Consider the following 57,671-nt stretch of genomic DNA (forward strand, 5'->3'; position numbering starts at 1 on the left):
GTCACACCAGAGGCGATACCTGCATACTATGTGAAGTTAGGTCTCTCCAAATCAGATCCCAGAAGAGTTGGCCATTAGATGATATAAACAATGCCATCTCCGGCGTTACCAGCGGAGATGGTGGTTTCACCAGCTATCTTGTAGAAATTTGATTCTAGAGAGCCGGGTTAACGCGTTAGGTTCACCCGCTCTCGGCCGTCAAACGGCAGCGAGCGGGTACAGCGCTCCTGACAACGGTGCTTTCCGCCTCCGTTAGTCAACGTGTGGGAACATCAAAACCAGATCAACACCAAATCAACACAGGCCAACTTTCAGAGCTGAATCCATTTGGCTTTCAAGTTTTCGTATTTGTCGAATGCGTGCAGGGAGCGGTCCGAGCCGTTGCCAGATTGCCGGACACCGCCCAGCGGAGCGGTGATATCTGCGCCGGAGTAACAGTTGATTTGAACAACGCCGGACTTGATTCTGCTTGACACCAGGTGTGCCCTCGACAGATCACGGGTCCAGAGTACCGAAGAGAGACCGAAGACAGTCTCATTCGCAATGGCTATCGCGTCATCTTCCGTATCGAACGAACGCGCAGCAAGCACGGGCCCGAAAATCTCTTCCTGCACGACATCCATGTTGGCGGTGACGTCGGTCAGGATCGTGGGTTCGTGATAGAAGCCGCCGCTTTCGGCATGAAGTTGGTGGCCTCCATGGTAGACGACGGCACCCTGTTGCGTGGCCTGGGCAATCGCAGTCTTCGTTTTTGCAAGCTGGGCAGCATTGGCCAGCGCGCCCGTTGTGAAGGCCAACGAAAGTGGGTCGCCGATACGCATCGCCTCAGCTTCGGCCCGTACGGCGTTCATGAAGTCCTTGTAGATGGATCGTTCGATCGCAAGACGCGACGCAGCCACGCAGACCTGACCATTGTTGCGAAAGATGGAAGCTGCCGTCTCTTTAGCCGCGCGTGCGAGGTCCGGCGCATCGGCGAAGACGAGATTGGGAGATTTACCACCTAGCTCGAGATAGACCCGTTTCAGGTTGGAGCGCGCCGAATACTCAAGAAGGAGACGTCCGACAGCACCGGAGCCTGTGAATGCGAGCACATCTACATCCATGTGCAGTCCGAGAGCCTGGCCAACGACGGCGCCGCGTCCGTTGATTGCGTTTAAAACGCCAGGCGGCATGCCCGCCTCAGTCGCAAGTTGGATGACCCGCAAGATGGATAGGCTCGCCTCCTCGGAAGGCTTGACGACGACACTGTTACCGGCGGCCAGGGCCGGGGCCAGTTTCCAGCTACCGATCATCAAGGGGAAGTTCCAAGGGATGATCACGCCAACCACCCCAACCGGCTCTCGACTGATCAGCGACAACACGTCGTCACGCGTTGGCGTTATCTCCCCATTCCGCTTGTCGATCGCTTCCGCGTAGAACCGGATCGTGTCCGCGGCCGACTGTGGATCTCCCTTCAAGGCCATACGAATTTCGGTGCCGTTGTCTCGAGCCCCGAGGACCGCTATTTCGAGCGCATGCCGGTCGATCAGATCCGCCCACCTGAGCAGGATCTTCTTGCGGTCCTTCGGCGCCATGCGCGACCAATGGCCCGCCTCGAAGCTGCGCCGGGCGGCAGCCACCGCCCGGTTTACGTCTTCGCTCCCCGACGCCGCGAGAACTGTCAATTGTTTCCCATCGATCGGGCTGATTATTGGCATTTCCTCACCGTTTGCAGCGGCGACTGCCTGGTTGTCGATGAAGTTCAGGCCCATGGGTGCTGGCAAGTACCGCAACGCATCAATGGTTGACTGGTTAAGGCTCATCAGCGCCACTCCTCACCGACGGGCTGAAGGACGCCCGGTCCGCTAAAGGCACTCGCAATACCCAACTCTTTCAGGGCGGCATTAAAGGCATCTCTTGGACGCATGACATCGAGATGCAATGCCCGCAAGCCGACATCGAGCCCTCCGCGGACATTACGCATCTGGTCATCGATAAAAACACACTCGTCCGCCCGCAATTCCAGATCGTCAAGACACGACTGATACGCTTTCGGGTCGGGCTTGAGAACGTGGGTGTAGGTTGCGTCGCTGATGATATCGAAATGCTCCAGAAACTTGAGCGACTTGCGCAACTCAACGCCGAAGAAAAGATCAAGCTCGTTGGACAGGATCGCGAGCTTTTTCCCAGCAGCCTTCAGAACGCCGATCAGCGGCTCAATTTCCGGACGAATGATTTCATGGATGTCTCTGCCTCGCGCGCGCATGACAAACTGAGCCATCTGCGTCCAGTTTTCTCCCAGGAGCGCGCCGGTCTCGCGCGTCCGGGCCAGCCAGTAGTCGCGCTCCGTGATTTCGTCGCGCTGCATGGATTGCCAGAGCGGATCGCCGTCCGGATCGAAAGGCCCCATCCAAGTGAGGCTACCTTCGGCCAGGCCCAAATTGCGCTCGGAAGAACGGTGTGTCTCGAACATCGTCAGCGTTACAACGCTGCCAAAATCCAGGATAAGAGCTTTTGCGTCCTCCGGCATTTCAATACTCCGCCCATGAATCGATTGCCTGTTCCTTGGCCAGACCGGGATACAATCTTTCCAGCATGTCATAGGAAGCCTTCACCTCATCTGCACCTGCGATCAACTCTGTGACTTCGACCGGGCGATCATAAGCTGAGCCCTTGCTTTGGAACTTTCGGTCGACACTGAGGATTTCGCAGTTGCGGAAGCGTAGGAGCCGGTCGAAGACCGTTCTGTAGATCTCAGGATCGTATTCCCGGTCGCGCTCGATCAGATCCGGCACGCCCTGCCACCGGTTATGCAACTGTCGCGCGGCAAGCCATTCACCCTCGACAATATGGATGGGCGCATCCTTCGTCTCCTGTTCGTTGCGCGGATTGGCAAAGGTTATCGCGCGCTGGCTCGTGATCACATTACGCATTTCGCGCGTGGGAACTGGTACGAAAAAAAGTGCGGTTTGCGAGGTCAGTATCTGTTCCGCCTGGTCATCGTTTTTTTGCAGCAACTCGACAAATCGGCCTCCGACGACTGGCAATTCCCCTATCAAAATGTCGCGCTGCTCCGGATGATCCTTCACCCATCGCTCGATTCCCCGTCGGACCCAGATGCCGACGGCCTTGCGGACTCCGGGGTGGGTGATGTGGTCTTTTTCGGGATACTTGTCGAGCCAGGCGCCCGTTTCAAATGCACGACGAGCGGCATCCCACTGCATCGAGTGAACCTTGCGTCCGGCTTCATGGGCAAGGATCGTAAGCTGCTGGAACAACAGGCTCTTACCAGAGCTCGGCAGACCAGCCATGAATATGATCTTGCGGGAAGAGACAGCCTTGCGGAAACGCGCGCCGATCGGATCGTCGGCTGGAATAACACATGTTTCGCTCACGAAACCCACCTCAACGGAACTGATCGACACTGGGCATGTCGCCGACAGTGACTTCTATGACGGTCGGCACGTCCGTCGTTGCAATGGCGCGGCGCAGTGCAAGTCGAACCCCTTCTGGCGATTCAGTTCGGATCGCTTGCGCGCCAAAGCTTTCAGACATTCGGCAGAAATCCGGGTTGTGGAGATCAGTGGCTATGACCCGTCCACCGTAGTCGTTAATCTGCATCTGCTGAACATTGCCAAAACGGTTGTTGTTGAAAAGCAGAATGATTAGCGGAATCTTGTGCTGGACGGCGGTGGCCAGTTCCTGCACGGCAAACATGAACCCTCCGTCACCAGTGACCGAAACGACGGGAACGTCTGGTTTTGCCACCTTGACACCGAGCGCGGTCGGGAAGCCGTAGCCAAGTGTTCCCTGATAGCCGGTCGAAATATAGCTACGGGGTTTATAGACTGGATAAACGATCCGGCTGGCGAAGCCGACCTGGGTCAATTCGTCGACGAAAATGCCATCCTCGCCAATCTCCTCGCGGACGATTTTCAGATAGCTGAGCTGCGGTTCCAGGACCGCGGAACGCTTCACCCAGGCGCCCTTAACCTCCAGCAATTCAGCCTCGCGCGAGGCGCGCACCGTGTTGTGGCGTTCGAGCTTCTCCAGAAGATGCGGCAATGCCACTTCCGCGCGCGCTGTGATCTCGCATTTTGGTGTGAAGAACTTCCGATGACTCGTCGGGTCGACGTCGATACGGATAATGTCAGGCTTGTGTGTCTTGAGCCATTTGCGCGCGGGGACACGCATGTTGCTGCCGATCGCCAAGACCACGTCCGCTTTTTTCCAGAGCTCCCTGGCAGCCGGCTGGTGTAGCGAGAGATAGCTGCGTGCATCCACCACACCCATGCCCGTACGATAACCGACGACAGGCGCCTGCAAAGCCTCAGCCAGTTGACGGACCAGGTCACTCGCCCCTTGCGCGCCACCCCCAACGAAGATCAACGGGGATGCAGAGCCTCCAAGCAGCTTGGCCGCCTCTTCGACAGCATCTTCATCGAGTGGGGGATCATAGGACGGCAGCACATCGAATTGCGGGTTTGCAGGGCCCTTGCCCGCCAGCACATCCATCGGAATTTCAAGGCCAACGGGCCTCGGCCTTCCCGACAGCATCTGCCGGAACGCCTCGCCGATCAGGGCGGGAACCTCCGATGGGCTGTTCGCCCGATCTGCCCATTTGGTCAGCGAACGCAGGATCATGAGCTGATCGTTGATCTCGTGCAGCTCGCCCCAGTCCTTGCCGATGGAGTGCGAGTTGATTTGTCCAGTCAGGCACATCAATTTCGCATTCAGCGCGTAAGCAGTCGACATCGCCGCTGTCGCATTGAGGAGGCCTGGGCCCGGCACGACGTTGAAGACTGTCGGACTGTCGCTGGCCAGCGCGTGGCCGAGCCCCATATACGCCGCTCCCTGCTCGTGCCGTGTATGGATAATGCGGAACTTCTCTCGGTGGTCATAAAACGCATTATAGAGCCAGTCGTTCTGCACTCCGGGCAAACCAAAGACAGTTTTCACTCCGAGATTGTGCAGCGAGAGAACAGCTGCTTCACCGCCCGTCATGGTTTTCATCATCTCTCAGCTCTCCAGGATCGCGGTGATTGCGGCCAACAGGCGTGTATTGTCGTCCGGTGTTCCGATTGTGATGCGGATGTGATGCGGCAGGTAGAAGGCGGGACGCACCATGACGCCATGTTTGACCAGGGCTGCCGTCAGTTCTTCAGCGTCATAGCCTTGCGGACAGCGGACCATCACAAAGTTCGCCTGGCTCGGAGTTATCTCCAGTCCCATTTTTGCAAGTTTTTCGAGAAGACGCCCGCGTTCCGCATGGTTGTTGTCGACGGTACGCTGCAGATGGTCGACATCGTTCAGCGCGGCCTTGGCCGCCTCCGTGCCGGCAGTACCAAGATGAAAACTGCGCTTCAACTTCTGTACCTTTTCCGCAATCCGCGCCGGCGCTATGCCATAGCCAAGGCGCATGCCCGCCAGGCCATAGGCCTTTGAGAAGCTGTGGACGATCACGATATTCCGATCCTCCAGAACATGCCGGATGGCATCGGGAAGCCCCGCTTCTGTCGCGAACTGATAGTAGACCTCGTCGTAGATCAAGGTGACATGGGATGGCAGCCGATCGAGAACTGCCGTCAGCACATCTTCGCCAAACCATGTTCCGGTAGGATTGTTCGGATTGCACAGATAGACCAACCGGGTCTCTTGCGTGACCGCTGCAATGATCCCATCGACATCCGGACTGAAATCAGGTGTGATGAGCGGTACCTTGTCGATCGCACACTGCTTGTTGGAAAGTGATTGCGAATAGGCGCCGAAGCACGGCGGACAAATGATCGCGCGTTCTCCGGCACGAATGAGGGCATCTTCGACAAACGAAAGGACTTCGACACCGCTGTTGGCCGAGAAAAACCGGTTCTTCCCGAGACCCCGGCCATGAAAGGCTGCAAGGGCTTCGCATAGCTTGCCATCCGTGCGTTCAGGGTAGTGGTTCGCCGATGCCATGGCCGCTTGTGCTGCGGACACAGCTTTGGGCGAAGGGCCGAAAGGATTTTCGTTTGACGAAAGCTTGGTAATCGCAAGTCCTTCTGCGAGTCCCTTTACTTCGTTAATTGACAAACCAGCCTTGTATTCCATGGGGACCTCTCAGCGCTCAGATCGTTTCCGGCATTGGGTGGCAAAGTGACGCCTTGCAAACCACCGCACTGGAAATCGTGTTAGCACTTTTCTGAGTGGCCTACTGTCACCCGTTTCGGACGACAATGGCGCCGAGCGCCTGTACGCCGCGCGGGTTAACCGCGGCTGTGGCAACCGGATTGGCCCTCCCATTGATAACCCACGGAGGCCGTGCGAGGATCGAAACATGTCACTGGAAGAATGTTTCTCGGGCAGAGACGCCCCCCGTTTTCTGCAACTGCTGTCGGACTGCTTGCAATCGCTGGGTACCGAGGAGTTCAATGCGGGTTTTCTTGACCTGATCGAGAGTGTCGTCAAGGCAGACCAGTGCATGATATTTTCATACCGGGGAGACAGACCTGAATGCTACCTGTCGTTCAACCGCCGCCAGAGCGATACAGCGGCCAATCTCGCGCAAAAATATCTACGATCGTCCTATCGGGAAGATCCGGTCATAAAATATCTGGGCAGACTACAACCGCGCGAAATGCTGCTTCTTAGCCTCTCTGACCTGCGGGCGGAGATGCCAGAGGAATACTTTCATAGCTTTTTTGCAACGAGCCAAATCGTAGACAAAATTGTTGTTATCGTGAGAACTGAACAGGAATCCCTGGCGCTCAACTTCTATCGATTTAAGGAGAGCGGCCCGTTCAACCGAAGCGAGGACACACTCCGAATACCCTTCTGGCGCGTCATCTCCCAGCTTGCGCTGATGCACTATACTGGCGGAAATGCTGCCCGGCTCCGCAGTCCTCTGAATTCGCTATCCAAGCGTGAGAAGGACATTTGCGAGGCGATGCTTATGGGACTGGCGTCGGATGCAATTGCCTGGAAGCTCAATATTTCCGTCAATTCAGTAAAGACCTATCGGCAACGCGCTTACGAAAAATTGGGGATCAATTCGAAAGCTGCACTCTTCTCCCTCTGCAACCAGCAGAGCGCCTATAGCGACTGAAGCCGTCGTTTTCGCTTCATTCCCCAGACGTACCAGTCTTGGGCCTTGGGTTCGCTCAAGACATCGGGAGCGCTGAAAGGGGAACCTCCACGGGTTTCGTCACCTACTCCAGGGGACAGACCTGGCGCGCATCATCAGCCTATCATCTGATAATTCGAGCGGCGCCAAGGAGGAGGTAATTGTGAGACCCGCAGGACGCAGCGAGACCGAGTCTCTCTATTTTCACTATCCATATTTCGATGCACCGGGGAAAGAAGCCCGTGACGCAAAGCGTGTTATCAAAGTGGCGATCGTCGGCGCCGGACCGGTTGGTATGACCGCTGCGCTCACCTTGGCAAGCCAGGGCGTCTCCTCTGTCGTCTTCGACAACAAATCCACGTTCAATGACGGCAGCCGTGCGATTTGCGTTGCCCGCCCGAGCTATTACATTCTCGGCAGGCTCGGTATCGCCGCACCGTTCGTCGAAAAGGCACTCCCCTGGACGACTGGGCGATCATTCTATCGAGGAACACAAATCCTCGAATTCAAGATGCCGGACAGCGAAAATGAAAAGTTCCGGCCGATGTACAATATCCAGCAACAGTATATCGAACAATTCCTATGGGAGGCTATCAAGGCTAACCCACTGATCGAAACCCGCTGGCAAAGTTCTGTGGATGAGATCGAGAATGCCGAGGATGGCCTTCGTCTCACGATCAAGGATCCAGATGGCATATATTCAGTCGATGCGGAATGGGTGCTTGCTTGCGACGGGGCGCGAAGTAGTATCCGCGCAAAGCGAGGGCTCCGGCTCCGAGGCCAGAACTTTGAGGGACGCTATGTCATCGCCGATGTTCAGATGGACCACGACTTTCCCACAATAAGAAGAGCGCTTTTCGATCCACGCTGCCGACCCGGGGGAACGGTGCTTATCCACCGGCAACCAGAGAATATCTGGCGGATTGACTATCAGCTTGAGGGACATGAGGAGACAGAAGAGGCGATCAAAGAAGAAGCCATCCGGGCAGGCGTTCAGGCCGTCCTTGATGAAATCGGCCATTCCGGACCATGGGAGCTCGAGTGGTGGAGCATCTATTCGGCCAACACGCTTGCGCTCGATGACTACCGCGACGGACGGGTATTTTTTGTCGGCGACAGCGCTCACATTGTGCCGATTTTTGGCGTTCGCGGCCTGAACAACGGCCTTGCAGACGCTGCCAATATTGGCTGGAAACTCGGCTGGGTTATCAATCAAAAAGCCGGCGCAGCACTGCTTGACACCTACTCGCCAGAACGCCGTGGCGCGACGCTTGACGTCTTTGCCAACGCTTCCAAGACCGCTCGATTCATGACTCCCGGCACCTATGGTTGGCGCCTCATGCGTGATGCCGCGCTTTCACTCGCTCTCACCCATTCGTTTGCGGGCGCCTTGGCCAATCCCCGCCAGATGACTGCCTACACCTACAATGGAAGCAAGGTAATCATCTCAGATGACGGGGACTTCACTGCGGGACCGGTGGCCGGATCCGCGTTCCAGGACGTCCGTCTCGATGACGGATATCTGTCCGAAAGACTGGGGAACGGTTTCACCGTGCTATGTTTTGACGAGAAGCTTGCTGCGCAGCTCGATGCCGCAATCGCTCCTGATGCAGACATCACAATCCTTTCGTTCTCCTGCTGCTCTCCGGTCGCAGAGGCCTACGGCGCGGTCAACGGAACCGTCTATCTCATACGGCCGGACACACATATCACCGGCCGGTGGCGTGAACCCAAATTGGCCACGGTTTTGGGCGCCTATTGCGTTGCAACCTGCCAGCAGGGGGCTCTCTGATGGGCAACGACGGAATTGAAGCCATCTATGAAGCAATCGCTACAAAGATAGATGAGGTCGGCAAGGAACAGGTCGAGCTCTACTTGGCTAAACTGGCGCTTCTGCTTGCTGAGGCCGTGGGAAACCAACAGACTGCAATGCGATGTGTCTCGGACGCAGCTGCTTCCCTAATACCGGCAGCAGAAAGCTGGTAGGAAAGATAGGAGCCCGACGTAGTGTTCGCGACGACGCCGTTCGTTGCTCCCGCTCTCGACCGCTTTCCTGCCGGTCGGCTTGGCGGTTCACCGGGAACTTGCCGTTGGTTTAACTCACAGGGGCGGCAGGTCTGGAGGCCGACTTGGCCCGTTGGTTTTCGCCATTTCACACACGGTGTCCGACATTGCTGCCAGCGGTATCGACTGCCGGAAAGCCACCATTATTGGATGCTCCACTTTGGTTGGAAAGGGAGACGCTATGTCCATCCGACGGTTCGCACTCTTGCTTGTCCTTGGTATTCTCGTTGCAGGCACGGTCCACGCCCAGACGTGGCAGGACATCGATCCGATTTCCGCCGGTTGGTCGGCGGAGCGGCTCGAGGCAGCCCGGCTGCACTCGAAAGCACTCGGACCTACCGCGCTGATGATCGTCCAGGACGGACGGGTGGTCGCGCGGTGGGGCGACACCTCCAGGAAAGTGAATATGGCATCCGTTCGCAAAAGCCTGCTCAGCGCTCTTTACGGCAGTGCGGTTGCCGAGGGTCGGGTCAATCTTTCGGCCCGCCTTTCCGAACTTGGTATTGACGACAATACTCCCAGCCTTACGGCCGAGGAGAAAACCGCGACAATTCGTGATCTGCTGATGTCGCGGTCGGGTATCTATCATCCTGCTGCCCACGAGACTGCTGATATCAAGCGCAAGCGTCCCATACGCGGAAGTCACTCACCCGGGACGTTTTGGTTCTATAACAACTGGGACTTTAACGTTCTGGGGACGATTTACCGACAACAGACCGGCGAGGACATCTTTATGAGCTTCGCGAACCGGATCGCTGGACCGATTGGTATGGAGGATTTCTCAGTCAAGGACGGCCGATACGATCTCGAAAAGCTGTCCGAACATCCCGCCTATCCTATCCGGCTAAGCGCCCGCGATGCCGCGCGTTTTGGCCAGCTTTTCCTGAATGATGGGAGGTGGGGCGCAAAACAGATCATCCCGGCGTCTTGGGTCAGGGAATCGACGACTGCCTATTCGTGGGCAAAGCGGATACGGCAGGGCTATGGCTACATGTGGTGGACACTTCCGGAGGATACTTGGGGTCCGAATGCATTCTACGCTTCCGGCTACGGTGGACAGATTATCGCCGTCGTGCCGTCAAAACGGCTGGTGGCCGTGCAAACCGTAGATCTAAACCAGAACCCGAAGGGGGTTCGCACGAGCGCATTCGTCGACCTGCTAAAAGAGATCGCTGTCGCTTCCCCGTGAAGATGTGGTGACGCACATCTTATACAAGCGTCGCTCATGTTTTCAGCGTCCTGCGCACCTCCACTACCGCGGTCTCACCCCGTTGAGTGAAAAATTTCCTCTCTATTCTGGGCTTGCTTGGGCTATCGGAACGTGACCTAAGACGGCATCGAGTGATAGCTTCGGGAAACCAACAGATATTCCGGCTTGAACCTGGCCGGTCGACGCTACCGCCATGCCAAGCCGGGCGCGACGCGGCGTAGCATCGCGCAGGCGCTGTAAATAACTTGGGGCACCCCATTAATTCAATCTTGAGGCATGCCCCCAATTTAGGGACTTTGTCCGGTGCATCGCCACGCGGAGCAACTTTGACATCTTCTGTTCCTCTTTCGGATTTCTATAAAATTACAAAAATTGCATAAACGCTCGATCAAGTCCGGCCTCGCGGTCAAGGCTCTATATTTAATCCTCCTGAAACGCTTGCTTGCGTCCTTTGCGCACTGACGGCAGCAGTACGGCGGCAAGCAGCACGAACGCAACGATCAGCAGCCCCGCGCTGACAGGACGGGTGATGAGCACGCTCGGATCGCCTTTCGAGAACAGCAAGGCGCGGCGGAGGAATTCCTCCATCATCGGGCCGAGGATGAACGCGAGCAGCATCGGTGCGGGTTCGGCATCAAATTTGCGAAAGACGTAGCCGACGACGCCGAACAGCGCCATCGCATAGACATCAAACGTGTTGTTGTTGACGCTGAAGACCCCGATCGCGCAGAACACGATGATGATCGGAAAGAGCAGGTGGTAGGGAATGGCGATCATCCTCACCCAGAGCCCAATCAATGGCAGGTTAAGGACGAGCAGCATCAGGTTCCCGATCCACATGGAGACGATCAGGCCCCAAAACAGCGTCGGTTGTTCGGTCATGACCGACGGACCCGGCTGAACTCCCTGGATGATCATCGCGCCGATCATCAGCGCCATGACCGAGTTGGACGGCAGGCCCAGCGTCAGCATCGGGATGAAGGATGTCTGGGCGCCGGCATTGTTGGCCGCTTCCGGACCGGCGACACCCTCGATGGCGCCTTTGCCAAACTCTTCGGGACGCTTTGACAGCTTCTTTTCCAGTGAATAAGAACCGAAGGAAGCAAGCGCGGCACCACCGCCTGGCAGGATGCCAAGCAGAGAGCCAAGTGCCGTGCCGCGCAGGATTGGTGCAGTGATGCGCTTCCAGTCTTCCTTCGTCGGCATCAGCCCAGTCACGCGCTTTGTCATCACCGAGCGGTCGGCCTCATTTTCCAGATTGGCGATGATCTCACCCAGCCCGAAGACGCCCATGGCGATGACCACGAAATTCAGACCGTCCGAGAGAAGCGGCATATCAAACGTGTACCGCGGCACAGCGGAGTTGACGTCGGTTCCAACCATGCCCAGCAGGAGCCCCACAAGGATCATGCCGAGCGCATGCAGCAGCGGCCCGGATGCCATGACGATCGAGGCGATCAGGCCGAGAGCCATTAGCGAAAAATATTCTGCCGGGCCGAACTGCAACGCGACCGCTGCAAGAGCCGGCGCGAACACCGCGATAAGGATCGTCGAGATCGTTCCCGCAATGAAGGAGCCGATTGCCGCTGTCGACAGGGCGCGACCGGCATGGCCCTGACGAGCCATCTGGTAGCCATCGAGCGCTGTGACGACGGAGGATGGCTCACCTGGCAGGTTGACCAGAATAGCGGTCGTCGAACCACCATATTGTGCACCGTAGTAGATGCCGGCAAGCATGATCAGCGCCGCTTCCGGTGGAAGGCCGAAGGTGATCGGCAGCAGCATGGCGATGGTGGCAACCGGACCGAGGCCCGGAAGGACGCCGATCGCGGTACCCAGGAAAACGCCAACCAGGCAATAAAAAAGGTTGTACATCGTGCCGGCGACGGTCAGGCCGAGCCAGAGGTTTGCAAAGATATCCATCAGGCCAGCCTCAGTTTCTAAACCATTCACCAAAAATCGGCATGGGAAGGCCAAGACCCTCAACAAAAACGACAACACAAAAGACGACGAGTGCCAGAAGCCCAAGTATCGCGCGGCCCTCCAGGCGAAAGCGTTCACTCGCGGCTGCGGAAATCAGGACCAGCAATGAGAGTGCTATCGCAAGGCCGGCGCGCTCAAGCAGAAAGCCAAAAGCGCAAACCGACAGGGTGACGAGGCCCAGCCCCTTCCAGTTGATGTCGCCGACCTGCGCCCCATCACGCAATATGCCGCGGCCGAGGGTGACTAGACCGAAAACGATCAGCAGGGAGGAGATGATTGTCGGAAAATAGCCGGGGCCCATACGGCCAGCGGAGCCGAAACTGTAATCTCGGGCGATGATGAACCCGGCGAGCCCGAGCGCCAAATAAATCGCTCCTATCCCAAAGTCCCGTTGGCCGCGTATCCGCATCATTTGTCTTCCTCCCTGATATAAAGATCATTGTGGCGCGCGCTGGCCGCCAAGCGATGGACCAGGACGTTCCGTCATGGGCAGGAGCCGAAGACCGAAGGGCTCGTTCGGCTTCTGCCAGCGTTCGATAAGTCGGTCATAGACGCCATTGGCCTGGTCGGCGGCGCTGTATCCGATCACGTGAAAAAAGCCGCCGGCTTCCGGATCAAGGTCGGTGCGACCCAGCAGAATAACCGAGAGGTCGACAGGAATGGCCAGGGATTCCGCGCGCAGCAGCTCGTGGAACTTGGCGCCATCTTCAATTCCCCAAATGACCAAGGCCCGACGCTTGGCTGGAGTGGCGACAGCCAGCGCCTCGCGAAGCGCAAGGATGGCTGTTTCCTCGTAGTCTTTGGGCGGCAGCTTCGCGATGCGGATCTCCGTTTGCAAGATCGACCGCAGGTCAGCGCGATCCTTCAGGATGCGCCAGCGATGAAGTCCCATTTCATTGGCAAGGAAGAAGCTGGACGTCGTCATGAGATGGATGCAGTCATGGCCGCTGACGAGCAGCCGGTCGATGGCAGCCTCGACAGACTGACCCCATTCGAAACCAACAGCATCAATATCGGTGCCCACCAACCAGGCGCCATCTACGATGATCGTATCGGTCTTTCGTCTGATCGCGGCAATCATGTCGATCGGCATCGTATCGAACGAGTTCTGTACAACGCAGGCATCGAAGCGCGGCAGTGTCTGCAGGATCTGCTTGGCGTGTTCGGGGTCGGAGTAGCCGACTTCAAGCGTTATGTGTCCGGCGTCATTCAGGCGCCGCTGCAATTCTTCCAGCACGACGCGCCCACGCAGATTGTTCGACGAGCGCCTCAGCAGGATGACACTGCGCTGGGTGCGGCTGCTGCCGTCCGGGCGGCTTTCCTTCACTGGAGCAGCCTGACCGCCGGTGAAGAATGTCCCACGACCGACATGCGCCGCGATGAGACCCTCTTCTTTCAACACCTTGAGGGCACGCTCGACATTCTGTTGGCTCAGCGAAAAGTCCTGCATTAGCCGCCGGACAGTGGGCACCCGCTCTCCCGGCGCTGCCGTCATGGCCACCGAACGAAGATAGGATTGTAGGCGGGTAGTATCACTCATGACGGTTTCCTTTAGTACAATACAATACATATCGGCAAGAGAAAATCGCCGCACACCGCATTTACGCTTGAAAGTTGGGCGACAAAGGCCTACCAAGGCTTATCATAGCAAGCAGGCAAATACAATATATATTGTACTGAGGAGGAGAAAATGATGCTCAGAAGGAACTTTGTGCGTGCAGCGATTGCTGCCGCGGCTCTCGCAATCGCGCCAATCCCGGGGAGCGCGCAGGATTCCGGGCCAATCACGTTGCTCGTGGGCTATTCCGCCGGCGGCAGCGCCGACTATGCGGCGCGCGTCATGGCGCCGGAGCTGAGTAAGCGTCTCGGCCGCTCGGTCGTCGTCGAAAATGCGACAGGTGGCAGCGGCATGATCGCCCTGCAGAAACTTGTCAACGGCAAGGTCGACGGCTCAACGCTCTATTACGGCGGGTTCGATACGGTGGCCGTGCCGATGCTCAACAAGTCGGTCAAGATCGACTGGAAGGAAGCAACGCTGCCGGTCGGCCGCACTGCGATCACGTCGATGGCGATCGTCGTACCGCAGGCATCGCCCTACAAGACGCTCGCGGACCTCGTCGCCGCAGCAAAGGAAAACCCGGAAACCATCACCTACGGTTCGCCCGGCATCGGATCGGCCCAGCACTTCGTTGGCGAGATGGTCGGGCACCGCGCCGGCGTCAAGCTCGTGCATGCGCCTTATCGCGGCGGCACACAGGTTTCCAACGACCTGCTCGCAGGCGTCCTGGACTCCGCCATCCTGACGACCTCGACCGCTCTAACCTTCGCGAAAGACGGGAAGATCCGCGTGCTGGCCGTCACCAGCGCAGAGCGTGCTGAGGCTCTGCCGGATGTTCCGGCCCTCACGGAAATCGAGGGTTTCAGGGGCCTGGCGCTGCCGCTATGGCAGGGGTTGTTCGTCAAGGCGGGAACCGATGAGGCCAGCGCCAAGAAAATCAGCGATGCGATTACAGCGTCGCTGGAGATGGATGAGGTGAAGAAGCGCCTGGCCGATGCGGGGTTTGCCGCGGCGCCAATGTCAATGGGTGAATTCAACGGCTTCATCCAGACCCAGGCCGATACCTATCGGCAGATCATCACAGAGTCGGCCATTACTATCGAATAATGCGCGCCTGGCGCTTCGGGTTCGTCCGGAGCGCATTTCTTCATCCATACGAAATCTGGATTTGTCATGACTGCAGGAATGTTCGACTCGTTTATCACCCGCCACTGGTTCAGCGCAGAGGCGAAGGAAATCTGGAGCGACCTTCAAACCCTGCAGGCTTGGCTCGATGTCGAGGCGGCGCTTGCGCAGGCGCAGGGCCATCTCGGCGTCATTCCGGCGGACATGGTTCCGGTCATCGCCGAAGCTTGCCGGCATGAGCACTTCGACACCGAACGACTGAGCCGGGACATCGCGCACGCCCAGCATCCCTTCGTACCCGTTCTGCGTCAGCTGGAAGAATTCGCGGGCGAACCAGCGGCCGGGTTCATTCACTGGGGTGCCACTACCCAGAACATCTTCGACACCAGCATGGCTTTGCAGATGCGCCGCACGCAGGCGCTGATCGACACTACGCTTTCTGCGGCCGAAACCTCACTCAGTGAACTCGCCCTTGCGCATCGCGATACGCTGCAGGCGGGCCGCACGCATGGTCAGCATGCCCTGCCGATGACCTTTGGCTTCAAGCTAACCGGCTGGTTGGAGGAGATCCGTCGTGACCGGCAGCGCCTGCGTGACCGCATCCGGCCTTCCTTCGTCGCCTGCCTTGGCGGCGCGATAGGCACCTTTGCTGCGATGGGTGACAAAGGCCCGGCGGTCGAAGCGGAGATGGCGACGATTCTCGATCTCGAGCCTGCTGTGTTGCCGATGCGCTCCTCCTTCGACCGCGCCAGCGATTATTTTTGCGCAATGGCACTGCTCGCGAAAACCGCAGAGAAGATAGCCCAGGACGTGGTTTTCATGCAGCGCACCGAGATCGGCGAGGTTGAGGAAGCCTTCCACATGGGGAAGGTGGGCAGTTCCACTATGGCTCAGAAGCGCAACCCGTCCACCGCGCTGCTGCTGATCAGCCTCTGCGGCCTGCTCTCGGCCCGTCTGCCCCTGATCCTGGGTTCGATGGTCAGGATGGACGAGGGGGATTCCTCCGCCACCAATGTCGCAGATGTTGCGGTCCCGGAAATCGCCATTCTGGGCGCCTCGGTTGCCGAAACCCTGGCGCGTCTCGTCGCTGGACTCGTCGTTCATGTTGACGCCATGAAACGGAACGTGGAGATCACCAACGGATTGATCGTGTCTGAGGCGGCGATGATGCAGCTATCCGATCGTCTCGGCCGCCACAAGGCTCATCACATGCTCTATGAGGCGGCGCAGCGTTCGGTCATGACGGGCACGCCCTTTACGCAGGCCATCGCCGAACATCCGGAAATGGCAGGCCATGACATGGTGACCCTCGATATCGCAGACTATACGGGTCAATCCGCTGCTCTCACCGTGCGATTGAATGGAGCGCGCTAAGTGACGCGACATGGTCGCCGTTCGATGGAAGTCAAGTACGGCTGTTTCGGCGCCCAGTACAAGTACAAGCGAACATTCTGCCTGAGGCCACGCAAGCCTCTGAAGAAGAGGCCGATTTCAGGCTGGTGCCGCTACACCAGTTACGGCAGTTCTGCACACATCAGGCGCTGGTTTTGATCTAGTGGTAAATCCTTCAACGGTGTTCGCGCGGCAATCTCTGCAATTCATGAATCGACTTATACCCCTTTAGGCGTGCAGGCGCGAAGTGAGCTAATTTGGTATCCTCGGGCCGATTGCCTATCATGATCTCGGTAACTTCCTCGGCCAAGGCGGGAGCGAGCCCAAAGCCATGGCCACTAAGACCAGCGACAAAAAGCAAGCCTTCGACACCTGCCGTTCCCACCGCAGGCAAAAAGTCTTGCGTCGTATCAATCAGCCCCGTCCACACGGCATCTAGTTCAAGCTCCGATGCAAGGGATGGAATCATATGAGCCAGGCGCGCAAGGCCGGCTTTCACAAAGCCGTCATTGGGAAGAAATTCAGCCCACTTGAATGGGCGAAGATCACGCCCGCGCCATACATCAGTCAAGTCTTCCAAGAGCGGTCGACCAATTTTTATGTTCATGGCACGACGATTGCTCCAAAAAGTAGGCAGAGTTGATATTGCTCCCCGCACATCTTCCCACCGAACGTGGACGTCAACATATCCACCCAGGCCGAATACGATGCGACCGCCGGCGTCCTGTCGAAAGCCTAGCTGGCCTACTTCCCACATTGTGCTTTCTGACAGTGGGGCGACTGGACGTGTCGCTGCCATTGTGGCAACCCCGGCGTGCGTGGGCAGAGCGATACCGGCCTTGGCGAGCAAGCGGCTAGTCCAGGCGCCTGTGGCGAGCAGCACCGCATTCGATTTGACATAACCTCGTTTGGTCTGCACACCTTTGACAGATTTATCGTTAATTGCGATTGAGGTGACGGGCGTTTGCTGGAAAAGCGCTATGCCGAGCTGATCGACGTGATCGAGGAGACTTCGCATCACCGCTTGGGGATCGGCTTGTCCGTCCCGTGGTGTAAATCCTCCGAACACGTAGCTCTTGGAAAGATGCGGACATAGTTTGTAAAGCTCTTCACCTCTGAGCTGGTGAAAATCGACATCAAATCGCTCACCAACCCGGGCCCATTCAGTGACACGGTCAACATCACGCGCATTGGATGCCAGAGACACGTGACCGCTTCTTCGAAACGAAAGCTGCGGGCCTATTTTTTGAGAAAGTTCACCCCATAGCTCACTGGATCGGGCCATGAGAGCAACCTCCGCCTCATCGCGACCTTGGACCCGTATGAACCCGAGGTTGCGACCTGATTGACCTGAGCCGGCATTGGCTGCTTCAATGATGATCGGATGCAGTCCAGCCTGCTTCAAGCCGATTGCAGTCAGCAGGCCGATTATACCCGCGCCAACAACGATCACGTCTGCCGAGTTCGGCAGCGGATCAGAAGCTTCCGCTTGCTCGACAAGTATCGGAAGTCCTCTTCCATCGACACGTAACCCACGATGTGGTGTCATATAAATCCAACCCCGCATTCGGCAATTGATCAGGCCATGTCATTGTTTACTGTGATGTTCGGGCACCTCCAATAACCATAAATTGGGACAACTCCTCATTCGCCAGTCGACCCAAAGGTACGCCGCGCGAAAGGTAGGCCGTTTGAAAGAAGGCAAGGTGAGCGAATTGAGATCCTGGGCATTTTACACTGAACCCGAAAAATTGAAGGTTGCCGGCGTCGACGTTGCCTACCGGCGTAAGGGAAGCGGCGCGCCAGTTGTTTATTTCCACGGCGCGGGCCTAACGCGGCGGTGGCTGCCCTTTTATGATGCAATGGCCGCTCACGCCGATGTCATTGTTCCCGAGCATCCCGGATTCGGTGACACTCCGATGCCTGATTGGCTTGAGGATTTTGATGACATCAACCTGCACTACGAGCAGTTTTTCGATGAACTGGGCCTCGACCGCTTCCACTTGGTCGGACATTCGTTGGGCGGCTGGATGGCTGCCCATTACGCGGTCTTCTTTTCACGTCGGTTATCGAGCTTACAATTGATAACCCCGGCGGGACTTCGCGGGAGCTTGCTGAACGATCCTTTCAGGCAGACTGGCGAAGAAGCCCTGGAGCGGGTGTTCAACGGGGAGGCTCACGCATATCCGGAATATCTCGAGGGCGACGAACGCGTTGAGCAACTGGTGCAGGACTATGCTGAACTCACCGCCCAGGCTCGGCTGATGTGGAACCCTCGCTACGATCCTCGCCTTGAGCGTCGGTTGGCACGGGTAAGAACACCAACCCGCGTGATAACCGTTGATGAAGACCGGATCATGAGCGCCGATGTCGCGTTGCAGTACGCCAGTCTTATTCCGGGGGCTGAAACCGCCAAGATACATGGCTCGACCCGCGCAACATCCCACGTTCCCTATGTGCAAGAGCCAGAGGCACTAGCGAGCCTGGTTCTTGAATTCGTCAATCGACACTCCGAGGCGTGACCATGAATAAGTTAGAGTTCTACCTCAACAATGGCGGTAAATACAGCTTCATTCCACGCCGCGAGAAACTGTCGAAATCGATCTTTATCAGTACTTCCACCAAGTACTTCGACCCCATCCGCGGGCAGAGAGTTATCGAAGACTTTTTGGACAACATGGTGCTGGGTGAACAACTCGGTTTCGATGGCCTCCTCGTGCTCGAGCAGCACGGTGGTCCAAATGCCGTGACAGGTCAGTCGATCGTCATGACAAGCGCCTTGGCGGCAAGGACCAAAAACATCAGGGTAGGGGCGGTGGGTCCTATCATGAACACCTACCTTTCTCCCATGAGATATGCGGAGGAGGTTGCTGCGCTGGATTATTTGTCTCGCGGACGCTTCTTCTTCGGTATGCCGGTCGGTATCGGACCAAATTATCACGCGCTGGGTATCGATCCTACGCGTGCACGTGAGCGCCTGCGAGAAGGACATGACCTCATGAAGAAGGCCTTCATGGAAGAAGGACCTTTCGAATGGGATGGCAAGTTCTTCAAAGTCCCATATGCGAACCTGTGGCCCAAGCCGCTGCAAAAGCCGCATCCGGAAATATGGGTGCCGGCCGTGGGTTCAAAAGACTCACTGAAGTTCGCGGCCGACAACCATTACACGTATCTGGCAATTCTCGTGCCGCGTCCGGTGCTTCTCCGGAACATTAAGACATTTCGTGACATGTGTGAGGAGGCTGGCTATACGGCGGACCCGACACAGGTCGTCGCCACCGCCACGGTTCATGTGGCCGAGACCGACAAACAGGCACGGCTTGAGGTTGAGGCCCATTTCATGTCGATGCTTCAAAACTCCTTTGGCTCGCCTTTCCACGATTCATTCCCGCCGGGACACGTCACTTCACAGTCCCTTCGCGGGATGATGAGTGGGGGCTATAGAGCCAAAGAGATTTCTGAAACAACTTTCGAGGAAGCCGTTGCCGATCGATCTATAATTTGCGGCTCACCCGACACAGTTGCTGAGCAGATTGAAGAACTGACCTCGGCCATGGGGGCAGGGCGTCTTGTTGTCAACTGTGATGGCTGGACCGCCCCGGCTTGGCTCACGCGGAAGAATATGACGATCTTCGCGGAAGAGGTCATCCCGCGGTTTCGTGCTCCTGGTGGGAAGCCCATCTGGGATAACAACAACTCGCAGGCTTGGAATACGACCAGTGAGTACGGTGCAAGGGTCGAGGAGCCGTTGGCGCGTCCGACCGTCCGCCTCGCGGATTCGGGGGTGGTTGATATCCGCACAGCGCATATTGAAGAGCTTAGGAAACCACTTGAACCATGACGCCAGATTTCGATCAATGCGGAGGACGAGCGGTGATGGCAGAGAAACTAATACGTGGTTTCTGGGCGGCTTTTGAAAAAGACGCTGTTTCCGACCTGGAGAGTTTTTTTACCGCTGATTACGTTCGGCATTCTCCTCAGGCTGACATAAGCCGGGATGATTTCCTCACCGTCATCCGCGACAGGGCTCGCGCATTTCCGGATTTGAAGACTGTTATCCTCGACGTTGTCGAGGATAAGGACAAGATCGCCTATCGTTGGGAATCTCACGGCACTCACCAGTGCACATTTATGAATGTGCCTCCGACGGGCAGAACGGTCAGGGTGAGCGGGATAACCATTAGCCGTATTTCAGGGGGGAAAATTGCCGAGGATTGGAGCAGTTGGCAAAATTCCGATGTTCTCCATGGCATGAGCGTTTTTCCGATCTGATTTTCGAATAACAAATGGAGCATATAGATGAGTATTACCGTCGTGGTCTCGATCAAGGGCACGTCAGTGGAGAAGATCCGTGAAGTTGCGACTGCACGTCCGGACTTGAGTGAAGCGCTCGGCACCCTCCTCAAAAAACACGGTGTGATCAGTCATAAGCGCTACCACAACGGAGACGACATCCTTGATATCGACGAGTGGGAAAGCGAAGAAGGGTTTCAGAACTTTCTTACAGAAGCACGCCCGCTGATCGACGAACTCGCGCGGTTAAGGGGTTCAGAGACGCCGACCGACAAGGTCTGGTTTCCGCTCTAACAGGGTTCGCTGCTCGAGAAACAGCGCTGCCACACTTGGCGCGTTTTGTAGTGCCTTCCGAGGTCGGCTCCAAACAATATTACCAGCGCTCGCATTATCGAGTGCGGCGGCATCGATGCCAGATCAGCTTCCCGATAAAAACTTTGCACCCGCTGCAGGCGATCTGGAGCCGGTGATTCCAAGCAGAACTGTACGTCGCCAGGAGGGATTTCACATGGCCGAAATCGAATTGACGGAAGCATTGAAGGGGTTCCATCGGAGCTTTCCCACGGGCGTTACCATTGTGGCTACGTCTACCGAAGGTTCTCCCTTCGGACTCGCTGTGAACGCCTTTTGCAGCGTCTCCCTCGATCCGCCCATGGTGATGGTATGTGTGAAGGCTACGTCCTCCACTTATGAAAAGCTATTCTCGGGAGACAGGCTCGGTGTCAGCATCTTGGCAAACGACCAGGCGCAAGTCGTCGGAGTGTTTGCGAAATCTGGCATCGATAAGTTCGCACAGGTGAAGTGGTCACCGGGTGAAACCGGCGCGCCGTTGATTGACGGCGCCTCAGCACAACTTGAATTCCATGTTACCAGTCGGATGCTGGCGGGCACCCACGCGATATTCGTCGGTGAGGTTACTCACGCCAGCTTTTCGGGAACGCCCCCCCTTATTTACGTAGGGGGCAGTTTGTTTGATGGTGGACAGTTGGTCCCGGTCTGACTTTGAGCGCGGCTCGGGCAGGGCGGCGCCGACGATCTCAAAGCAGGGCTGAATTTTCGCCGGACGGGCATTTTGCTTGGTCTGTATGACGACCTTAACAATACAGCGCCGTAATTTGCGTTGTGGCTCGTTAAATTCATCGTAAAGGGCGTCTCTGGAACGCCCCTGTTCGGGAGGAGAGTATGGAAAAAGTTCGCGCGAGCGCCGTCGAGGCATTAGCGGAGTTGCTGCATGACGACATGACAATCATGGCTGGCGGTTTCGGCCTTTGCGGTATTCCGGAGGCGCTTATCGGTGCCGTTCGCCTGTCTGGCGTACAGAATCTGACCGTCATTTCCAACAATGCCGGCATCGATGGCACAGGACTTGGTATTCTCCTTGAGACACGCCAGATCCGCAAAATGATTTCGTCCTACGTCGGGGAGAACAAGCTTTTTGCTCAGCAGTATTTGTCGGGAGAACTTCAAGTTGAGTTTAATCCCCAAGGAACTCTCGCAGAACGCATTCGCGCAGGTGGTGCCGGCGTTCCTGCCTTCTTCACCAGGACTGGTTACGGGACGCAAATAGCCGAAGGAAAACCTGTTCAGGAATTCGATGGCGATCATTACATTATGGAGCGCGCCCTTTATGCGGATCTCGCCCTTGTGCACGCCTACAAGGGCGACGAGGAAGGCAATCTCGTCTACCGCAAGACTGCCCGCAATTTCAATCCGGTCATGGCGACGGCGGCACAAGTCACGGTAGCCGAGGTCGAGCATCTCGTCACAGCAGGCGAGATCGATCCCGATCACATCCACACGCCCGGCATCTTCGTCTCCGCACTCGTTCATGTGCCCACGCCCATGAAGCACATAGAGCAGCGCACAACGAGAAAGCGAAACGCGCAACCGGAGGCGGCAATCTGATGTCCTGGACCCGTGAACAGATGGCGGCGCGCGCTTCGCTTGAACTCAAGGACGGCTTCTATGTCAATCTCGGCATCGGCATCCCGACGCTCGTCGCCAACTTCATCCCCAAAGGGATTGATGTGCGCCTGCAGAGCGAGAATGGAATGCTTGGAATGGGTCCGTTTCCTTACGAAGGTGAGGAGGACGCCGATCTCATCAACGCCGGCAAACAAACTATCACGGAACTGCCCGTCACAAGCTATTTCTCAAGTGCCGACAGTTTTGCCATGATCCGCGGCGGTCACATTGATCTTTCGATCCTGGGAGCCATGCAGGTGGCCTCCAATGGCGATCTGGCCAATTGGATGATCCCTGGCCACATGGTCAAAGGCATGGGCGGCGCGATGGACCTCGTAGCCGGGGTAAAAAGGGTCGTCGTCGTGATGGAACACCAGGCCAAGGAAAAGCCGAAGCTTCTGACCGAATGCACATTGCCTCTGACCGGCCGACGGGTAGCAGACCTTGTCATTACTGACCTTGGTGTCTTCGAAATTCAAAAGCGTGGCCCGGTCTGCATGACGCTGATCGAGCTCGCTGAGGACGTCACTGTGGAGGAAATAAAGGCCAAGACCGGAGCTGATTTCGACATCAAACTGCGGACGTAACCTACGGTGGAACTTTCCCCGCCGCGCCAGGGTCCGCGTTGACTGTGCCGCGTCAATGTGCGCGCCACGGTTTCGGCCCAAACCATGCGGCACCAGTACCGAAGAACAAAACTCCCGAACAGGGTATCGTACGAAAGGTTCTGTATGTCGCCGGCAGCAACGTGAGCGCGGGGCACCAAGCGAACGGCTCTGTCACCTCTTTCGCGTCATCCGCACTGAGACGGAAGCGGGGAGCGCGGGCTCCCTGGCGCCGCGGGCTGAGGCGATAGGGGTGGAGCCCGCACGTTTGATCCGATGCAGGTGCAGTCCGATCCCGGTTTGATCATTGATTACGGGTTACTGCGCCATCGAGCTTGTCGGGCGATCTTGATCATCGCTTTCGAAACGTAATCATAACCATCAGCACCTGATTGTTTCGGCGATCTTGATGCCAAACCCTTCTAGGCCGACATAGTGGCGCTCGCTGCGGGTGAGCAGCTTGATCGAGGTGACGCCGAGATCTTTCAGGATTTGTGCGCCTAGGCCGATTTCGAGCCATTCACTCTCGCGGGCTTGAGTTTTGGAATGGCGCTCCTGGTCCTGGTGCAGCTTGCAGCCATGGTCCGTCTGGCCGACGCCGACCGAACCTTCGCGCAGGTAGATGATCACGCCGCCGCCTTCTTCCTCGATCTTCGCCATGTAGCGGTCAAGCGGCCGGCGCGCGCCGAACACGTCGCGGGTGACGTTTTCGAGATGCAGACGGACCGGAATATCGACGCCATCGCGAATGTCGCCGAAGATGATGGCGACGTGCTGCATCGGGTCCCAGGGCAGCGAATAGGCATGCGCCTTGGCCGGGCCGAAGGGCGTCTCGATGGTGAAGGACGATCCCATCTCCACCAGCGTTTCCTTGCGCTGGCGATAGGCAATCAGATCGGCGACGGACACCTGCTTGAGCTGGTGTTTTTCCGCAAAGGCGGTGACCTGCGGTCCGCGCGTCACGGTGCCGTCATCATTGACGAGTTCGCAGATGACACCGATCGGCGGCAGGCCCGCGAGCTTGCAGAGATCGACGGCGGCTTCAGTATGGCCGGAGCGCATCAGCACGCCGCCTTCACGGGCAATCAGCGGGAAGATGTGGCCGGGCCGGGTAAAATCGGCGGCTCCGACATTGGGATTGGCGAGATTGCGCACTGTCAGCGTGCGGTCATCGGCGGAAATGCCCGTCGTGGTGCCGTGCTTGAAATCGACGCTGACGGTAAAGGCCGTCGTATGCGCGCTGTCATTTTCCGCCACCATGGCGTTGAGGTTCAACCGCTTGGCTTCTTCGCTCGGCATGGGGGCGCAGACGATGCCTGACGTGTGGCGCACGATGAACGCCATCTTTTCCGCCGTGCAATGGACGGCCGCGACGATCAGGTCGCCCTCGTTCTCCCGGTCGTCGTCATCGGTGACCACGACGATTTCGCCGGCTTCAAAGGCGCGAATGACCTCGACGATGCGCTTTTGGTCATACGCATGACTTTCGGCAGCAGTGGATTTGGCATCAATCAACTGAGAACCTTCTCAACTTAAGGGAAGACTTGCGGAACGCCGACTTCAGAGGCTGGTCAAACCAACCACTTTGGTGAGTATGGACGATGGCGGGGTCGGCAACGCGTCTCCCCGCCATGCGACATGCTGGTCAGGCCGCACGAGAAGAAGTTTCGCGCCGTATAGCGAACGAGTTGTCTCAGGAAGCTCAATAATCTTCAGCGGAATACTGAGTGCGCGCGCCTCACGGGCGACTTGCTCCCCTGCCAAGGATTCCGGGTCGGTAACAATGAGAGAAAGGCCGCTGCAAAGTCGATCGTAAATTGGAGTTCCGTGGTCGTCCACCGAATGGGGCAATCTATTGCCCGGTCGGGCCGAAGGGATAAACTCGACCACCGTTTGTGGCTCCGGGGGCGTCCCATCCTCGCAAATGACCGGCGAAGGAGCGTAGGTATATCCAAGAACCAATCCTGGCGCGTTAAACTCGTCATTCTTCATCTGATAGATCCGCTCACCGACCCGTGCACGGATAGCTTCGCCTTCAGTGCTTTCCTCCAGCAGTCCCACCTCATAGAAATCGGACGGCAAGCCAGAGCGATAATTGTGGTTGGCTTGGGCGACAACGCGTTTTCCGATCGATTGTCTCTCTGCCTCATAACTCTCCAGGAGTTCTTCTCCCGCCCAACCTTTGAGATACGCGGCCAACTTCCACCCAAGATTGGATGCATCCATTATTCCGGTGTTCAAGCCAAGACCTCCCGTCGGAGGATGGAGGTGCGCGGCATCCCCGGCGATGAAAACGCGGCCTTCCCTGTAGCGATCCGCAACAAGATTATGTGTCGCCCAGAAGTCAGAATGCGAAAACGAGAACGGAAACTCAAAACCCGCTGCAGCCCAGAGCCATGGGGCAGGGTCTGCGAGGATTTCACGACTCTGTTCCTGAGATATGTTCCAGAAGGTGGCGGTGATGATATCTCCATCGTCACGAAAGCCGCGGCCACCGCTAAAGCTCGCGTTCACCTCAGCGTTAACTATCCAATTCTGTTGCGCCGGGCGCAGGGTTGTCATTTCATAGAATTGGGGAGAGTGAAACAGAACCCGGAGGTTGCCCGCGGTGCTCGCTTCTCCCTCCAGTTTCCCTCCCATTGCCTTCCGCACCGAGCTTGCACCACCGTCACAACCTATCAGGAACCGCGCAGCCACCACGTCCGACCCGCCGTCTTTGGTCGAGACCGCGACGGTAACCTCATCAGCGGTTTGTGACTTCAGCGTTCCGGTCGCATCAAATGCAAAATCGACCTGGGAGAAGCGCCGCCGTGTTTCCTCACATACCAAATCTCTCAGCGTCTTTTGAGAGATCATATGCGTTCTCTCCGGGGATTGATCCGTTTGCTGCCATCCCAAGCAGTTCGAGAACCGGTGCAGTTCCTTACCTGCCATTCCAGTGGCAAATACCACGTCAAGCGAGATGCCAGGAGGGATCGGAGCGGCTGCCTTTACTTTGTCCGACAGACTGAGAGCTCGAAGATATTCCATCGTTCGCGTGTTGCAGGATCCAGCTTTCTTGGCGAGCGATGGTTTACCGTCATCAACGACCAGGCAATTGATACCTCGCATGCCGAGATCGTAGGCGAGAATCATCCCGACAGGGCCGCCTCCGACAATTACGACTTCATAGCTCTTCTGCATCCTGATCTCTCTAAAATTTGTGTGATTGCCGGACAGCCAACGAAACGTTGAATATCACCTTGAACCCAGCCGATGCGTCTGCACGCACCCCACCGAGAGAGCCGGCCGGATCGATTCTGGCTTATGGCCATAGAAAGTAGACAACCTGGTTCTTCTCAGGTTCGCACTATGTAGCGGTAGTGGCTGCCTTGCCATCACAATGGTTGGTGACAATGCGTCTCGGTCTTGCAGCGGTCCTGGTAAACGGCTCTGGCACCGGCAGTTTTACCCCCGAACGCAGTCGTCACACTGGATCGTTCCATGAAGCCAGCGGCAACCACCGTTCCGGTTCGTCATTCTGTGGTCCCTGCGCTGGAGCCACCAGGTAGTGCGCTGTCGTGTCGAAGATGAAGGAGCTGTCGGAATGCTGCCTCATTCGTAACGGCGGGGCCGCAAGCCAGAGTAGAACCAGCGAAGCATTGTCATTATATCGTAAACAGGCAGTCCGAAGTTTGCTTCGATAGTGGCAGCGTATGGTGCAAGATTTGTGCATTCCAGTAGGATTGCGCCGATATCGTTATGGTCCGATATCAACTTGTCGATCGCCGTCAGGACTTCCCTTTCCTGCTCATGCCGATCTATGATCGTGTTTCCAATAAGCATATTCAGTCTGAAAGTACTGTCCTCCGGTAAGCCGGCAATGGCCGTGGGAACACACACTCCTGCCCCTGAAAGGTGAACCTCCGTGAGAGCGTCTGCATCGGCGGTTAGAATTCCGACCCGCTTCTGACTTGGCAAGATTCGTTCAATCAAGGGGATTTGTAGCAAGCTGGACGTCACAATGGGAACGGGACTGTACGCCTGCAATTGAGGCTGCATAATCGCTAAAAATCCGCAGCTTGTGGCGATACCATCGACGCCAATTGCGACAAGTTCGTCGATAGCTTTCCGAAAAATCTGGACCGTGTTCTCATCGAGCTGGATCTTGGCGCCATTCGCGACACCTTTTGCTAATGCATATTGAACCGGAAAGGGAAACGATCCTGCAAATCCGATGTCCCCTGCGAAACGTCGGAAGCGCGTATCAAGGATTATTATTCCGAGCGTCGTCCCGAATACGGGTCTTCCTCGCACCTGTGATTGCGAGCGATAGGGCGCAGAGACTGTTTGTTCATTCATTCTATCGCTCCCGGACTACTCTCAAAAAATGCTGGTCAACCAGCCTTGGACGGAGCCGGCGAAGGCGTGCTGTTCCTGCTCGTGCGAAATACTTTTGCCGAAAATACTGATCTCCCTGCCTCACTTTGTTTTTCAGACGATGGCATCGGCGGGGATCTTACATCCGGCGTGTATTTTCAAATATGCCAACGCGGAAGCATGCCTTCTCGAAGTATAATTCGCCGGTGCGACACGGTTTGAAATCACAATAAATGGTGATTGCGGATGATTGGAAAGAGGCGACTCTCAATAGAGCCTTGAAAACATTATCAACAAGGGCCGAGAGGGGATCCGATGAGAAAATACAATCTCACATCTGCAATGAAATCCGCCGCCTATTTAACGTCTTTGAGTCTCGGATTCGGACTCATTATTGGACTTGATGCATACGCCGCAAAACCAAATGCCGAAATTGTTGCATTGCTCCCCGGTTCAATTAGGGCGTCTGGCATTGTCAAGATAGCAACGCCTATGCAGGTTCCGCCCAATATATACCTCGAAAACGGGGTGCTCAAAGGCGAAGCCGTCGACCTTGTTCGGGCGATCGAACCGATCCTCGGCGTGAAATTCGAGTTTGACGACATGCAATGGCCCGGCGTGATCCCCGGAATCCAGTCTGGCAACTACGATATGAGCATCGGGGTCATGTCTTATACGCCTGATCGCGAGGCGATCATGGATATGGTCGTCTACAGGTCCAATGTAAGCGGAGTGCTGGTTTTGAAAGATGTCGCTCCAACGATACAGAAACCGTCAGATCTGTGCGGGAAGCCAGTAGCAACCGTACAAGCGGCAGCACTTCTCAAGCAGTTGGAACTGGAATCAAAAAAATGCGAAGCTGATGGGCACTCCGCCATCACGATAAAGACTTATCCGTCGACAGGGATGGCGATGGTCGCACTCAAAGGCGGTGGAGCCGTGGCGTACCCTGCATCAACGGGCGAACTCGCCTACGGAGAAGCCACTTCTGGTGGAGAGCTGGTCCGGAGAAATTTTGCGGGTTGGGCCGGAAACCCGCAGGCTGTAGCCGTGTCTAAAACCGACGCAGGACTAGCTGAGGCCATCGCTCTCGCATTCAGGGAATTGTTCGATACTGGAGAGTATCAGGCAATATTAGCCAAATACGGCCTCGAGGCAAATATAATCAAACGGGAAGAAATCAGGGTCAATCCCTCCGCCGGAAGGTAAGCTGATCAGAAGCAAGGGTTCATTCGCTATCCTGAAACCGGGTGGGTGGGTCCAACCCCGAGCGCGGAGGCCCGGACATCCCGGCAAGCTACTCGCCATGGCCGCAAACCCGAACCGGTTCCGCCTTGTCCCTGCCGATCCGTCGGAACGCCGGTGTTGAGTTGCAGGCATACTCCCCAACTGTAACATTCCGCTGTTATGGCGCTCATGGCTGCTGTTGGCTACCTTCAGAATACACCTGGGTCCAATAGGCCCAGGTTAACGGCCAGAAGGTCATCAAGGGGAACAAAAATGAGGAAGACAACCCACATAGCCGCATTGAGTGCATTCGTGTCACTATTCTGTGCATCGGTGGCGATCGCCGATCAGGCAATACATGACACCCTTCCCGAAAATATCAGGTCCGCCGGTGTTATAAGGATCGGCGGCGCCTTCGAGAGCTTTCCTCAGCTCGTTGCTGATCCAAACGAAGCAACCAAGCCCGTAGGAATTGCAGCAGATTTGGCAGCATTGCTTGCCCCTGTGCTTGGCGTGAAAATCGAGTGGGTCAATACCCATTGGCCAGGTCAGATTCCTGGTCTTCAAGCTGGCTCTCTGGACGCGCTGATGGGTCAAATCAGCGTAACGGCGGAGCGTGAGCGTAAGATGCTCGACTTCGTTCCGTATTTTCAGGCTTCGGCAGGGATTGTGGTCCCGAACGAAAATCCCCGTAATATTGGCGAGGATGTAAAAACACTTTGCGGGCTGAAAATTGGCGCTCCGTCAGGATCCCTGTATGGGCAAACCTTGCGCGGCATCAGTGAGAAGTACTGTACGGAGGAAACTGCAGGGCCGATTACGCTGGCAGAGTTCCCCTCTGCTCCCGCTGCATCGACTGCCGTGCTATCGGGGCAGATTGACGGATACCTGGATTCCAGCGTCACATGTAAGGGTATCGCCAGCAGCAGTGGCGCGAGACTTTCGAGCATCTCGCTCCTCTACAACCAGACGCAGGAGTGGGATCCAGGGCTCTACGGCATTGCGTTTACCAAAGATAACGTTGATCTGACAAAAGCAGTCCTCTTGGCGATGAAAGCTATTTCGGAAACGGGGCAGTATCAACAAGTCCTGACGAAGTATAATGCGGGAGATTCTGCTGTTCCGGCCGACCGGATGTCAATCAATCCGCTCACCCACACGCCTGTCGGCCAGAAACAGTGATCTGAATTGCCGGGGGGCTGCCATCGGCGGCCTCCGGCTACTGGGACTCTTTTTCAAGTGAGTGAGTGCAATGATGGCGCATCTAGATTCTACTAACCCGAACCCGACCTTGACCTCAGACAAAATTATTCCAGTCCGACACTATGGCAGGATCATTGGCAGTGCGATTGCTGTTTTACTCTGCGCGCAGTTCCTTTACTCCTTCGTCATGAGTCCCTACCTGGATTGGGACACCGTCAGACAGTACCTGTTCAATGGGGCTGTTCTGAATGGGCTCATGGTCAGCTTGCAACTGACAGTCATAGCGATGGTCGCGTCTTTGCTGGTGGCTATTCTAATCGCAATAATGCGGACATCTCCTAGCAAAATCATCAGCGCCATTGCCGGCATCTACGTGTTTATCTTTCGCGGCGTACCGCTCCTCGTCATTCTGATCGTCATTGGCAATCTCGGACTGTTTTACAAGCGGGTCCATATCGGCATCCCGTTCACCGACATCACGTTCTACTCGGCGCCGATCCAACAGCTGTTAACACCGTTTGTCGCATCGGTGATCGGTCTCACTCTATCCGCGTCTGCGTATATGAGCGAAATCGTCCGCAGTGGATTACTTGCAATCAACAGAGGGCAGCACGCCGCATCCAAAGCTCTTGGGATGAACAGCTGGATGACTCTCAGATACATTGTCCTGCCCCAGGCTCTACGGGTGATCACTCCCCCACTTGGCAACGAATTTGTCAATGTGCTGAAGGCGACCTCACTCGTCTCGGTTATTGCGGGCGGGGACCTTTTGACCATCACGCAGAGCATCGCCGGCTCGAACTACAGAACGATCGAGATGATGATTGTCGCCACCATTTGGTACCTCGTCGTCATCTCTATTGTCAGCGTCTTCCAAAATGTACTCGAACGTAAGATGGCGGAGAAATGAGCCTTTCGATCGCGGAGAATGCAATGAAAAACGAAGAGATTAGAAAAGCGCCCCGCGGCGGCGAAATCAAGATTGCCGGCGTCTCTAAATCGTACGGTAACCACCAAGTACTGTTTGACGTCAACATGGAGATCTCGCGAGGGGAAATTGTGTGCCTCATCGGTCCCTCAGGTTCAGGAAAGAGCACGCTCCTGCGCTGCATAAATCACCTGGAAGATATCCAAAGTGGCCGGGTCATGGTCGATGACGATCTGATCGGCTACAGGGTCAGGAGTGGAGTGCTGCATGAGTTGCGCGATAACGAGGCAGCAAAAAAGCGCATCGATATCGGCATGGTGTTTCAACACTTTAACCTCTTCCCGCACATGTCGGCGCTGGATAACATTTGCCTGGCACCCGTCATTGTCAAAAAGGAGAAAAAGGCCGAGGTTCGTCGACGTGCTGCCGAACTGCTTGCAAAAGTCGGTCTTTCCGGGAAGGAGGACTATTTCCCTTCACAGCTTTCCGGCGGGCAGCAACAGCGTGTGGCGATCGCACGTGCCCTCGCAATGCGTCCGAAAGTCATGCTTTTCGACGAGCCGACGAGTGCGTTGGATCCTGAACTTGTTGGTGAAGTTCTCGCAGTAATCAGAGACATCGCGCGAAGCGGCACCATGACGATGGTTATCGTGACGCACGAGATCGGCTTTGCCCGAGAGGTGGCAGACCGCGTCGTATTCATGGATCAAGGCCGGATCGTCGAGCAAGGGCCGGCGCGAGACCTCCTTACATCGCCCAAGGAAGAGCGTACGCGTGACTTCTTAAGAGCTGTTGTCTGAGGAGAACGAATGTGTTTGTCAAAATTGCTTCTGAGGGAGCGATAAGTCTTCTCGAGAAAGATGACTATAAGAAGCTGTCGGTGAGGGTGGCTGTCGGAACGCCGTTGTCATCAGTCGATGCGACCCTGGAGGCCGCAGACGCTGGTAAGCTCCTGTCACAGCCGGCGGGTCATGCTGCTCTTTCCGTAAAATGGTTGCGGGCGCTACAAGACGACGAGGCGGGTCGCCAAGCGTTCGACGCAATGGTTGAACACGCGGCCCAAAAGGGCTGGGTTATCGAGGGCGGTTCGATGTTGATGGCTCACCTTCACCGTGCCGATGATGATGCAACTCTTTCCTGAGTCAAATCGGCACGTTGATGTCGTAATCGTTGGCCTTGGCTTATCCGGATTGTCCGCGTTGCGCATGATGTCCGCAGCTGGAGTTTCCACCCTTGGTATCGACGCGCGAGATCGGATCGGCGGCAAAACGGAAACCATTAAAAGCGAGGAGGGGCGATCGTTCGAGGGTGGACCAGAGTTTGTTAAACCCGGACATGAACGGATGAGGTCGCTCATAAGAGAGTTCGGGCTTGGGTTACTGACGGTCGAGAGACGCGGCCATAGGTCGATATTCCGGAACGGTATCAGATGGACCGAACATCATGACTATATTGACCCGGGATTACTCCGCCTGAAGAGGCGATTTGACCAGCTAAAGGCCGATTTCAAAAAGGGAGTAGTGGAAAAAGGGCTTGAGGAGTGCAGCGTTGGCACATGGCTCGGCATGCAAGACGTGGATGCGTTACAGCAAACCCGTTTTGCCCATGACCTCGTGTTCGAGCTTTCCGGCACTGACCCATTCGCAGTCTCGATGGCCGCAACGGTAAGTTATCACGCCGCGGCCGGCCAATCGCACGATCAATCCAGTGAAAGGATAGTGGGCGGCGGAAGCGCTGTCGCGGCGAAGCTTGCAGCCGGTCTTGATCCAAACTCGATCACGCTCAATACCATGATCCATGCGGTCAATCGGCACCAGAAAGGTGTCGAATTGCAGACGACGCGCGGTACCGTAACCGCCTCATTTGCGGTGCTCGCGGTAAGCCCCACGGTATTGAACCGCATGTCATTTTCGCCGGCGCTTCCCGAACGGCGCCACCGGCTTATCTCCGGGTGGACCCAGCAGGCGGCGACAAAGTCATTCGTTGTGTTTGAACGGCAGTGGTGGAAGAGCATTGGTCTGAGTGGCTTTGCCGAGGGGGAAATGGGGAATACCATTGTCATGAATGCAAGCAGACCTGGCGAACGGGAGGGAACTCTCCTGCTCTTTGAGAATGGCGTCGCTGGTGGCCCCCGGATTTCCCAACATGAGACCAAGGCTCGCGCCTTGAAGGATCTTGAGAGGTATTTTGGATACTTGCCTTGTCCTGTTATCGATTTTGCCACGAAATCGTGGGGCTCGGATCCATTGTCGAGTGGGTGCGGATCGCCTCTCCCGCCTCGATATCCGGTAAATAGCCGCTCTGAACTGGCAAAGCCAATTGAAAACATTTTCTTTGCGGGGACGGAAGTCGCCGAGCAGGGTTGGGGTTCAATGGAGGGGGCGGTGCGGGCCGGTGAGGCGGCCGCCGATCGAATCCTCTCGATTATCAAAAACTAGGTCAACGGATCCCGTCCGTCCGTCACAATCCCAGATGATTTCACAACAGCAAGCATAACCCTACTCTCGTTTGACGCTAACAGGCATTTGCCCAAGCGCCTTAGTCATAACGGGAGGAAAGTCGTGGACTTTGAAACCAGAATTCTGGCCGGAGGAAAGTGGATGGATGCCCGCGGAGGCTCCACCTTTGTATCCATTTCACCGGCCGATGAGAAAGATCTCGCGCAGGTAGCCAGCGGGACCAAGGAGGATATCGACACGGCGGTTCTGGCTGCGTCGGAAGCTCTCGTGGGACCATGGTCGAAAACAAGCGGTTGGGAGAGAGCGCGGCTCCTTTATCGCCTCGCGGAGCTGGTTGAACGTGACACCGAAATTCTGGCACACCTTGAGGCCGTGGAAATCGGGCGGCCAATAAGCGAGCCGAGAAATGTCGATATACCATCTGCCGTCGCTTGCCTTCGCACCTATGCAGCATTCGCGGAAAGAGTGAATGGCAAACAAATCCCAGGGCCGGATCATTTCGGGCGGCAGCTTACGACTGTTGTTGTTCGAGAGCCGATCGGGGTTGTTGCCGCCATCCTTCCCTGGAATGCTCCAACCATGATCGCAACATGGAAACTGGGGCCGATTCTGGCTACCGGCTGTACATGTGTCTTGAAGCCCGCCGAAGACGCCTCGTTGGCGGTGCTCCACCTTGGGAGACTGGTCCTCGAAGCCGGTTACCCGGATGGTGTCGTTAACATCGTTCCCGGCAGAGGGGATCAAGTCGGGCAGCATCTTGTAACCCATCCACGGGTGGACAAGGTCAGCTTTACGGGAAGCCCGCAGGTTGGCTCCCAGATCGCGATCTGGTGCGCTCCGCTGTTTCGCCCCACCACCTTGGAGCTAGGTGGAAAAAGCGCTCAGATCGTTATGTCCGATGCCGACATCGAAGGTGCCGTTCCTGGAATTGCCCTTGGCGTGTTCTCGAACCAGGGCCAAATATGTGCTGCCGGCTCCCGTATTCTTGTCCACAGATCAATTCAGGACCGGGTGGCAGAACTGCTGGCGCACGAAGCCAGGAGTCGGAAGCTTGGTGATCCGCTCGACCCGAGCACGACTATGGGATCTCTCGTCAGCAGGAAGCAGCTTGACTCGGTAATGCGCTATATCGCGCTCGGGAAGTCCGAGGGAGCGAGGGTCCTGGCTGGCGGCGAAAAGCTCGAGCGCCCAGGCTTTTTTGTCCAGCCCACGGTTTTCGACAACGTATCGAACGATGCCACGATCGCGCGTGAAGAGATTTTCGGCCCGGTCGCAACAATTATCCCCTTCGACACGCCAGAGGAAGCACTTCTGCTGGCCAATAGCTCGGACTACGGGCTTTCAGCGAATGTTTGGACCGGAAACGTCAAACATGCGCATCAACTCGCCCACGGACTGAAGGTTGGTACCGTCTGGGTAAACGGGGGCGGAACTCCAGATCCTCGGACAGGCTGGGGAGGCGGGGGGAAGAGTGGAGTAGGAAGGGAACTGGGCGAAGCTGGCATTCTCTCCCATACCACGGAAAAAACCCTGAATTTCTTTTACTAATCGGGATCTGCAGCGAGGATTTGGCGGTCCGGTCACAATGGATTGGGATGTAAAGCCGCCAACTCCTTCTTTAGTGGTTTTCATAAGATCAACTTTAGGCTGATGGCATCTAAAATGAACTCACTTTCCAAACCCGACTCCATTCAATCGGAACAGCCAGTCGTAGAAACGTCTACTGCGGATGCCGTTGTAGCAGCTTTGGCCGCCAACGGCGCCGACATTGTCTTTGGCCTGCCAGGCCTTCAGAGCGATCCGCTTTTTGACGCGCTTTATCGCTCCACCACCGGTATCCGCGTCATTCATCCAAGGCACGAGCAGACCTGCGGTTACATGGCTCTCGGCGCGACGATTTCCACAGGAAGACCACATGTGAGTTCGGTTGTTCCAGGCCCCGGTGTCGCAAACTCGTCGGCGGCAATGCTGACTGCCGAAGCGATGTGCGCGCCGGTGCTGACGATTGGAAGCCAGATTCCTCATGCAGATATCGATAAAGGACATGGTCACCTCCACGAGATGCGCGACCAGATCGGTTTTGCAAGCCATGTTAATAAATTCGCGCGCCAGATCACGTCACCTGCCGAAGGACCAAGGGCAGTTAACGATGCATTCGCCGCAATGCGTTCGGGAAAAGCCGGACCTGCTTACATCGAATGCGGCTTCGATGTGTGGGCCAAGCGCGGCGATGTGAAAATGGAGCCGGTCGCTGATCGGATACCCCAGGAGATCGACCTGCATCAGGTCCGGGCAGCTGCTGCCATCGCTCTGCGGTCGCGTCATCCGATGATCGTGGTCGGCGGCGGTGCATTGGACGCGTCGGGCGAGGTAACCCGGTTGGCAGAGTTGCTCGGTGCTCCTGTCTTGTCCTATCGACGCGGACGCGGCGTGATCCCAACAGATCATCCATTGGCGATCAATATGCCAATTGGGCATCGCATGTGGCCGAAGGTAGACGTCGTTATCGGCATCGGGACGCGGCTGTTCGTCCAGGAAAAGCAGTGGGGCTTGGATGAAAATATCAGGGTAATTCGTATCGACACGGATCCCGCGGCTCCGGGGCGGTTCAAAGAGCCGGCGGTTTCGATGGTGGGCGACGCGAAGTCTTACACCGCGGCGCTGGTTGCGGCGCTTGAGACTGATGATATGGAAAAAGCGGATTGGTCGAACGACCTCTTCGAGCATAGAGCCTGGTTCGAGGAGAAGTACAGAAGGCTTGAGCCGCAAAAATCGTACCTTGAAGCGATTCGTAGAGCTCTTCCGGACGATGGCATATTTGTCGACGAAGTGACCCAAATGGGGTTCGCCAGCCGACTGGCTTTTCCGGTCTATTCTCCGCGAACATTTCTGTCGGCCGGGTTTCAGGACAATCTCGGATGGGGCTATGGGACTGCTCTTGGCGCTCAGGCGGCAAATCCGGGCAGGCCCGTGCTATCCATCGCTGGGGATGGGGGATTCCTGTACCAGGTCGGAGAACTCGCGACCGCCGTTCACCACAAGTTACCCGTCGTGGCGGTTGTATTTGACAATTCGATGTTCGGAAACGTCAAGCGCATCCAGCGCGACATGTTTGGCGGCCGGCACATCGCGTGCGATCTGACGAGTCCCGATTTCGTTCAGCTGGCTGACTCGTTCGGCATGGCAGGATTTCTTGCTCAGTCACCCGAGGAGCTGGAAGCTCGGATCAAGGCCGCCTTTTCGTCCGGGGATCCTGCGTTGATCCACGTTCCTTGCGGAGAGGTACCAAGCATTTGGGACATGATCCTGATGCCCCGGATACGGGGCTGAAGAACCGTTTGTTTCGGCAGGTCGATCCGGTTCTGCAACGCCGAAATCGCGTTGGGACTTCGATCTTCCGATAGTCGGTGTGGACCAACGTTGGTGAGCGAATGAAACAGTGTTCGCTTTCCTGAGCACCAGACCCCCAGGCTTCCCAGTTCTCAACGCCTATTCCTAGTGGAGTTCCGAAATGTCACTTTTCCAGGCCCTTAAGCCATCCGCGCCCGACCCGGTCTTTCAGCTATCCACAAAATTTAGAGCTGACCCCAGACCCCGGAAACTCGATCTGGGCGTCGGGGTGTTCAAAGACATAAATGGAAAAACACCCGTTCTGAAAGCGGTCCGTGAGGCCCAATCAGTTGTCTTGCAAGGTGAAACCAGCAAGGCCTATGAAGGCCTGAGTGGTTATGCGCCACTCAATGAGGAGTGCATGAGGCTGGTGTTCGGACCCAGTCTGGAAACCCAGCGTTTCGCCGCTCTGCAAACTCCCGGCGGGGCGGCTGCGGTGAGACTGCTCGCAGAACTGATCAAGCTCGCGAAACCGGATACAACAGTCTGGATCAGTGAAGAGACATGGGCGCCTCATTTCACGATCGTTTCTGCCGCCGGTCTCAGGTGGAAAACCTACAGACACTATGACCGTACAAATGGCTTGGCGGACTTCGAAAGTCTCGAAAGCGACTTGAAAGGCGCAAAATCAGGGGACGTGGTTTTGCTTCACGGTTGCTGCCAAAATCCGACAGGCGCGGACCTAAGTGAAAAAGAATGGCACGATTTGGCGGATATTCTGCTGGAGCGCAATCTGGTTCCGCTCCTCGATATCGCTTACCAGGGGTTCGGCGCAGGCCTCAACGAAGATGCAATCGCAGTTCGAATCCTGGCGAAGAAACTCCCTGAGCTCCTTCTTGCCTACTCGTTTTCAAAGAACTTTGGCGTATATCGTGATCGGGTCGGTTGCGCGGTGGTGATGAGCGAAGGCGCGGCCGCAACGCGTCTAGCGGTTGACAGCCTCGTGCTTGTGGCTCGAGGCATGTATTCCATGCCACCGCATCACGGCGCAGCAGTTGTTGCTGAGATCCTCAGGGATGCGCCATTGAAAGCTATATGGGAACAGGAGCTTGAAATGATGAGGACCCAGGTAAAGGAGACGCGACGTTCATTTTCCGAGGAACTCCGGAGCCGATTGGGCGACGGTCGATTTGACTTCATCCAAGGGCAGAACGGTATGTTTTCGCTTCTGCCGTTATCGAAAGGTGTCGTTGAACATCTGCAGGAAAAACACGCAATCTACATGCCGGATAATGGAAGGATTAACCTGGCTGGTATGTCAGGACCGGCTATTCACCAGGTGGCAGATGCCTTAATCGATTCTATCCGGAACTGATCGCCCACTTAGGATGTGGCGGCTGGCGCGCTTTCGGTTCGCGCCTGCCGCCACGATATCAGCCGGCGCTTGGTGATGGGCAATCGTGCCGACAACGGGAAAGATCCGCTCGCCGCCAAATGGAGAGCCCGAAAAACGTTCCTCTTGCCCGCCGCGGTATTGGCCGGTTTGCTCCCATCACGTTCAAGATAATTGCTGTTCAGGAGAAATCGCGGCGCTCACTGTCTGACAGGCATCGAATTGCTACGACTGACAAAGTTCTAAGTTCACTGAATTATTCAGCCCGGTGGAGCGTAACAGCGTAACCACTGAGAACTCCTCTAGCACAACAAAACAGACCGACACAGATATTGAAACATACCAGCGTTCGCTGGTCAGCCGCCCCCTTCAGGGAAGTTACAAAAGGATACGCATTAACTCATTTTGGCTCGAGATCGACAGCTTTGTGTAAGCGCGGCGTCTGAAGGTCAGGACGGTGTTTACACTCACGTTGAGGGTCAGCGCGATTGCTTCGGAACTTAACCCTACTGCGATTAGTCCACACACCTCCCGTTCCCGGGCCGTCAATTCCGGGCAATATATGCCAATCGAAAGTTTGTAACGCTCGGCGGCTTCGACTCCGCTCCTTGGGCTGGGGCGAACGAGGTCGTGTTTGATGAGAAGGGACGCCAACACCTCGGCCCAGGGAACGATCTCGTTCATAGCGTCGGCAGAAAAGGGTCCCGCTCTTTCCGTCCTGTGGAAGCTCAACTTGATTATTCCCCGTTCGTGCCACTTTAGAAGCGAGACCCGGTGTTTGACCCCTGTAGAAGTGAAGCAATCGTGCCGGTAGCGCTCATCCGGGACTTGATCCTCCGACATGAAAATCAAATAAACATTGTCGCGCTTAAACTTTTCGAAAAGAAAAAGATTGGTGGGATCGTTGCACCAGTGCGTCGCGACGTAAGGCCCGCTCACTCGACGAACCGGGTTGTGCTCATCGACTGAAGACATGCAAACAACCACTGGCGGTTCGTCGATCTGAAATGAAAAGCCGGTTACATGATCGCAATCGAGAGCTTGTTTTGCGACTTGGGCAACGAGGCCTTCGAATGACGGAAGTCCGCAGGCGTCCACCAACTTGGGCAGAAACGCGTGCACTGATCGAGGCGCGGCTCGCCCGTCGAACTCCGCCACCTGGATGGGAAAGCGCGGCGCGCGCACTCCAGGCTCATATGGTAGCGATTTTTCAATCATCTCGATACGATAGCTCCAATTATTTCATTCGCCTATCACAATTAAGGGTGATTGCATCCGCTTCAATCTGCTATTAGCGCGCAGAAAATGCACCGAGCGATAGATAAAGGTTCCTTGCCCCAAGCTCGTTTTTTAGATTACAAAGTACAAAAATCCGCCAGACCGCAGCTGGACATACGAAACCCCACGCTAGCACAGGCAAATCGTCTTTGCACTTGTTTAGGATACTCTGGTGCCGCACAGACTTTGCTCATGTGTGTTTTTCTGCTTTCGGGTCACTGCCGGTTGACTTGAAATCAACCTGGCTAACGTATTTGAAATTAGCCGATCCGTTATCGATTGACTTCCGGAGATGCCTCCTGGAATGCCGCCAGATCCGTCGTCGCCTTGGAGACGGCAGTGATCCGGGAAAGATGCGTGTAACCTACGCCCCACCGGGTGGCGTTATATAGCTGTGGTATCAGAACGCAGTCCGCGACTCCTGGAGTAGAGCCGTAGCAGAAGCGGCCGAGAAAGTTCGGGTGATTGAGAAGTTCCTCGAATGCTTCGAGACCGGCGGAAATATTTTCGCGGTTCCAGGTCGCTCGAGCTTCAGCGCCAGCGATATTTTCGACGCGTTGGAGCACCTTCAGGTTGGAGGTTGGATGCGTCTCGCAAGCGATCGCAAGGGCAAGAGCACGAACATGGGCTCGTCCGCGAGGACAATCGGGCAGCAACGGCGGGTTAGGGTGCATCTCGTCAAGATACTCGATTATCGCCAGTGATTGACTGAGTACGACGCCGTCGATGCTCAAGACAGGAACCAGACCCTGGGGATTGAGCTCTTTGAAGCTTCCGCTGTTCTGTTCACCTTTCACGAGGTCCACGGAAACACGGGTATAGGAGATTCCTTTGAGTGCGAGCGCTATTCGAACTCGATAGGAAGCTGAAGAGCGCCAATAGTCATATAGGACGGTTGTCATGGTTGCGCCGGCAGGATGCGGCCCGCGCAGGGGCCAAAGCCAATCCGATAGCCATCGGCTTGTCCATACGCGTACAGATCGATCACATCGCCATCCAGGATGAAGGTCCGAGCCTCACCGTTTACAATGACCGGCTCATTTCCGCCCCTTGTCATCTCAAGGAGCGCCCCCGTTTGATCCTGTGCCGGACCTGAGATCGTACCAGAGCCCAGGAGATCACCGATACGCATGGGGCAGCCTGAAGCAGTGTGATGTGCAAGCTGTTGAGCGCTTGAATAATACATTTGATTGTAGTTGGTCTGTCCCATTCGCTGACCATTCATCATCCAGCCAATCGTGAGATCATACAATCCAGGTCGCTCTTCCTGAAGGTAAGGAAGCAGCGCATTGGTGCGTTCAGCCCCCATGCTTCGAAATGGCTCGAGCGCTGCCTGTGTCACGATCCACGCTCCGATAGTCGTACCAAGTGCTTTGGATTGGAAGGGCCCGAGCGGTTGATACTCCCAGGCTTGAATATCTCGTGCAGACCAGTCATTCAGCAGAACGTAGCCGAAGATCATGTCATCGGCCTGATCAACGCTGACACGGTCACCCAGGGCGGAAGTGGCTCCGACGATGGCGCCGAGCTCCAGCTCAAGATCGAGGCGGCGACATGCGACCCATTCGGGGCCGTCCTCCCCCTTGACCTGTCCCATAGGACGTCGAATTGGCGTGCCGGACACGACAACTGATGAGGCACGCCCATTGTAGCCGATTGGCATATGCGTCCATTGGGGAGGCAGGGCATTTTCCGGTCCACGGAATAGGACGCCGACATTGAACGCATGGTTTTTTGAGGCATAGAAATCGGTGAATTCAGTGACTCTGATGGGCAGATGCAAAGTTGCGTCGTTCATCGATATCAGGGGAAGCTCCTCCGTTGCTTCTTCTCGAAGCAAGTCAGTCAGTCTTGAGCGAACTTCCCGCCATTTTGCTCGACCCAGCTCGATAAAGTCGTTGAGGTATGGCTTGATGAACGTCCCGTTGGCATTCAACAATCCCCGTTCTTCGCATGCCGCCAGGTCCAGAATTGCATTCCCGATAGCCACACCGCATCGTGGCTTTTGCGCGCCGACGGAAAACACACCGTAGGGGAGGTTTTGTATCGGAAACTCGCAATCCGCTTCATTGGCCGATGCGATCCTGCTTCTCAGCAGCTTTGTCATGCTCTGTGTCCCATCGAAGTCACTGGATATGTCTGTCTGGCAGCAAGGCCCCGCCGATCTGAGAGATCATTTCAGCCCAGGCGTACCATCAAATTTTTTCTCGAGCTTGTTCCACACCTCAATGTACTCCTCCTGCATCGGAGCCTCCTTGGCGGCGAACTCGGTCAGATGTTGAGGGAAACGGGTCTCGAACATGAAGGACATGGTATTTTCGAGCTTTTCCGGCTTGAGTTCCATGTTTGAGGCACCTTCGAAAGCGTTCTTGTCCGGTCCATGCGGAAGCATGCAGTTATGCAGACTGATGCCGCCAGGAGCAAAGCCGTCGGGTTTGGCATCGTAGACGCCATAAATATTTCCCATCAGCTCAGACATTATGTTCTTGTGGTACCATGGGGGCCGGAAGCTATGCTCGGCTACCATCCATCGTTCGCGGAAAAGTACGAAATCGATGTTGGCTGTTCCTTCTTGCCCAGACGGCGCGGTTAGAACGGTAAAAATGGACGGGTCAGGATGATCGAACAAGATCGCTCCTACGGGTGAATAGGTGCGCAGATCATACTTGTATGCGCAGTAGTTACCATGCCATGCCACAACATCCAGAGGGGAGTGTCCGATCCAGGTTTCATGGAATTGGCCGCACCATTTCACGACAACGCGACTTTGCACTTCCCGGTCTTCAAAAGCGGCGACCGGGCATTTGAAATCGCGCGGATTGGCCAGGCAGTTCGCCCCGATCGGCCCCCGGTTCGGTAGGTCAAATTTCTGGCCGTAGTTCTCGCAGACAAACCCTCGGCATGGGCCATCAACAACTTCAACACGATAAACGAGACCTCGCGGAATGATCGCGATTTCCTTCGGCTCTAACTCGATCACACCAAGCTCCGTGCAGAAACGAAGCCGTCCTTCTTGCGGAACAATCAGCATTTCGCTGTCGGCAGAGTAAAAATACTCCTCTTTCATCGAGCGAGTTACGAGATAAACATGACTGGCCATGCCTACCTGAATGTTTACGTCCCCAGCGGTCGTTATGGTCCGCATGCCTGTGACCCAGTTCAGATCCTGATCTGCCGTTGGTAACGGAATTGGATCCCAGCGATATTGGCCCAAACTCATAATGTTCTGCCGGTTCGGATCATGCGGCAGGATGTTTGGCGCTGTTTTCCAATACGGTACGTCGATGGGCTTGAAGCGGCCGGTGTGATGGACCGAAGGTCGTATGCGGTAGCACCAAGTGCGTTCGTTCTGCCCGCGGGGAGCGGTGAATGCGGTGCCCGACAGTTGCTCGGCGTAAAGCCCGTAATTGCATTTCTGTGGCGAATTCTGGCCCTGAGGCAATGCGCCGGGCAGCGCCTCCGTCTCGAAGTCGTTACCGAACCCCGGCATATAGCCCTCGGCAGTGCCTGTTTTGGAGCCGGACCGGATTGTAGTCTCACTCAAATCGCGCATATCCACGGGCACACCCCTAAAACTCGTTGCTCATGCAACGAATAAACGTTGCGCCAGCAACGATGTCAATGCAAAAATACCAGATCGAGCAAGATTGTTGTCTTCGCAACGATTATGTATGCTTCGCACATCACGGGGACGCCAATGACCTTTCAGCTGAACGATTTCCTACCCTACCGTCTTAATGTTGCGGCTGCGCAAGTGAGCCGACGTTTCGCCGCGCTCTATAAAGCCGAAGCCGGCTTGTCGGTACCTGAGTGGCGCGTTCTGGCGCACCTGAATGGATCAGGACCCGTCAGTGTCCGCGATATTGTCGGGAAGGTGAATCTGGAAAAGTCTGTTGTTAGCCGCGCCGCTGATAGCTTGGCGCGGTCGGGTTATCTGATGAAAACCGTTTCGGTCCAGGACCAGAGGCTCGTTGCACTTGAACTCACGCCATCGGGAAAACAACTGATGCAACGCCTTGGGCGCATAGCGGCCGACTTTCAGGCTACGCTCCTGAACGAATTGGGTGCCGATGCAGATTCTTTCAAGCGAGCGCTGACGCTGCTTGGCGAAAGTCCCCAAACGTGAAGGCAAACGACATCCGTTAGAAATCACCGGCCCGAGAACAAGGTCGGCCAACGGACACAGGCCATGTGATCTCTGCCCTTATTGTCGACCCCAACCTGCATCGCCGAACCCATTGCGCAAATAGCCAAGGTCGCAGGATCTGCTCGATGCAGGAGAGCTGAGCCAGTTTTATAATCAACCAAGTGCACCAATCGACTTGCCTAGCTTTCCGCAGAGCCCATTGATCGCTATCCTGAGCGAACAAGGTGGTAGACAGGTTGACCTCAAGCCTGTCTGCTTACGGAAAAGCCAAGGCATACAGCGACGTGAAAATCGATCAACAAACCACTCGGGCGATGAACCGTCGTCTAATCCTCAATCTCATCAGGCGTGAAGAGCAGCTTAGCCGGGCGGATATTGCGGCCGCGACAGGTTTGAGCCCGGCGGCGGTGACCTTCGTCGTCAGTGATCTGATCTCGGAAGGTTATCTCATCGAAGGCAAGACGATACCAGGCGGTGGAGGGCGTAGGCCCATTCCGCTCGAGATCAACTATGCCGGCCATCTCGCCATCGGCATCAAAATGAATGTTGGCAGTCTGGAATGCGTACTTACCGATCTATCCACTGCAACGCTCTCGTCCCTTACTATCGAGTTCAAGGATCCTTCCCCGCAATCGGTTCTGGATGCGGCGGAAAAAGCGGTGACACGATTGCAGCGGCTGGCGCCGGAAGGGGCCGGGCTGCTGACCGGAGTAGGCTTTTCCATGCCGGGCACAATCGATGCGGAGAGGGGAATCTGCATCAAAAGCCATCGCTTTTTCTGGGAAAATGTGCCGTTTGCCAGCATGTTACAGGAGCGTGTGAATGTACCCGTCTGGATGGAGGATGACACGTTGGCCTTCGCGCTGGCGCAGCATCTTTTCGGTCTTGGGCGGCAGCACCGGGTCTTTACGGCGGTGGCCATCGGGGTCGGGATTGGTTGCGCGACGGTGGTGGACGGTAAGGTGCAGCGTGGCGCGCACGGGGATGCGGGCAAGATCGGGCATTCGATGCATATGATTGACGGACCCCTGTGCGAATGCGGGCGCCATGGCTGTCTTCAGGCCTTTTACTCCGAGCCCGCGATCGTCGAACGCTGGCGTAAGGCAATGGGTCTGGACAAGGACCTGGCCGTGAACCGTTACGCGATGAAGGAAGCCGCGTTGCAAGGCGATTCAATTGCCAGGGACATTCTGCAGGAGGCTGGCGAAGGCATTGGCCTTCATCTCGCGCGCATGGTCGCTGTCGTCGATCCGGAAATCATCATTGTCGGCGGTGAAGCGGTGAGTTTCGGCGATCTGCTGTTCAACCCGATGCGAAAGGCGCTTGAGCTCAACTGCTTCACGCCACCGCCTGCACTCGTGCCGGATGAGAGAGATAATTTCTGGAGCAGCGGTGCGGCGGCTCTGGCGACGCAAGGCCTGTTCAATTTCGAGATGACGACGCCTGCCTTTCCCGCATAACAAAGCGGCGAAGGTGCTTGTGACACCTTCGCCGCTCGTTTCGGGGGATTTACACCCCTCTGGGAGAACATTACGGGCTTGAGTTAGCCAATTTCGATGACAAGGCAACCATAGCCTTCGAGTGTATATTCACCGGAAACATCACTTCCTGTCAGCAAGTCCTTACCGGATGCGAGGTTTGTCAGCTTCCGGTCGGTTTCCAACGTGTTGAGAACAAACAGCAGCTTGCGATCCTCTGCCGTGCGCATCACCACTTCCACGCCTTCCGGCAAATCCGCGATAAGCGGTTCGATACCAGCTTTTGCGAGGACGACGTCATCCAATACATCCACCAGATCATCGGTGAGATAGGTTGCGAGATAGATCACCTGTCCCTTGCCGACCTTGCGCCGCGTCGCTGCTGCCCGACCCTTGGCAAAGCGGTTAGACCAAGTGGCGATGGTCTCCACGTCATCATCGAGCGTCAGCAACTCATAGAGATGCTCGGCCTCGATGGTGCGTCCACCGATGTCGATCGTGTATTTGCGGAAGGCCGAGGAGGAGGGGAGGATATGTGGGGGCACGTAATGGCCATCCTCCACGCCCTTCTTCTGGAAGAGACCATCACCATCCCTCGCCGTGATACGACCGAATTCTTCGACGCGAACACCGCAGAGTTTTGCAAGCGCCCCGCCAGGGGCCAGTTCCCGGATGATATGGTTGTTGATGTCGCGCGTACCAGTCATGGCGCCGACGATCAGCGTGCCGCCGGCCTCAACGAAGGCTTCTACATTGGCCGTCCACTCCTGATTCCACATGACCCAATGGGGGATGTAGAGCGCCTTGAGCCGGGAAAGATCGTCTTCAGGATGAATGAAGCCGCATGAAATCCCGCGCTCATAGCAATGGCGATGCAGCAGGGTCGCATCGTCCTGCGGAGAGGGCAGGCCGATCGGATAGGTCTTGTGGGCTTCCTGATTGTCGAAATCCGCACCGGCGATGCCAATATCCATATGGACCGAGGTTCCGAGCAGCTTGTCCTTGATCTTCGCTATATCGCGCGCAAACTGCTTTGCTTCGTCGAAACGGCGGCGGCCGACATCATCATGATCGATCAGGCCCATCCAGTAGATTTCCGCACCGAAATGCGCAGGACGCCAGCGGAAGAACATCAGGCCATCGGCCCCACGCGAAACGGATGACAGTGCCATGCGCCGCATTTCGCCCGGTTCCGGCGTCATGGTGGTAAAGGCCGGCTGGCTGCCCAGGCCCGAGGCCTGTTCCGGCACGATGAAGTTGCCGGTATAGCTGCGGCAGAGATCGAGCTTCAGTGCCTGAGTGGCACCATGTCCGCCGTTGCGTCGGAACTCGTCATAGAGCATCGGATAGATGTCGAAGCCGATGAAGTCGAGGTCTTTTCCGAAGTCACCGCGAAAATCGATATCGGTCAGATTGCCGAGATTGTGGAAGATGAACCAATCCGGGTTCGTCGCCCGCAGGATTTCCACCTGATCGCGCTGGAACGCGGCAGTCGCCGTGGCCAGGAAACGGTGATAATCCTGCACATGGCCGGGGCTCAGATAGGACGGTGCCATCGGGTAGGGCAGCACGACTTGATCGAAATTGTCATAGGAGGTCGCCCAGAAATGGCCACCCCATGCAAAATTCAGCGCGTCTATGCTGTCGTATTTGTGGCGCAGGAAGTTGCGGAAGGCGAGCGTTGCGGAATCTGAGAAGGACTCGGATACGGTGGTGTTCAGTTCATTGTCCGTTTGCCAGCCGATGACATATGGGTTGTCCTTATAATGCTCCGCCATCGCCTTGGTGATGCGGCGGCTGTGATGGCGCAGCACGGGGCTCGTGGTGTCGCCATGCTGGCGCGAGCCGTGACTTGCACGACGGCCCTTGCGGTCGACACGGAGGATTTCGGGATAATTCATACTCAACCAGCGCGGTGGCGTTGCCGTAGGCGTGCAGAGAATGGTGTTGATGCCGGTTTTACCAAGGCCTTCGATGGCGCGGTCGAACAGATCGAAATCGAATTTTCCTTCAAAGGGCTCCCAGATGTGCCAGGCAAATTCGCCCACGCGCACGGCATTGAAGCCCGCTTCCTTCATCCGGTCAGCATCGCGCTGCCAGTAGCTTTCGTCCACATGTTCAGGATAGTGCGGCACACCAAGCAAAAAATCGTCAAGGTTAAGGGTGCGCCAGGCCGATAGCGGCGCAGGTTTCGTCCGTTTCATTGCGGAAACTCCAGTTTACTTTTGGGTCACAGGCTTGGGAGGTGTGAGCGTTTTGCCATCGGGGCCAAACAGGTAGCAGTCATCAAGGGCGAAGCCGACGCGGATGGATGAGCCGACATCGAAGGGCACAACCTTTCCAAGCTGGATCGTGACATTGTGCGTGCCGGTGTCGGAGCCGACAGCCATCAGTGGTGAGGCATCCGCATGGACAATAGTTTCCCGACCCAGATGCTCGACAAGGCGTACCTTCGCGTCGAACGTCATCAGCGAAGGGTCGGCATCCTGTGTTTGCAAACGCTCTGGCCGGACACCCAGCGTTACCGTGTCGCCCGTCTTCACCGAGGCGTCGGCAGTCAGCGGAACGCGGAGTTCTTCAAGTCCAGCAAAGGAAACGGCAGCAGTGCCTTGTTCTGTTCTGATGACCTTGCCTTCGAAGAAGTTCACTCGCGGCGCGCCGAGGAAGCCCGCGACGAAATGGTTTTTCGGGTTGGCGTAGAGCTCCAGCGGTGAGCCGACCTGCTCGATCTCGCCCTTGTTGAGAACGACGATGCGGCTTGCCATGGTCATGGCTTCAACCTGATCGTGAGTCACGTAGATCATCGTTGAGCCGAGCTCGGCATGCAGCGTCGAAAGCTCGACGCGCATCTGGGTGCGAAGGGCAGCGTCGAGGTTCGACAACGGTTCATCGAATAGGAAAACCTCCGGCGAACGGGTAATCGCCCGGCCGATGGCCACACGCTGGCGCTGGCCGCCGGACAATTGCTTTGGCAGCTTGTCCAGTTGCTCATCAATCCGCAGGATTGCGGCGGCGCGTTTGACCGCAGCATCGATCTCTGCTTTCGGGCGCTTTGCCATGCGCAGCCCAAAGCCCATGTTTTCGGCAACGGTCATGTGCGGGTAGAGGGCATAGGACTGGAACACCATGGCGATGCCACGGTCGCCCGGTTCTTCCTTCGTCACATCCCGGCCATTGATTATCAGTTTACCGGAGGAGATCGTCTCCAGACCGGCAATGGTCTTCAGCAGGGTAGATTTGCCACAGCCCGACGGGCCTACCATGACGATGAACTCGCCCTTTTCGATCGTCAGATTGATGTTCTTCAAGGCGTGGAAGCTGGTGTAATGCTTCTGGACGTTGAGGATTTCGACGCTGCTCATGTCAGTCGTATCCTTGCTGATCGGTGAGAGTTGGGTTGTGCGGCTGGCGGAAGCGGTCATCCTTTGACGGCTCCCATGGTCAGGCCGGAAACGAAGTGCTTCTGCATCAGGAAGAACATCACGACAGGGGGCACGGCGACGAAGATCGTTGCCGCCGACACGATGTTCCAGGCAGAGACCCATTCGCCCTTGAGGTTGGAGAGGCCAGCGGTCACGGGCTTGATCGCGTCGCTTTGCGTCAGCACCAGCGCCCAGAAATAATCGTTCCCGATGAAGGTGAAGGTCAGGATGGCGAGCGCCGCCAGTGCAGGCCGCACCAAGGGCACGACGATGTGGACCAGCGTTTGCCAGGGCGACGCACCTTCTGCACGGGCCGCCTGAAACAGCTCATCGGGAAGGGCCGCGATGAAGTTGCGCATGAAGAGTGTCGCAAAGCCGGTCTGGAAGGCGATGTGGAATATCATCAGGGCCCAATAGGTGTCGTAAAGCCCGGCCCACACCATCAGATCCCGGATCGGGATCATCATCACCTGTTGCGGTAGAAAGTTGCCGCCGACGAACAGCGTGAACAGCACCATCGAGCCGCGGAAACGGTAGCGTGACAGCACGTATCCGGTCAGCGTCGAGAAGATCAGGACCATGATCACCGAGGGAATGGTGATAATCATGCTGTTGGCGAAGTAGCGCAGCATCTTGGTCTGCTGGAACACGGCCACATAATTGTCTGTCAGGCTGAACTTGGTTGGCCAACCCCAGTAATTGCCTGCCATCACATCGTCGAATGACCGGAAGGACGTCATGATGACGGCAAAGAGTGGTAGAAGCCACAGCGCAAGAATGACGCATACCATCGTCATATAGGCAATGCGGGCCACGGTTTTGTTTTCGGGGATAGGACGTGGATACATCAGATCACGCTCCCTTCTCGGCCTTGACGAGGCCGCGCAGATACCAGGCGATGAAGATGGACATGATGAGGAACAGAACGGTCGCAATCGCCGCGCCATAGCCAAAGCGGTAGGAGAAGATCGACTGTTCGTACATCTGGTAGGCAAGCACGGTGGAGGAGCCGAATGGACCACCGGCAGTCATGACCGAAATCGCATCGAAGGAGCGTAGCGCGCCGACCACGGTAATGGCGACGGCGATGAAAGCCACCTGCGTCAGCTGCGGCAATACGATGTGTCGCAACATGGGCCAGCCCCGCGCGCCATCGACCCGCCCAGCCCCGATCATCTCCTCGTCGAGATTGTTGAGGCCAGCCAGGAACAGCACCATGCAGAAGGCCACCTGGGGCCAAAGTGCTGCGATGACGACGGCGAAGGTCACGAGGTTTTCGTCCGAAAGCAGCGCCGGTGCCGTGGCCCCAAAGGCCTGATAGATGATGGCCAGCAAGCCGAAGGTCGGGTCGTAGAACCAGCCGAAGATGACGCCCACCGTAACCGCCGCCAGCACCAGTGGCATGAAGAAGAGCGATTTGACGATGCGCATTCCGGCGATCTTCTGGTTGACCAGAAGCGCAATCGCGAGCCCCAGGGGTGGCGCCAGCAGGAACATCACCAGCCAGATCGCATTGTTTTTCAGGGAGATATAAAACTGCGGATCATCGATCAGTTCGGCATAGTTCGCCAGGCCCACCCATGTTTTGGCGCCCATGCCATCCCATTCGTGAAAGGAAATCCAGAACGTCTCGATCGATGATGCGATGATGACGACCAGAAAAAGGATAAGACCCGGCGCGAGAAGAAGCGCAGGCGTCAGCCAGTTGCGATGGCGGCGCCACCAGATAGACATGAGACCATCCTGTCGGTGAGGAGGGGAGGCAACAACGCCTCCCATTTGGTGTTCAGGCAGAGCTTAGCCGTGGATGCGTTGGCGCGTGCGCTCGATCTGCGTGAGGATTTGCTCACGGCGATCCGGCTTGACCATGAATTCCTGGAAGCCCTTGAGGCCTGCAAGTGCAAGGTCCGGGTCGCTGTCACGGTCGTAATATTGCGCCGTGCCCTTGACCTTCTTCATCTCCTCGACCGCCATTTTCAGGATCGGGTCGTCGCCGATTGCGCAGTCGCTGCGAGCAGGCACGTTGCCTTCCGGGGACAAATAGGCGCTCAGATTTTCCGGCTTGTAGAAGAAGGCGAGGAATTCGCGGGCCAGTTCCCTGTTCTTGGAACCGGAAGGCAGATGGATCGAATCCACCGAGAAATCCTCGAACTGCTCGACGCCCGCCTTGATGGTCGGGAAGGGCGCGAAGCGCACATGCTGAAGGTCTTCCGGCGGGAAGGCATATTTGATGAAGTTGCCGAGATCCATCATCGCCGCCTTCTTCTGGACCAGAGAAGCAGCTGCCGGATCCCAGGCAAATGAAGTGCCGTTTGGCGTGAAGAAATCGGCCTTGATCAGCTGTTCCCACTTGTCGAACACGTCTTTCAGGGATGGGTCGGTGTATTTCACCTTGCCTGCCATCAGGTCCATGTGGTGCTGAAGACCATTGATGCGCAGGTTCATATGGTCGAACCATCCGCCGCAAGGCCACTGGTCCTTCGTGCCCATGCTCATGGGAATGATGCCAGCCTTCCTGGACTGTTCGGCCAGCGTGAAGAAGTCATCGAATGTCTTTGGAACGCTCAGGCCGAACTGGTCGAACGTATCCTGACGATAGAACAAACCCCAGAGAATGCCGCCGGTCGGCAGGCCATATTGCTTGCCATCAACGGTGACGGAGCCGAGCGTCGCGCCGAGAACATCGGCATATTTTTCGCGCTGAACCAGATCGGAGATGTCCTCGAACAGACCCTTGTCCACGAAGCTGCGCATGCGGCTGCCCGAAAACCAGAAGCAGACATCCGGCGGGCTCGCCACGAGATAGTTGCGAATGGCCGTCTTGTGCGCCTCGTGATCCATATTGTTGACGGTCACGGTGACACCATTGGAATCACCAAACGCCTTGGCAATGCTCTCCAACGCCTTGCGCTGATCCGCGTTGCCACGGTTTGAAATGATGGTTAGTTGTTTGCTCTGCGCAATGGCAGGTGCAGAGAGCGCGGCGGAAGCAATGGCTGCGCCTGTGCCCTGAAGAAAGCGACGACGAGACGTCGGCAGAAATTGTAGTTTTGATCTCATATCGGATTTCCTCCCGTCAATGACAGCCGGTAAAAAATCAAAGAACGCCTCGTCGGTCAATAATTAATTTAATAAATAAAATAATTGGTGACGGATCGAAGAAATGCTGGCGGGAGGCATCATCGAGCTAAGTTTATAACCATCTTCAGAAACTCAGTATCTCTACAGCCAACCCGATCTGGCACGTTAATCGAGAGACAGATATGGGTCTAAGCAGCGACGGAGCAGAAATGTTCATCGACATGGACAACGCCGATAGCGATCTATTGAGGTTAAGAGGCCCAGGACCCGACCGGGCCGGGCCGAAAATATTTCAACCGCTCTGCGGGGGAAACACACGGGTTCCGGCGTATAAGCTGCAAGAGCCGAGAAAAGCGAGCAGTGCACATGCGGGCACGAGAATTGGCGCCATGGCAGGAGATGGAGTTTAGATGGGTCGCGCTCGTATTCTTGATCAAGCGGAGTCTGGGGAGGGGCATGGTCAAACCCCGGGCCTATAATGAGACTTCTGATGGGGAGCTTCTGTACTGGTCTGCGCAGGGAGACCGGAGAGCTTTCGACGAAATTGTCATGCGTCACGGTTCGTTTGCCCTGAGTGTGGCAAGCCGTTTGACCCTAAATATTCGTGATGCTGAGGACGTCGCCCAGGATGCGATGGTCAAGCTATGGCATCAGGCCAGTCGTTTTGATCCAGAACGCGCCCGCTTGAGAACATGGCTCTACCAGATCGTCGTCAATCTCTCTATCGACCGGCGCCGTCGCAGAGAAGCGGTATCACTTCCTGATAACTTCGACGCTGTCGATCCTGGTGCATTGGCGGATGAGATATTGGCAAAAGCCGAGCGCGATGCTGCCGTTGCTGCGGCTCTCCGTGCGCTGCCTCCTCGTCAGCAGGCCGCGATGATGCTCGTCTACGAAAAAGGGGTTTCCGGCGCGGAGGCGGGGCGCATTCTTGGATTGTCAGCCAAGGCGATAGAGCGTCTGCTTGCACGCGCGAGAACCACTTTGCGTGAATGGTTGCTGGCAGAGCATGATAAATAGGGAGAATAGACATGTTGTCGATCGAACGTTTTACGTCACTCGCGCGAAGTTACGGTGCGAATTTTGATCTGTGGCCCATCGAGGTACGGGGCGATGCTCTGGCTCTGCTGGAAGTCTCGAAAGAGGCTCGAGCTGTTCTTGCAGAGGAATGCAAACTTGATGATGCGATCAGTGCTGCGCCCTGGCATCGGGAAACCTCCTTGTGGCCAGCTGACGAGCGCAACGCTGCCTTGTTGCGCTTGAGAACGAACGTCGCTGCGCGCATAGCGGTTAAGCGACCTGGACTTTACCTTCTGCCCGGACGTTTTTTTGCGTATGTTCGCGGACTGTGGCCGGATCTGAATTGGGTCGGGTTTGCCTCTAGCGGTGGAATCGCGGTGGTTGCAGGTCTTTTCATTGGAATGCATTTTCCGGGTGTACCCGCCTCCAACGATCTGGTCTCAACCCTTCAGGTCGCGTCAATCCCTATTTTCATGGAATGAGCAGGAACATGGTTCACGAACAGGCAGGCAGACAAAAATGGATGCGAATTATCCTCGGCGTATCGCTCGCGTTGAATTTGTTCCTTGTCGCTTTTTGGGGAGGGCAGATGCTGCGTTCACAACCACCTGTTCCGAGTGGTGATGATCCTCTGGCCCGCATACTGGCTGTTGCGGAAGCAAACCTCCCTCCTTCAGACGCCAAAATTTTCCGAGAGACTCTCCTCAAGGAAAAACCGCGATACGCGCAAACAGTCGAGAAACTTATCCAGGCTCGGCAAGAAATGTTGAAGCAGGTCTCGGCGGATCCATTTGATCCAGCCGCAACCCTCACGGCACTTAACGCAACGCAGACTGCGTGGACGGAATTCATGGATGCAATTGGGCGTCCATTGGTTGATGCGGTGGGTGTAGTTTCCCCCGAAGGCAGGCGCAGGGTGGTTGCCGATCAAAAGGCAAAGGGGATAATGCGCGTGCCGTAACGGGTAGTGGTCGAGCGCGAGACCAAGCCGATATCCGGTCTTTTCCTTCGGAAGTGCGCTCCGCGAACGTGTCGAGGAATCCTGGTTCGAGGCATTCCACGTTCCCCGCTATCTGGCTCGCTGTGAACTCTATCAGGTGAAACAACGCGACTGGACCATGAAGAAGTGGCACGCGCTAGCCCGAAGCGGCGGTGCCATCTCCTGAGCGTATCCCACGTCACTCTCCAAGCCTAATGCATGGGGGCGGGGCGCTCAATGAACGCAATTGCAAAGCGGCCGTCGACGCCGGGTCCGATAGAGGTAAAATACCTTGGCAAACAAGGTAATTTCATCGCTATCAGCATAATTTGACGTCTTGATTCTCAATGAGTTTCGGTAGCTCCAAAGGCAAAATTGGTCGGCAATCGATACTGTTTCGGAGCCAGCCCATCTTCCCCTGTTTTGTCGAGCGGTACATTGCTGTTCGTCGCAGAATCCCAGGCCTTTAGCTCCCCCCATTGACGGCGTTGCGTGCAAAAAAATCCAACCATCCATGTCGCATCGGGCATCGGGCACCGTATCAGTAGCACTTCATCGATTTCGGAGGACTGCTGATGTTTTCAAAATTTGCCCTGGGGTTACTTCTGAGCATGTCTGGCCCTGTTGCTGGAATGGCTCACGAGCAAGCTTCCAAAGTTCCATGGGAGACAACCCCATGGGTGCAGGAGCCCTCGGAGGAGTTTTGTCTCTCGACCGAAGACGGAAAGCGGGATGCTTTCTGCGTAACGCTCCAGGCTGACGAGGACGGATATGAGTTGTGCATGTCCGACGAGGTGGCTTCGACAACGAAATGTGTCAGCAGCTACCGCTTTGACGACTCCGACGCTTCCGAGGCTGAAGGCCCGGAGGAAGGTCGTTGGAGCGGCATCAACCTTTAAATACCTGAGCGAAATGACCTTATCGGTCGAGTTTCCCAACGCCTAGGCTCGGAAAGTCCCGACCACCTCAAAAGGAAAAAGTAATGAACAAAACGCGTATTTGGCTTATGCGCCGCATCATCCTGAGTGCATTTGCAGCGATTCTGATGGCCGCAATGTCAGGCCCGGCGTTGGCGGCAGCAAGAGGAGCCACGGTCACAAGCGTCAATCTGAGGGCGGGGCCTGGAACATGGTATCCCGTGGTTACCGCGATGCCGCCAAGTGCAGCTCTTACCGTTTATGGGTGCCTCGACGCAGCCTCCTGGTGCGATGTGTCGTGGGGTGGTGCGCGCGGCTGGGTCTCCTCGAACTATGTCAGCATCTACTATCAGGGTCAAACGGTCGCAATATCACCGGCACTCATTCCGGCGATCGGCTTGACTGTTGTTGCGTTTAACCAAGCCTATTGGAACAACCACTATGCCAGCCAACCATGGCACGGGCAGTGGAACAGCTATTATGCCCCAGGTGGCCGCGCTGCCGCTGTGCGTGGTCCTTACGGCGGCGGTGCGGCCGCGCGGGGAGGGTGTGTAGGCCCGGCCTGTGGTGGTTCCGGCGTCGTGCGCGGTCCCAATGGCGGCGGTGCGGCCGCGCGGGGAGTTTGCGGACCGGAACGGTGCGCCGGTGGTGCCGTCATGCGGCGGCCTGGTGGCGGAGTTGAGTTTCGCAGGGGCGTCATAGAGCGTTAAGGCGAACCTTTCAGGGTGGCCAGTTGCAGGAAAGCGCACGCCGTTCCCGTTCAAATCCGGACCGTCAGCCATGACGTCGGATAGGCTGAGGCGGTTCACCGCCTCGGCATCTTCGGTCAAAAAGGTGTGGACCAGCCTGCCGGTGCAGAAACACCGTAACAACGCACCATGCACAGGAGATCAACTTTGGATCATCGCCCAATTAGTCGCCCCCCGACTTCCGGTCTGTCCAAGACTGCCCGGAGCGGACCTTCCGGTACACTGTCAATGTGGGCGCGCGGTCTGGCGACCTCGGCGATGGCGCTCTCCGTCACCGCCTGTGCAACCACGCCGCCACCGTCTCAAGCGCTGTCTTCGTCGGCATATCTACGCCCGACCTCGGACAAGATGAGGCCCTACGCGTACCGTCGGCCGGATGCGAATTTCGCCGCCTACAGTCGCGTCATTATTCCTCCCACGATGATCTACGCAGGGCCCGACGCACAGTTTGGCAAGATGTCCGCCACAGATAAGCAGGCACTCGCCAGCTACATGCATCAGGAATTCTCCAAGGTTCTTGGCCGACGCTTTCAGCCCGTAGCGCAGGCGGGGCCAGGTACGTTACGCGCCAGGCTGACCCTGACCGGTGCGGAAGCAAGCACACCGGTGCTATCCACCGTCTCGCATGTTTTCCCGGGCGGGCTCGTTGTCAATGCCGGCGCTCAGGCAATTGGCGGCCGCGGCACGTTCTCAGGCTGGGTTTCCTATGCTGTCGAGATCGAGGACGCTGAAACCGGCTCCCTGCTCTACGCCCATGTTGCGAGCAGGAGCGCCAACGCGCTCGACATCACCGCCAATTTCCGGGGGCTCGACGCGGCGAGGGCCGGAGTACGCTCAGCGGCAGACCAGCTGGGCAACGAACTGGCCGGCACATCCAGATAGCTGTGGATGCCAATTGCCTCTTTCGCTTCGCCCAAAGCGGCCGGCGGCGTCCTGGCGTCAAAACAAGAAAACTCGGTGGGCTAAAGATTGCCGGCCTCACAAACTAACTTTTGCATAAAGAGGGAACCCATAATGGTTCGTAAATACATCTACTGGGTTAGCACAGCGATGTTGTGCGTAATTTACCCTGTTGCGACGATCTTCTCTATGGTTCAAGGCGACACCTTCAGCCAGGTTGACGGGGCATTGGTCTACCCGGCATATCTCCCGACAATCCTGACGGCCGTGAAGCTTGTGGGTCCCGCGATGATCCTCGCGCGGATTAGTGTCTTCCTGAGTGACCTCGCCTATCTCGGCATGCTCTATTATGTGTTGCTGGCTCTCTCGGCGCATCTCGTCGCCGCCGAATACGCCGGATCGGTCCAGTCTGTCGTCGGGCTGGCGGCGCTTGTTGCGTCCTTCGTGACCCAAAATGCGGCGCGCAAGAAAAAGTCGCCTTACTCACCGGAGGGTGCGGCGTGCTTTGGCGCGTCTTGAAATGGCGAGGTTCGTGGCGCGTGTCTCAGCCCGGTCGGCCCATAGGCTCGCTATACCCAGACCGCGCCAATTCCAGCTCCGCCACCACACCTTTCAGAACTCGTCCCGAGGGTTCGAACACCAAGAGAAGCGTATCATGGCCCTACTAACGCGCATCAGTCCGGCGATATCGCTCGCACTGCTAACAGCTTGCGCTCCCGCGGAACAGCCTGTGCCCAAGGAGGCGCGATACGTCGAGACGATCGTCATTGAGGCGACGGAAGTTTCCGGTACCACCTCGACCTCCGGCAAAATCAGCGCACGCATCCAGGCCGACCTTTCCTTTCGTGTCGGCGGACGAATTGCGGAGCGGATGGTGGACGTCGGCGACCACGTGAAGGCCGGGCAGGTTCTCGCGCGTATCGATGACAAAGAGCAAAAGGCCGATCTGCAGGTGGCTTTGGCAAACCTCCGGTCCGCACAGGCGCAGAGGACCCAGGCACAACTGTCATATACCCGTCAGCAAAGCCTGATCGCTACTTCCGTGACGACCCAGGCCGCAGTCGACAGCGCGCGTGAGGCCCTTCTCACCGCACAGGCCACCGTCCGGTCGGCGGAGGCCCAGGTGGATACAGCGAAGGATACATTGCAGCAAACGGTCCTGAAATCAGAGGCCGACGGCATCATCACGGCTCGCAATGCTGAGGTCGGTCAGGTCGTGCAAGCTGCTCAAGCAATTGTTTCGCTCGCCTATGACGGCCCGCGGGATGCCGTTATCAATATTGATGAGGCCGCTTTGCTCGGTCGCGGGGTCGAAGACGTGGCTGAGGTCAGGCTTTTGTCCGGCGGCGGGACGTACAAGGCAAGAGTGCGCGAGGTCTCACCCAGCCTTGACACGACGACGGGAACCATCCGGGTCAAGCTTGGTCTTGAAGGTGGGCTTGATGCACCGCTCGGCAGCAGTGTCGTCGTGACTGCCAGATACAAGCCACAAACGGTGATCGAGCTGCCCTGGTCGTCCATGGCATCC

The 57,671-nt window shown here is 56.6% G+C and carries 53 protein-coding genes (1 of these 53 cut by a window edge); 32 read left to right on the plus strand and 21 right to left on the minus strand.

The window, feature by feature from the left end:
• Positions 1-311: 311 nt before the first annotated feature.
• The 5 genes from AGR2A_RS28500 to AGR2A_RS28520 all read right to left on the minus strand — a co-directional run bounded on the left by AGR2A_RS28500 (position 312) and on the right by AGR2A_RS28520 (position 6,066).
• Positions 312-1,802, minus strand: a complete 1,491-nt coding sequence (locus tag AGR2A_RS28500; protein WP_052820708.1) for an aldehyde dehydrogenase family protein — start codon at positions 1,800-1,802, stop codon at positions 312-314.
• A complete protein-coding gene (locus AGR2A_RS28505) occupies positions 1,802-2,509 on the minus strand; it encodes an HAD-IA family hydrolase (RefSeq protein WP_052820709.1) in 708 nt (235 codons plus the stop codon). Before AGR2A_RS28505 ends, AGR2A_RS28500 begins: the two co-directional genes overlap by 1 nt.
• Position 2,510: 1 nt before the next feature.
• Positions 2,511-3,290 (minus strand): hypothetical protein, encoded by a 780-nt coding sequence (locus AGR2A_RS28510; protein ID WP_139786438.1) that lies wholly within the window; start codon positions 3,288-3,290, stop codon positions 2,511-2,513.
• 94 nt (positions 3,291-3,384) lie between these two features.
• Positions 3,385-4,995 (minus strand): thiamine pyrophosphate-dependent enzyme, encoded by a 1,611-nt coding sequence (locus tag AGR2A_RS28515; RefSeq protein ID WP_234899598.1) that lies wholly within the window; start codon positions 4,993-4,995, stop codon positions 3,385-3,387.
• 3 nt (positions 4,996-4,998) lie between these two features.
• The gene (locus AGR2A_RS28520; RefSeq protein ID WP_052820711.1) at positions 4,999-6,066 is read right to left on the minus strand and encodes a pyridoxal phosphate-dependent aminotransferase; all 1,068 of its coding nucleotides are present in this window, start codon (positions 6,064-6,066) and stop codon (positions 4,999-5,001) included.
• Positions 6,067-6,292: 226 nt separating this feature from the next.
• Between AGR2A_RS28520 and AGR2A_RS28525 the strand changes: the two genes are divergently transcribed.
• The 4 genes from AGR2A_RS28525 (at position 6,293) to AGR2A_RS28540 (ending at position 10,331) form a co-directional block, all read left to right on the plus strand.
• The gene (locus AGR2A_RS28525) at positions 6,293-7,060 is read left to right on the plus strand and encodes a helix-turn-helix transcriptional regulator (protein WP_052820712.1); all 768 of its coding nucleotides are present in this window, start codon (positions 6,293-6,295) and stop codon (positions 7,058-7,060) included.
• 181 nt (positions 7,061-7,241) lie between these two features.
• On the plus strand, positions 7,242-8,870 hold the full coding sequence (locus AGR2A_RS28530) for an FAD-dependent monooxygenase (RefSeq protein ID WP_052820713.1): 1,629 nt from the start codon (positions 7,242-7,244) through the stop codon (positions 8,868-8,870).
• Positions 8,870-9,064, plus strand: coding sequence for a hypothetical protein (locus tag AGR2A_RS28535; protein ID WP_052820714.1), 195 nt, complete (start codon positions 8,870-8,872; stop codon positions 9,062-9,064). Before AGR2A_RS28530 ends, AGR2A_RS28535 begins: the two co-directional genes overlap by 1 nt.
• Positions 9,065-9,215: 151 nt before the next feature.
• Positions 9,216-10,331 (plus strand): serine hydrolase domain-containing protein, encoded by a 1,116-nt coding sequence (locus tag AGR2A_RS28540; protein WP_234899597.1) that lies wholly within the window; start codon positions 9,216-9,218, stop codon positions 10,329-10,331.
• 441 nt (positions 10,332-10,772) lie between these two features.
• Here AGR2A_RS28540 and AGR2A_RS28545 read toward each other — a convergent pair whose 3' ends face one another.
• From AGR2A_RS28545 to AGR2A_RS28555, 3 genes are read right to left on the minus strand one after another with little or no spacing between them, the layout of a single operon-like run.
• Entirely contained in the window at positions 10,773-12,275 is a 1,503-nt protein-coding gene (locus AGR2A_RS28545; protein ID WP_052820716.1) for a tripartite tricarboxylate transporter permease, read from the minus strand.
• A 10-nt stretch (positions 12,276-12,285) separates the two neighbouring features.
• Entirely contained in the window at positions 12,286-12,747 is a 462-nt protein-coding gene (locus AGR2A_RS28550; protein ID WP_052820717.1) for a tripartite tricarboxylate transporter TctB family protein, read from the minus strand.
• Positions 12,748-12,771: 24 nt separating this feature from the next.
• A complete protein-coding gene (locus tag AGR2A_RS28555; RefSeq protein ID WP_092938427.1) occupies positions 12,772-13,875 on the minus strand; it encodes a GntR family transcriptional regulator in 1,104 nt (367 codons plus the stop codon).
• A 150-nt stretch (positions 13,876-14,025) separates the two neighbouring features.
• Between AGR2A_RS28555 and AGR2A_RS28560 the strand changes: the two genes are divergently transcribed.
• Together AGR2A_RS28560 and AGR2A_RS28565 are read left to right on the plus strand one after the other, a co-directional pair.
• Positions 14,026-15,000, plus strand: a complete 975-nt coding sequence (locus AGR2A_RS28560; protein WP_092938429.1) for a Bug family tripartite tricarboxylate transporter substrate binding protein — start codon at positions 14,026-14,028, stop codon at positions 14,998-15,000.
• Positions 15,001-15,066: 66 nt separating this feature from the next.
• Positions 15,067-16,392 (plus strand): class-II fumarase/aspartase family protein, encoded by a 1,326-nt coding sequence (locus AGR2A_RS28565; protein WP_052820719.1) that lies wholly within the window; start codon positions 15,067-15,069, stop codon positions 16,390-16,392.
• A gap of 193 nt (positions 16,393-16,585) precedes the next feature.
• Here AGR2A_RS28565 and AGR2A_RS28570 read toward each other — a convergent pair whose 3' ends face one another.
• Positions 16,586-17,959: an NAD(P)/FAD-dependent oxidoreductase gene (locus AGR2A_RS28570; protein WP_167378266.1), complete on the minus strand. Its 1,374-nt coding sequence runs from the start codon at positions 17,957-17,959 to the stop codon at positions 16,586-16,588.
• Positions 17,960-18,101: 142 nt separating this feature from the next.
• Between AGR2A_RS28570 and AGR2A_RS28575 the strand changes: the two genes are divergently transcribed.
• From AGR2A_RS28575 to AGR2A_RS28605, 7 genes are all read left to right on the plus strand, one after another.
• On the plus strand, positions 18,102-18,932 hold the full coding sequence (locus AGR2A_RS28575) for an alpha/beta fold hydrolase (protein WP_052820721.1): 831 nt from the start codon (positions 18,102-18,104) through the stop codon (positions 18,930-18,932).
• Between the two features lie 2 nt (positions 18,933-18,934).
• Positions 18,935-20,251, plus strand: coding sequence for an LLM class flavin-dependent oxidoreductase (locus AGR2A_RS28580; RefSeq protein ID WP_052820722.1), 1,317 nt, complete (start codon positions 18,935-18,937; stop codon positions 20,249-20,251).
• On the plus strand, positions 20,248-20,682 hold the full coding sequence (locus AGR2A_RS28585; protein ID WP_080823926.1) for an ester cyclase: 435 nt from the start codon (positions 20,248-20,250) through the stop codon (positions 20,680-20,682). Before AGR2A_RS28580 ends, AGR2A_RS28585 begins: the two co-directional genes overlap by 4 nt.
• A 27-nt stretch (positions 20,683-20,709) precedes the next feature.
• Positions 20,710-20,997 carry a hypothetical protein gene (locus AGR2A_RS28590; RefSeq protein WP_052820724.1) on the plus strand — a complete coding sequence of 96 codons (288 nt, stop codon included), beginning with the start codon at positions 20,710-20,712 and terminating at the stop codon, positions 20,995-20,997.
• A gap of 115 nt (positions 20,998-21,112) precedes the next feature.
• Complete coding sequence (locus AGR2A_RS28595; protein ID WP_197283347.1) at positions 21,113-21,703, plus strand: flavin reductase family protein; 591 nt, start codon at positions 21,113-21,115, stop codon at positions 21,701-21,703.
• Between the two features lie 182 nt (positions 21,704-21,885).
• Positions 21,886-22,608: a CoA transferase subunit A gene (locus AGR2A_RS28600; RefSeq protein ID WP_052820726.1), complete on the plus strand. Its 723-nt coding sequence runs from the start codon at positions 21,886-21,888 to the stop codon at positions 22,606-22,608.
• A complete protein-coding gene (locus AGR2A_RS28605) occupies positions 22,608-23,255 on the plus strand; it encodes a 3-oxoacid CoA-transferase subunit B (protein WP_052820727.1) in 648 nt (215 codons plus the stop codon). The genes AGR2A_RS28600 and AGR2A_RS28605 overlap by 1 nt, the downstream gene beginning before the upstream one ends.
• A 399-nt stretch (positions 23,256-23,654) precedes the next feature.
• Here the strand turns inward: AGR2A_RS28605 and ribB are convergent, their stop codons facing one another.
• From ribB to AGR2A_RS28620, 3 genes are all read right to left on the minus strand, one after another.
• Positions 23,655-24,785: a 3,4-dihydroxy-2-butanone-4-phosphate synthase gene (gene ribB, locus AGR2A_RS28610; RefSeq protein WP_052820778.1), complete on the minus strand. Its 1,131-nt coding sequence runs from the start codon at positions 24,783-24,785 to the stop codon at positions 23,655-23,657.
• A gap of 48 nt (positions 24,786-24,833) precedes the next feature.
• Positions 24,834-26,456 carry an FAD-dependent monooxygenase gene (locus tag AGR2A_RS28615; protein WP_052820728.1) on the minus strand — a complete coding sequence of 541 codons (1,623 nt, stop codon included), beginning with the start codon at positions 26,454-26,456 and terminating at the stop codon, positions 24,834-24,836.
• Positions 26,457-26,867: 411 nt separating this feature from the next.
• Positions 26,868-27,614, minus strand: a complete 747-nt coding sequence (locus AGR2A_RS28620; protein WP_052820729.1) for an aspartate/glutamate racemase family protein — start codon at positions 27,612-27,614, stop codon at positions 26,868-26,870.
• A 333-nt stretch (positions 27,615-27,947) separates the two neighbouring features.
• On the opposite strand from AGR2A_RS28620, the gene AGR2A_RS28625 reads away from it, so the two are divergent.
• From AGR2A_RS28625 to AGR2A_RS28665, 9 genes are all read left to right on the plus strand, one after another.
• On the plus strand, positions 27,948-28,841 hold the full coding sequence (locus AGR2A_RS28625) for a transporter substrate-binding domain-containing protein (RefSeq protein ID WP_080823927.1): 894 nt from the start codon (positions 27,948-27,950) through the stop codon (positions 28,839-28,841).
• A 291-nt stretch (positions 28,842-29,132) separates the two neighbouring features.
• Positions 29,133-30,041: a transporter substrate-binding domain-containing protein gene (locus AGR2A_RS28630; RefSeq protein ID WP_052820731.1), complete on the plus strand. Its 909-nt coding sequence runs from the start codon at positions 29,133-29,135 to the stop codon at positions 30,039-30,041.
• A 70-nt stretch (positions 30,042-30,111) separates the two neighbouring features.
• The gene (locus AGR2A_RS28635) at positions 30,112-30,972 is read left to right on the plus strand and encodes an amino acid ABC transporter permease (RefSeq protein WP_052820732.1); all 861 of its coding nucleotides are present in this window, start codon (positions 30,112-30,114) and stop codon (positions 30,970-30,972) included.
• A 23-nt stretch (positions 30,973-30,995) separates the two neighbouring features.
• Positions 30,996-31,790 (plus strand): amino acid ABC transporter ATP-binding protein, encoded by a 795-nt coding sequence (locus AGR2A_RS28640; protein WP_052820779.1) that lies wholly within the window; start codon positions 30,996-30,998, stop codon positions 31,788-31,790.
• Positions 31,791-31,801: 11 nt separating this feature from the next.
• Positions 31,802-32,131 (plus strand): hypothetical protein, encoded by a 330-nt coding sequence (locus AGR2A_RS28645; protein ID WP_052820733.1) that lies wholly within the window; start codon positions 31,802-31,804, stop codon positions 32,129-32,131.
• Entirely contained in the window at positions 32,115-33,428 is a 1,314-nt protein-coding gene (locus tag AGR2A_RS28650) for a flavin monoamine oxidase family protein (protein ID WP_052820734.1), read from the plus strand. The genes AGR2A_RS28645 and AGR2A_RS28650 overlap by 17 nt, the downstream gene beginning before the upstream one ends.
• A gap of 123 nt (positions 33,429-33,551) precedes the next feature.
• Positions 33,552-34,997, plus strand: a complete 1,446-nt coding sequence (locus AGR2A_RS28655; RefSeq protein WP_197283348.1) for an aldehyde dehydrogenase family protein — start codon at positions 33,552-33,554, stop codon at positions 34,995-34,997.
• Positions 34,998-35,111: 114 nt separating this feature from the next.
• The gene (locus AGR2A_RS28660; RefSeq protein ID WP_052820780.1) at positions 35,112-36,779 is read left to right on the plus strand and encodes a thiamine pyrophosphate-dependent enzyme; all 1,668 of its coding nucleotides are present in this window, start codon (positions 35,112-35,114) and stop codon (positions 36,777-36,779) included.
• A 181-nt stretch (positions 36,780-36,960) separates the two neighbouring features.
• Entirely contained in the window at positions 36,961-38,154 is a 1,194-nt protein-coding gene (locus AGR2A_RS28665) for an aromatic amino acid transaminase (RefSeq protein ID WP_052820736.1), read from the plus strand.
• A 396-nt stretch (positions 38,155-38,550) separates the two neighbouring features.
• Here the strand turns inward: AGR2A_RS28665 and AGR2A_RS28670 are convergent, their stop codons facing one another.
• The 4 genes from AGR2A_RS28670 to hmgA all read right to left on the minus strand — a co-directional run bounded on the left by AGR2A_RS28670 (position 38,551) and on the right by hmgA (position 43,003).
• Entirely contained in the window at positions 38,551-39,390 is an 840-nt protein-coding gene (locus AGR2A_RS28670; protein WP_052820737.1) for a helix-turn-helix transcriptional regulator, read from the minus strand.
• Positions 39,391-39,722: 332 nt separating this feature from the next.
• On the minus strand, positions 39,723-40,352 hold the full coding sequence (gene maiA / locus AGR2A_RS28675; RefSeq protein WP_080823930.1) for a maleylacetoacetate isomerase: 630 nt from the start codon (positions 40,350-40,352) through the stop codon (positions 39,723-39,725).
• Positions 40,349-41,557, minus strand: a complete 1,209-nt coding sequence (gene fahA / locus AGR2A_RS28680) for a fumarylacetoacetase (RefSeq protein ID WP_052820739.1) — start codon at positions 41,555-41,557, stop codon at positions 40,349-40,351. The genes maiA and fahA overlap by 4 nt, the downstream gene beginning before the upstream one ends.
• 66 nt (positions 41,558-41,623) lie before the next feature.
• Positions 41,624-43,003: a homogentisate 1,2-dioxygenase gene (gene hmgA / locus AGR2A_RS28685; RefSeq protein WP_052820740.1), complete on the minus strand. Its 1,380-nt coding sequence runs from the start codon at positions 43,001-43,003 to the stop codon at positions 41,624-41,626.
• Positions 43,004-43,147: 144 nt separating this feature from the next.
• Between hmgA and AGR2A_RS28690 the strand changes: the two genes are divergently transcribed.
• Positions 43,148-43,576 carry a MarR family winged helix-turn-helix transcriptional regulator gene (locus AGR2A_RS28690; RefSeq protein WP_052820781.1) on the plus strand — a complete coding sequence of 143 codons (429 nt, stop codon included), beginning with the start codon at positions 43,148-43,150 and terminating at the stop codon, positions 43,574-43,576.
• A 335-nt stretch (positions 43,577-43,911) separates the two neighbouring features.
• On the plus strand, positions 43,912-45,057 hold the full coding sequence (locus AGR2A_RS28695) for an ROK family transcriptional regulator (protein WP_052820741.1): 1,146 nt from the start codon (positions 43,912-43,914) through the stop codon (positions 45,055-45,057).
• 83 nt (positions 45,058-45,140) lie between these two features.
• Here AGR2A_RS28695 and AGR2A_RS28700 read toward each other — a convergent pair whose 3' ends face one another.
• The 5 genes from AGR2A_RS28700 to AGR2A_RS28720 all read right to left on the minus strand — a co-directional run bounded on the left by AGR2A_RS28700 (position 45,141) and on the right by AGR2A_RS28720 (position 51,557).
• Positions 45,141-47,279 carry a beta-galactosidase gene (locus AGR2A_RS28700; protein ID WP_052820742.1) on the minus strand — a complete coding sequence of 713 codons (2,139 nt, stop codon included), beginning with the start codon at positions 47,277-47,279 and terminating at the stop codon, positions 45,141-45,143.
• A gap of 15 nt (positions 47,280-47,294) precedes the next feature.
• The gene (locus AGR2A_RS28705) at positions 47,295-48,437 is read right to left on the minus strand and encodes an ABC transporter ATP-binding protein (RefSeq protein WP_052820782.1); all 1,143 of its coding nucleotides are present in this window, start codon (positions 48,435-48,437) and stop codon (positions 47,295-47,297) included.
• A gap of 56 nt (positions 48,438-48,493) precedes the next feature.
• Positions 48,494-49,345 carry a carbohydrate ABC transporter permease gene (locus tag AGR2A_RS28710; protein WP_052820743.1) on the minus strand — a complete coding sequence of 284 codons (852 nt, stop codon included), beginning with the start codon at positions 49,343-49,345 and terminating at the stop codon, positions 48,494-48,496.
• A gap of 4 nt (positions 49,346-49,349) precedes the next feature.
• The gene (locus AGR2A_RS28715) at positions 49,350-50,231 is read right to left on the minus strand and encodes a carbohydrate ABC transporter permease (RefSeq protein WP_052820744.1); all 882 of its coding nucleotides are present in this window, start codon (positions 50,229-50,231) and stop codon (positions 49,350-49,352) included.
• Positions 50,232-50,294: 63 nt separating this feature from the next.
• Positions 50,295-51,557 (minus strand): ABC transporter substrate-binding protein, encoded by a 1,263-nt coding sequence (locus AGR2A_RS28720; RefSeq protein WP_052820745.1) that lies wholly within the window; start codon positions 51,555-51,557, stop codon positions 50,295-50,297.
• A gap of 477 nt (positions 51,558-52,034) precedes the next feature.
• Here AGR2A_RS28720 and AGR2A_RS28725 point away from each other — a divergent pair, with 477 nt between their 5' ends.
• From AGR2A_RS28725 to AGR2A_RS28760, 8 genes are all read left to right on the plus strand, one after another.
• Complete coding sequence (locus tag AGR2A_RS28725; protein WP_234823805.1) at positions 52,035-52,598, plus strand: sigma-70 family RNA polymerase sigma factor; 564 nt, start codon at positions 52,035-52,037, stop codon at positions 52,596-52,598.
• A gap of 11 nt (positions 52,599-52,609) precedes the next feature.
• Complete coding sequence (locus tag AGR2A_RS28730) at positions 52,610-53,080, plus strand: hypothetical protein (RefSeq protein WP_052820746.1); 471 nt, start codon at positions 52,610-52,612, stop codon at positions 53,078-53,080.
• An 8-nt stretch (positions 53,081-53,088) separates the two neighbouring features.
• Positions 53,089-53,559 (plus strand): periplasmic heavy metal sensor, encoded by a 471-nt coding sequence (locus AGR2A_RS28735; protein ID WP_003501907.1) that lies wholly within the window; start codon positions 53,089-53,091, stop codon positions 53,557-53,559.
• A gap of 593 nt (positions 53,560-54,152) precedes the next feature.
• Positions 54,153-54,476, plus strand: coding sequence for a hypothetical protein (locus tag AGR2A_RS28740; protein WP_052820747.1), 324 nt, complete (start codon positions 54,153-54,155; stop codon positions 54,474-54,476).
• Positions 54,477-54,559: 83 nt separating this feature from the next.
• Positions 54,560-55,204, plus strand: a complete 645-nt coding sequence (locus AGR2A_RS28745) for an SH3 domain-containing protein (RefSeq protein ID WP_003501900.1) — start codon at positions 54,560-54,562, stop codon at positions 55,202-55,204.
• 267 nt (positions 55,205-55,471) lie between these two features.
• Positions 55,472-56,125, plus strand: coding sequence for a DUF3313 domain-containing protein (locus AGR2A_RS28750; protein ID WP_052820748.1), 654 nt, complete (start codon positions 55,472-55,474; stop codon positions 56,123-56,125).
• A gap of 132 nt (positions 56,126-56,257) precedes the next feature.
• The gene (locus AGR2A_RS28755; protein WP_052820749.1) at positions 56,258-56,662 is read left to right on the plus strand and encodes a hypothetical protein; all 405 of its coding nucleotides are present in this window, start codon (positions 56,258-56,260) and stop codon (positions 56,660-56,662) included.
• Positions 56,663-56,798: 136 nt separating this feature from the next.
• A protein-coding gene (locus tag AGR2A_RS28760) for an efflux RND transporter periplasmic adaptor subunit (protein WP_052820750.1) crosses the window boundary here: on the plus strand, positions 56,799-57,671 show its 5' portion. 198 nt of this gene lie beyond the right edge of the window; the window shows 873 of its 1,071 coding nt (coding positions 1-873); it begins with the start codon at positions 56,799-56,801; its stop codon lies off the right edge, out of view.

Source organism: Agrobacterium genomosp. 2 str. CFBP 5494 (assembly GCF_900013495.1).
In the GTDB taxonomy this organism is placed as follows: Bacteria; Pseudomonadota; Alphaproteobacteria; order Rhizobiales; family Rhizobiaceae; genus Agrobacterium; species Agrobacterium pusense.

Bases quoted from the DNA above. Each gene is read 5' to 3' on its own strand.
- AGR2A_RS28500 (WP_052820708.1), bottom strand. From the start codon at position 1,802: ATGAGCCTTAACCAGTCAACCATTGATGCGTTGCGGTACTTGCCAGCA.
- AGR2A_RS28690 (WP_052820781.1), top strand. From the start codon at position 43,148: ATGACCTTTCAGCTGAACGATTTCCTACCCTACCGTCTTAATGTTGCG.
- AGR2A_RS28545 (WP_052820716.1), bottom strand. From the start codon at position 12,275: ATGGATATCTTTGCAAACCTCTGGCTCGGCCTGACCGTCGCCGGCACG.
- AGR2A_RS28635 (WP_052820732.1), top strand. From the start codon at position 30,112: ATGATGGCGCATCTAGATTCTACTAACCCGAACCCGACCTTGACCTCA.
- AGR2A_RS28555 (WP_092938427.1), bottom strand. From the start codon at position 13,875: ATGAGTGATACTACCCGCCTACAATCCTATCTTCGTTCGGTGGCCATG.
- AGR2A_RS28550 (WP_052820717.1), bottom strand. From the start codon at position 12,747: ATGATGCGGATACGCGGCCAACGGGACTTTGGGATAGGAGCGATTTAT.
- AGR2A_RS28510 (WP_139786438.1), bottom strand. From the start codon at position 3,290: ATGGCTGGTCTGCCGAGCTCTGGTAAGAGCCTGTTGTTCCAGCAGCTT.
- AGR2A_RS28755 (WP_052820749.1), top strand. From the start codon at position 56,258: ATGGTTCGTAAATACATCTACTGGGTTAGCACAGCGATGTTGTGCGTA.
- AGR2A_RS28600 (WP_052820726.1), top strand. From the start codon at position 21,886: ATGGAAAAAGTTCGCGCGAGCGCCGTCGAGGCATTAGCGGAGTTGCTG.
- AGR2A_RS28725 (WP_234823805.1), top strand. From the start codon at position 52,035: ATGGTCAAACCCCGGGCCTATAATGAGACTTCTGATGGGGAGCTTCTG.
- hmgA (WP_052820740.1), bottom strand. From the start codon at position 43,003: ATGCGCGATTTGAGTGAGACTACAATCCGGTCCGGCTCCAAAACAGGC.
- AGR2A_RS28520 (WP_052820711.1), bottom strand. From the start codon at position 6,066: ATGGAATACAAGGCTGGTTTGTCAATTAACGAAGTAAAGGGACTCGCA.
- AGR2A_RS28620 (WP_052820729.1), bottom strand. From the start codon at position 27,614: ATGAATGAACAAACAGTCTCTGCGCCCTATCGCTCGCAATCACAGGTG.
- AGR2A_RS28745 (WP_003501900.1), top strand. From the start codon at position 54,560: ATGAACAAAACGCGTATTTGGCTTATGCGCCGCATCATCCTGAGTGCA.
- AGR2A_RS28710 (WP_052820743.1), bottom strand. From the start codon at position 49,345: ATGTATCCACGTCCTATCCCCGAAAACAAAACCGTGGCCCGCATTGCC.
- AGR2A_RS28705 (WP_052820782.1), bottom strand. From the start codon at position 48,437: ATGAGCAGCGTCGAAATCCTCAACGTCCAGAAGCATTACACCAGCTTC.
- AGR2A_RS28615 (WP_052820728.1), bottom strand. From the start codon at position 26,456: ATGCAGAAGAGCTATGAAGTCGTAATTGTCGGAGGCGGCCCTGTCGGG.
- AGR2A_RS28665 (WP_052820736.1), top strand. From the start codon at position 36,961: ATGTCACTTTTCCAGGCCCTTAAGCCATCCGCGCCCGACCCGGTCTTT.
- AGR2A_RS28720 (WP_052820745.1), bottom strand. From the start codon at position 51,557: ATGAGATCAAAACTACAATTTCTGCCGACGTCTCGTCGTCGCTTTCTT.
- AGR2A_RS28730 (WP_052820746.1), top strand. From the start codon at position 52,610: ATGTTGTCGATCGAACGTTTTACGTCACTCGCGCGAAGTTACGGTGCG.
- AGR2A_RS28560 (WP_092938429.1), top strand. From the start codon at position 14,026: ATGATGCTCAGAAGGAACTTTGTGCGTGCAGCGATTGCTGCCGCGGCT.
- AGR2A_RS28735 (WP_003501907.1), top strand. From the start codon at position 53,089: ATGGTTCACGAACAGGCAGGCAGACAAAAATGGATGCGAATTATCCTC.
- AGR2A_RS28640 (WP_052820779.1), top strand. From the start codon at position 30,996: ATGAAAAACGAAGAGATTAGAAAAGCGCCCCGCGGCGGCGAAATCAAG.
- AGR2A_RS28695 (WP_052820741.1), top strand. From the start codon at position 43,912: ATGAACCGTCGTCTAATCCTCAATCTCATCAGGCGTGAAGAGCAGCTT.
- AGR2A_RS28565 (WP_052820719.1), top strand. From the start codon at position 15,067: ATGACTGCAGGAATGTTCGACTCGTTTATCACCCGCCACTGGTTCAGC.
- AGR2A_RS28505 (WP_052820709.1), bottom strand. From the start codon at position 2,509: ATGCCGGAGGACGCAAAAGCTCTTATCCTGGATTTTGGCAGCGTTGTA.
- AGR2A_RS28740 (WP_052820747.1), top strand. From the start codon at position 54,153: ATGTTTTCAAAATTTGCCCTGGGGTTACTTCTGAGCATGTCTGGCCCT.
- AGR2A_RS28535 (WP_052820714.1), top strand. From the start codon at position 8,870: ATGGGCAACGACGGAATTGAAGCCATCTATGAAGCAATCGCTACAAAG.
- AGR2A_RS28570 (WP_167378266.1), bottom strand. From the start codon at position 17,959: ATGACACCACATCGTGGGTTACGTGTCGATGGAAGAGGACTTCCGATA.
- AGR2A_RS28660 (WP_052820780.1), top strand. From the start codon at position 35,112: ATGAACTCACTTTCCAAACCCGACTCCATTCAATCGGAACAGCCAGTC.
- AGR2A_RS28580 (WP_052820722.1), top strand. From the start codon at position 18,935: ATGAATAAGTTAGAGTTCTACCTCAACAATGGCGGTAAATACAGCTTC.
- fahA (WP_052820739.1), bottom strand. From the start codon at position 41,557: ATGACAAAGCTGCTGAGAAGCAGGATCGCATCGGCCAATGAAGCGGAT.
- AGR2A_RS28650 (WP_052820734.1), top strand. From the start codon at position 32,115: ATGCAACTCTTTCCTGAGTCAAATCGGCACGTTGATGTCGTAATCGTT.
- AGR2A_RS28515 (WP_234899598.1), bottom strand. From the start codon at position 4,995: ATGATGAAAACCATGACGGGCGGTGAAGCAGCTGTTCTCTCGCTGCAC.
- AGR2A_RS28585 (WP_080823926.1), top strand. From the start codon at position 20,248: ATGACGCCAGATTTCGATCAATGCGGAGGACGAGCGGTGATGGCAGAG.
- AGR2A_RS28750 (WP_052820748.1), top strand. From the start codon at position 55,472: ATGTGGGCGCGCGGTCTGGCGACCTCGGCGATGGCGCTCTCCGTCACC.
- AGR2A_RS28605 (WP_052820727.1), top strand. From the start codon at position 22,608: ATGTCCTGGACCCGTGAACAGATGGCGGCGCGCGCTTCGCTTGAACTC.
- AGR2A_RS28630 (WP_052820731.1), top strand. From the start codon at position 29,133: ATGAGGAAGACAACCCACATAGCCGCATTGAGTGCATTCGTGTCACTA.
- AGR2A_RS28590 (WP_052820724.1), top strand. From the start codon at position 20,710: ATGAGTATTACCGTCGTGGTCTCGATCAAGGGCACGTCAGTGGAGAAG.
- AGR2A_RS28715 (WP_052820744.1), bottom strand. From the start codon at position 50,231: ATGTCTATCTGGTGGCGCCGCCATCGCAACTGGCTGACGCCTGCGCTT.
- AGR2A_RS28670 (WP_052820737.1), bottom strand. From the start codon at position 39,390: ATGATTGAAAAATCGCTACCATATGAGCCTGGAGTGCGCGCGCCGCGC.
- AGR2A_RS28595 (WP_197283347.1), top strand. From the start codon at position 21,113: ATGCCAGATCAGCTTCCCGATAAAAACTTTGCACCCGCTGCAGGCGAT.
- AGR2A_RS28625 (WP_080823927.1), top strand. From the start codon at position 27,948: ATGAGAAAATACAATCTCACATCTGCAATGAAATCCGCCGCCTATTTA.
- maiA (WP_080823930.1), bottom strand. From the start codon at position 40,352: ATGACAACCGTCCTATATGACTATTGGCGCTCTTCAGCTTCCTATCGA.
- AGR2A_RS28700 (WP_052820742.1), bottom strand. From the start codon at position 47,279: ATGAAACGGACGAAACCTGCGCCGCTATCGGCCTGGCGCACCCTTAAC.
- AGR2A_RS28525 (WP_052820712.1), top strand. From the start codon at position 6,293: ATGTCACTGGAAGAATGTTTCTCGGGCAGAGACGCCCCCCGTTTTCTG.